This window comes from Dyadobacter sp. CY261 (genome assembly GCF_021440085.1).
Classification (GTDB): domain Bacteria; phylum Bacteroidota; class Bacteroidia; order Cytophagales; family Spirosomataceae; genus Dyadobacter.
Map to the genome: position 1 here is coordinate 1,555,922 of NZ_JAKCPW010000001.1, position 57,671 is coordinate 1,613,592.

Sequence of the window (57,671 nt, forward strand, 5' to 3'; positions counted from 1 at the left end):
CTGATCGAAGACGATATTTATGGCGAAATGTATTTTGGTAAAACGAGGCCGGCTACCTGTAAAAGCTACGATAAAAAAGGGCTGATCATGCTCTGTGGTTCTGTCTCCAAGACACTCGCGCCTGGTTACCGCGTTGGCTGGTGTCTTCCAGGAAAGTTTAAGGATAAGGTATTGAGTAATAAAATAATGCACACCGTCTCCTCCGCAACTCCTACGCAAGCTGCGGTCGCTAATTTCTTTGAAACAGGGCGTTATGATTTGCATATGAGACACTTGCGAAAATCGCTTCACACGCAATGCCTGCGCTACATTCAGGCGATAGCCGATTATTTTCCGTCGGACACAAAGCTTGTCAGGCCGCAGGGCGGGTATGTTCTCTGGATCGAGTTGAACAAGCAAGTAAATGCATTCGAACTTTTCGAAAACGCCATTCAGGAGAGCATCAGCATCGCCCCTGGCCAGATATTCAGCACCGATGCCCGGTTCAGCAACTATATTCGGATCAGCTTCGGCGCGCCGTATAATGCGCTGATCGATGCGGGGTTACGAAAATTGGGGGAGTTGATTAAAGCGCAATATCCTTGACTACTTATGCGAAGAGTTTTCTTAAGGTGATCGTTCATTTCATCGGGAGAAATAATCAGGCAAGGCCTCGCTCTTTTGATCTCAATTCCGACCGTCGGATCAAGGGACACGAAAAACATGTCGAACCGCTTGACTACCATTCCCATTCCGAATCGTCAAATGCATTTGCCAAATCGCCCAACAAGTCCTCGTCGGTGTTACTATCCTCCGAACGAAAACGATCCGCCCAACCCTCACGGGGGTTGTTACTCGCAGGGATGATCACGATAGCATTGCCTTTGACTTCGACATCAACGTATTCGTCAATATCAACCTGGTCCAACATTGTTTTGGAAAGTAGGATTCCCCGGGAATTTCCGATCCTGCGAATTTTGGTGAGCATATTACAAGTTATAATTTGTTATAACAAATCAAAATTTCACATTATCTCAATGTACAAGTGGCTGACCGATAGTCCACATAAATTCGCAACAACATTGCAATTAGCTGATTTTCAGCACCTGTAACCCTGTTGCATGCATTTGCAACCTACATTTGTAATGATCCTCTGGCGGCGCTAGCCGGGAAGCGCTCGACGGATCAACATTTGGATTAGCATGTTTGCATTATGAAACTCGACGAAAAAAGCCCCACTCATCAACACGACGACTGCTGCGCAGCGGAAACAAACACCAAGCATTCCCGCGGGCAAAATCATAACCACGACCATGATCACGACCATGACCATGACCACGGCGATCACAGCCATGGGGATGGCGGGGATGCGGGCATTCTGAAAGGTCGCTGGATGTTATGGCTGAGCCTCATCATACTAGCTGCGTTTCTGACCATTACCTACATTGCCAAAATAGAAGTTCCCCGTCCGGTGGAGATCGGGATGATGGCCGTAGCATACATCCTCGCGGGAAACAAAACCGTGGCATTGGCATTCCGGAAGGCAAGCAGGGGCGATTTTTTCAATGAATTTACATTGATGACGATCGCCACTTTCGGTGCATTCTATATCGGCGAATTCAGCGAGGGGGTTGCGGTGATGATCTTTTACGAAATCGGTGAGCTATTTCAGGACATTGCGGTGAGCAGGTCCAAACGATCAATCAAAGCATTGCTCGACATCCGGCCCGACAGCGTCACTGTGCTCCGCGATGGCAAACCGCTTCAAATAGCACCCGGCGAGGTTCAAATTGGCGAGACGATATTAGTCAAAGCGGGTGAAAAGGTAGCGCTGGATGGCGTTATCAGCTCGTCATCAGCGACATTTAATACAGCCGCATTGACCGGCGAGCCCAAACCCCAGATCATCGAAAAAGGTGAGAAAGTGCTGGCAGGAATGATCGCCATCGAAAAGTCCGCCGAAATCGAAGTAAATACGCTATTCAAGGATTCCAAGCTTTCGCGTATACTGGAAATGGTGCAGGAAGCAAGCGCACGAAAAGCCCCTACCCAATTGCTGATCAGCCGATTGGCTCGCATTTACACACCAATAGTATTCCTGCTCGCATTACTTATCATCATCGGCCCGTTGCTTTTTGTAGACAATTACAATTTCGACCAGTGGCTTTACCGGGGCATGGTGTTCCTGGTGATCGCCTGTCCCTGCGCATTGACAATCTCTATTCCGCTCGGGTATTTTGGCGGGATCGGCTTGGCTTCCAGAAACGGCATTCTGGTCAAAGGCGCTAATTTTCTGGATATTATTACCAAAATCGACACTTTGGTTTCGGATAAAACCGGCACACTTACCAAAGGGGTTTTTCAAGTTCAAAAAGTCGATACACTCCTTGATAACGCCGATTTCCTGCACCTGACGGCATCACTTGAAAGCTATTCCACCCATCCAGTGGCCAGGGCGGTCGTTACCTATGCAGGTGGTATTGAACTCACAAAACCTGCGAATGTGCAGGAAATTGCGGGCCATGGACTCGAAGGCGATGTAGACGGACGAAACATTCTGGCGGGAAACTCCAAACTTCTTGATAAATATAATGTTAGCTATCCCCACGAACTTGCTTCGATTATCGAAACGATCGTCATGGTTGCCGTCGACCGTGCTTATGCAGGGCACATTCTAATCGCCGATGAGATAAAAGAAGACGCCGCAATGGCTGTTTCAGAACTCAAAAAGCTAGGCATCACAACCATTATGCTGTCGGGCGATAAAGAAGCCGTTGTCACAAAGGTTGCAGGAGAGTTAGGCATTGAGAAGAGTTACGGCGGGCTTTTGCCTGAAGACAAAGTCCGGATCGTCCAAGAGCTTAAAAACCAGGGCAAGCACATCGCATTTGCAGGTGATGGCGTAAACGACGCGCCTGTGATCGCGCTCGCCGACGCCGGCATCGCGATGGGTGCATTAGGCTCGGACGCCACCATTGAAACGGCCGATATTGTGATACAGAACGACCAGCCATCCCGCATCGCATCGGCTGTGAAGATCGGAAAAATCACAAAATCTGTTGTATACCAAAACATTTCATTGGCCATGGCCGTGAAGGTGGCGGTCATGGCGCTTGGTGCGGGCGGCGTCGCTACACTCTGGGAAGCTGTGTTTGCCGATGTCGGCGTGGCCCTTCTGGCAATTTTAAATGCCTACCGGATCCAGGGAAAGAAAATCTAGAACACCATCTTTTAATACTATGGCTAAGCAACTGGACCATATCACAGACGATTTGCAAGCCTTCATTCAGGCACAAAAGATATTTTTCGTAGCCACTGCGGCGGAAACGGGCACAGTAAACCTTTCGCCAAAGGGGATGGATTCGTTCCGCATCCTCGGCCCCAACCGTGTAATGTGGCTCAATGTAACAGGCAGCGGCAATGAAACTGCCGCACATTTGCTTCATAATGATCGCATTACCATCATGTTTTGCGCATTTGAAGGAAAACCTTTGATTTTGAGATTGTACGGACACGGCAAAACCTACCACTCTGGCAGTGCGGAATGGAGTGAATACTATCCCCTTTTCGCACCGCTTGAGGGAGCGAGACAATTAATTGACATACAGGTAAACCTCGTACAAAGCTCATGCGGCATGGCCGTGCCGTTCATGGATTATAACCGGGAAAGGGAGGATCTTGCCATCTGGGCGCGCAAACAGAGCCCCGACGGTATTCAGAATTACTGGGCACGGAAAAACATGGTCAGTATTGACGGCTTCGACACCGGCATCTTCGCCTCCCCATCGGCCAGCGATAATAAAAATTGAATTAGTTCGGGGTTCAGTAATACTGAACCCCGAATACCCAATACCGATGCATTCTTAGGTCGGATCGAAGAATCAGAACTAGAATCCAAAGTCTTCCTCGGGCGTAGCCCACTCATTCCAAGACTTTTCAGTGCCCCGAAAAATAAGCGAAACTGGCCGACAAATAATTACCTAAACGACTGGAACGGGAGTAATGCCTGCCACCTTTTCAAGGGCGATGGTAACCCTCTCGATGCGGTCAACGTTACCGCGACTGCTATCCGAAACTGCCTGTGCCACTGAGGTTAAGTAGTCTCCACCAAGCTTGGTGTTGAAAAATGGGTCACGTTCCGCAAGAACGCCACGCCAGTTCTTACCCACAATGTTTCTCGATTTCATAAACCTGATTAACAGGCGCTCCTTGATGGACAGACCACCATACTCGGAGACTCTTGCTTGTAGCTCTGTCATCTTTATGGGAGGTGTGTGTTAAAAATTGTAATTTGCGCTTTACTAATACCGGTAAGTACTAGTATGATCAAAAGTACAGATTAACTATATCAAAGTCAAGTATTTTTATATTAAACTTCTAACTAATGTCAATTGTTGGCGAACGCATTAAAAAATACCGCGAATTGAAGGGCTGGAACCAGCATAAACTGGCCAAGGCATTAAAAAAATCGGGGAAGGCGGTTATCTCCAACTGGGAAACTGGAAGGAACGATCCCTCCCTGGCAGAACTTCGGATGATGGCCGAGATATTCGACACCACCGTCGCCCAGCTAGTAGGCGAAGTACCCATGCTCGAAGAACCGAGAGAGCAATATATTATGATCAAAAAAGACGACCTCATCGACCTTCAGCGCAAAGCCCTCGAACTGGAAGCCGACAGGATCAATGCTTTAAAAGGGCAGTTGGAACAAGTCCAGAAAGGTGAAGAGCCGAAGGATCAGTCCATTTCATAAGGCAAGGTTGCGCTGAAACAACGACCGGAACCCGAGCGCACACGTGCAGCTGATCACAATAAGCAGTATCCACAGGGCACTATAGCCCCAACGTCCTGCCACATAAGCACCCATCATCGGGCCTATAATCTGCGCGATAGCCTGTGACACCGAATAGGCCGCCGAATATTTGCCCCGGTTCAAATCGCTCGCCCGGTTCATAACGAACGTGCTCAGGTAAGGGAAAGCCAGCATTTCACCCGTGGTAAAAAGCACCACGGTGACTACTGCCAATACTACGGGAAGGACAGAGGGCATCACCAGCGCCAGAAAGGCTATGGCACTAAAAGCGGGTCCCGACACCATGTAGAAATAGTCAGGTTTACGATTCGCAAGATTTTGTACCAATACCATTTCGAACAGCGCGATAATCAGTCCATTCATTCCCAGCAAAATCCCGATGCTAGACTCGCCAATGCCCATTTCCTGCTTCCAGTAAACGGGTACCAGTCGGAACAACACCACGAAGCACAGCATATATAAGGTAACCAGCACCAGGAAGCGCACAAAAAAAGCGTCGCGCCACGGCGAACCTGTGCTTACATTCGCTTCTTCGCGAAAGTCGTTTCGGGTAGCGGGTTTTCTTTTGGGTAATAGTATCACAATCAGCAGCCCCGCAAGGACATACACAATGCCATCTACCCAAAACAACAAATGATAGTTAATCGCCGCCAGCAACCCTCCCACTCCGGTACCAAAACCAAAGCCGATATTGGTGGCAAGACGATTGAGTGCGTAGGAGCGCATCAGGTTTTCCGGCGTCGAATAGGCGGCAATGGCAGTTTGATTAGCCGGTTTGAAAGCTTCCACAAAAAAACTGAGGACAATGATCAGGAAACAGAGCAGTACAAAATCGGTCACAAAGCCAAAAAGGACAAAAAACACTCCGCTTAGCACCAGGCTTCCGATCTGCACGGGGTGAAAGCCCAGTTTATCGGTAAGATAGCCTCCCGCCATAGCTCCGAGCACGGAGCCGACACCGAAAAGTGTGATGATAATGCCTGCGTCCCCAATACTTCGATGCAGGCTTTGCGTGATATACATACTCATGAAAGGCACGGCCATATATCCGCAACGGTTCACTAATATCACCAGGCTCAGCAACCAGGTTTCCCTGCTTAGCCCACTGAACGAAGTGCGGTACGCCCCTATAACTTTTCCGATCATAACAAATCCCTGATTATCCTGACACTTTCCTCGAGTTCCCCCGGATCAGAAGAAGCGAATCCGAGGCGTATATAGTTCCTGAAGTGGGGAGGATATCCCGCAACTTTTCCATCCGCGAAATAAAGGTCCTTCTTTGCGGCTCTGGCAGCCAGCTTTGGAACGTCGATGCCAGGATCGAAACTCGTCCAAACGGCCATTCCGCCGTCGGGTACGTCAAAACGGACGTGATCGGACAACTCGGTTTTCAAAAGTTCACAGAAAAAATCACGGCGCTGCTTGTATACGCGTACCGATTTCCGCAAATGGCGCTGTATCACACCGGTTTGCAGCAATTCGGCGACGGCATTTTCGAGCATCACATCGCCCTGCCGGTCGATAATACGCCGAAGCGACGCCAGGTGCGCAATCACGTCCTCGGGCCCGACCAGATAACCAATCCGGAACGCCGGTGACATGGTTTTAGTAAACGAGCCGCAATAAAGCACCATCCCGGCGCGATCGGCGCCGAAAAGCGGAAGCAGCGGTTTGCTGAGATAATGAAAATCGTAATCGTAATCGTCTTCAAATATCACAAAACCGTGCGTTTCAGCCAGTTTGAGAAGCTTGATCCGGCGATCGGGCCGTAAAGCGACGGTGGTGGGATATTGATGGTGAGAGGTGACGTACACCATTCTGACCGACTGTTTAAAACAGAGCTCTTCCAGCGCATCTACGTCCATACCGTGCTCATCCACTGGCACATGAAAGATATTCGCGCCCGCCTGGGTAAAGTTCATGGATGCCCCGAACCACCCCGGGGCATCGGTAACAACGCAATCGCCGGACTTGACAAGGCTGGTTACGGCCAGGTACATACCCATAATCATTCCCCTGACGATGAGAATGTTGGCAGGTGAGGTTTTCAGTCCGCGCGTCTCGTTCAAATGGGCGGACAGTTCCTGCCTAAGCCAGTTTGTACCGCTGGTTTCGCCGTAGCCAAGCCGCAAATATGGATTGCCATGCAGCAACTGGCTGCGGTAGGCCCTCGACAAGTCTTCCAAAGGCGCGAGCCGGGGATCGGGAAAGCCGTCGTCCAGGTGCAGCCGTAAGCCGGCTTTCAAAACCGGCTTATTAAGATGTTCCGGTCTGTTGAAGCGAAATCCGGCGATTTTCAAAGGGTCGCGACCGGCAGTATCTTCCATCTGGATAGACACGAGCCGTATTTCAGGAAGGTTTTTAGCGACAAATGTGCCATTTCCTGTCTGGCTTTCCAGCCAACCCTGCGCAAGCAGTTCGTCGTAAGCCTGCACGACGGTCCGACGATGGACTTTCAAGAAAGAAGCCAACTGCCTGGTACTCAATAAGCGATAGCCGGATTGCAGCGTACCGTCTTTGATCAGCGACATCAACTGGTTGGCGATCTGAATGTAAACCGGCTGCTTTCCTCCCTTTTCAAGCGTAATAAGGGTGGACAGAACATTCATCATGATTGGACTACCTCTATTTAAAAGATTGGATTAGAACGATAGGCCAATTAAGCCATAATTTCGAGGAAAACAAAGCACATGAACACGCCACCACCCTATCTCGTACCAAGCCGTCTGGCCAAGCGGACGCATTATGAGCATGAAACAATCTGCTCCATTCTCGACGAAGCACTGTTTTGCACTATTAGCTATGCCGTGGACAATAGGCCGTTCTCCATTCCGACGGCTTTTGTCCGCTACGAAAACAAAATTTACATTCACGGTTCGGTAGGAAGCCACTTCATCCGGGAAATAGAGAAAGGCGTTCCGGTTTGCATTTCCGTGATGCTGGCCGACGCATTGGTGGTGGCGAAGTCGGCGTTTAGCCATTCCGTGAACTACCGGTCAGCTATCATTTTTTCGAAAGCGGAAAAAGTCGAGGACATCGAGACAAAAAGAGCTGCTTTTGAATGGCTTACCAACAAGATCGTTCCAAACAGCTGGGAGTACCTGCGCCCTATGACCGACAGCGAAGTGCGGAAAACAACTGCGCTGGCATTTTCATTTGACGAGGCTTCCGCGAAGATCAGAGATGGAATGCCAAAGGACGAACCTGAGGATCTGGCACTACCTATCTGGTCGGGACTTATTCCTTTGCAAACATTACGGGGCATACCGCTGGCAGATGAAACCAGCCAAAATATCCCGCTTCCCAAACATTTAAATTAACCCCATGCAACTTTGGTGCCGGTTGGAGCATCTTTCGGGCAAATTCACCTGCAATATCATATCAAATGTTGCACTTCATGTCAGGAAAGGAAATATTCGACCGGTACCAACTGGCTGCATTAAAAAAAGGACTGGGTTCCCACGAGTTCGACTATGGGAACATTTTATACCAGGCGCTGCGCATCGAAGGGGAAGAAAAGGTCTTTCAATTGCTTGAACTGGCGGAAAATACCGGTAAACGCATCGCCATCTCCTACTCTGTTCCCGGTGCAGACACCGATGCCGAGGCAACTATCGTAATTCTCGTCTGACAAAGCACGTGACCAACCACATAGCCTATCACGTTAAACACATAATTCTCTTTTGATTTGCGGACCGCGGTAGCGAATTTTGGCATCATTTAAATGCCTCGAATCAGCAGATCATATGGAATTTCTTATCGTTATCGCTTTTTTCGGATACATCTATTACCTCCGCAACTACGCCGACCTCCGAACCCCAAGCGAAAAAGAAGCAGCCGCCCTCGCCGAGGGCATTATCTTATATGAAAACGGGCAAACCGGTAAAGCATACGACTATTTCGACGCCAGAATCCGGCAAAAGCCCAAATCCAGCATTGCTTATCTTTACCGAGGTTTGTGCCAGCATAAGCTTGGAGATAATGTTTCGGCTTTGAAAGACATACAGAGTGGCCTTAGCTACGACGACCAGGTTTACGAGCTTCATCTCGGAATGGGCAAAATTTATTTGGAGCAAGGCGAAACCGAAAATGCACTCTCTGCATTCGACAGAGCAGTAAGTACCTCCGAAGAGCAGAGCGAAGCTCCCTACCTATGGCGGGCAAAGGCGTTAACCCGACTTGGCCGGGTTAACGAAGCCAATCTGGACCATTTGCACGCCGAGGAGTTGAAGGAGGCCCTTAAAACAACTTCTGGTAAACCTGTGTCCAAAGCGCCTTTTTTTGACAAACGGCTTGCTATCAATATGGCGATGATTGTCATGACCAGCGCTTTACTGATTTATGTAGTCAAAAGCGCCGAAAGCATTCACTTGCCGTACTTGGTGGCAGTTTTCGCTGCGATTTCTATCGGCTTTGTCGAGCCTTACAAAGGTTGGTTGTTGGCTATCATGCAATGTACTTTTATGCTGACAGGTTATTTTCTTTTGACTACACTTCCAACTGACGGCGCCCGGCAGGAGCTCGAAAATTTTAGTCTGTACGGCGCAATGATCCTGACCTTCGCGGCCAGCTTTTTAGGAGGGTTTCTAAAGAGAGCTTTGAATATGAAATAATTATTTATCAAAATCATTGCTCAAATGGTTACCTGATAATCATAAAACGTTTCCCACGAGAACCGGCATTGCGCGTGTCGCGGATGACATATATCCCTGGGGGAAGGCGGGAAACATCTATCGAATTGTTCTTATCCAATTTGACGTCGTTCAGGCGGCCTGTTGCATTAATGTCGTAAATGTCAAAGCTCGTCGTGGCCTTCGCAGGGCTAGTCCACTGCACTTGCAGATATGAGTCGGTAGGGTTCGGGAATAAATCAAAACCACCATTACCTTGTATGAACGCCGACACTATTCTGCTGTAAGCATAGGTTCCGTCCAGATCGAGGCATTGCAAACGGTAATAATTGTTGCCGGAGAAGGGAATGGTGTCTACGAATTCATAAAATTCCATCCCCTGCCCCGGCACCTCGCCGATCTTGACAAATGTCTTCCCGTCCTGGCTGCCTTCCACAACATATCGATTGAAATTTGTTTCCTCCGTTACCGTCCAGCTTAGTCGTGTCTGCGATCCTTCGGCAGAAGCGCTGAACGATGCCAAACGCACGGGAAGTGCTCCGAAATTATCTACGCCCGGGCTTCCGCCATTGGCCTCGCGGACAGACCAGTTCTCGCCATTGGTATTATCGGATGAAGGATTCAATAATTCCAGGGATTTTCCGCCTCCGTCCGCTGTTGCAGGCCACGGGGCGCTATCCAAATACTCAACCTGATCGATGATGTTTCCAAAAGCATCAGATAGTGTGAGCTTTTGGGATTTGTTTGAAAGATTTCTGGTGAATTGTCCAAAGGCCTGCTTGCCGTATTTGGAAGCAAAAACCGCGCTCTTACTGGCGATTACCAGTAAACCGTTAGCAGCCAGCGTGCTTCCTGCTGGAAATTGGTATGTGAGACCGAGTCCTGCGAAATACAATCCCGAAAGGTCAGCAGCAGTACCGGCAATATTCTTTATTTCAATAAATTCCTGATCATTACTGCTTCCAAATGGCCCGGCGGGCGGATTATACATGATTTCATTGATCACCAGCTGCGGTAATACCGGGTTCGCACAATTGCCGAACGGACCTATATTAGCCGTCATCCAGTTGCTACGGTCCGTGACGAACTGTTTCAAATAATTAATACGGTCATTGAAATTTCCGATCGTCCCCCACCTCGCATTATCCCTCGCCGCTGCATTCGCCAGCCAGCTTTTCATCGAATCGATCGTCCCGTGGATCTGATTAATATTTAACGCTGCATTGGGTTGGCTCATCTGGTTCCACCGGCGCGACAGATAACACCTATAATTCTGATTATAAAATAGTTGTCTAATAAATTTAGGGCCTTCATTATTGCCATTTTCAAATTGCCAGAAGGCAGGTTGCGAACGCCAGTCGGGCGTTCCTCCCACCAGGCCAAAGCCATAGTTAAAGTCCCATACAGGTCCGGCCCGGAGCTTTCCGTTTCGATCCTTGTGATAGTAAGTGCTGTATTTATAGGCATCGATACTGCCCCCCAATTCACTTACCAACATATAATCGATAAATGTCGGCACATCAATAACCGAAGGAAAACCATTCGAAACAGAAGCGTTGTTGGCGGCCGCCTTAGCTTCCAGATCGCGGAAAATCGATTCGATGTAAGTCTTTTGCGAACCGGTTATAGACGAGGGTTCCGGTGTGTCATGAACGAAATCGATAGTCTCGTCGTAGCCATTCAGGTGATTGCCATCCATGACAAACGCCACCGGATCACCGCCGGTTGTCTTATCAGCCTTAATAATATATCCCCCTGTCACCGCAGGAGCTGCGTTGTCGTTCGCCGACATTTCGAGCAGGTTTACACGGTCACCGTCGATTTTAATCTTCTCCTGCAGCATATATACGCCCCGATAGTCGCTGTTGACAAACAATTCACAGAAAACCGTTCTCGCCGAATAATGGCCCAGATTCCGGGAAAAGCTATATGCCAGATAGTCGTGCAATAATGTCGGGTCAAAAACAAGCCCGTTTAAAATCCAGTCGTTTTCACTCGGCATGCCCAGCAGCGAAACATTCCGGTTCGAAATGTTGTCGGCCTGCCGCGTTTCAAAACCATAAGATTTCTTGGGAGAGAGCTGCGAACTGGAACCCCGCGTTTCAATGGCTATCCTGCCATCGTAATTCAAGCTGGCCGGGTTATCAATATCGTCGTAGGAATTGAGCTGACCTTCACCGTTGAAGATGATTTTCATGGTGGCGCCTACCTTCGGCTCATCCTGGATTGCCTGGTCGGAATTGATTACCACGATGGGAAGATTGGTCGTCAGACTTTGCGCCGATGTGTCACGCGGTGCAACGAAGAGTGCAAGCATCAGTGTGAAGTATCTCATGAGCATTTGGTGTGAAGCTCCCAAGTTGCAATGGGGGTATTTCAGTAAAGTATTCTATTTAACATCCGGCTGGATTGAACAAATTATCGGCAGCGAGGGCGTCGGGCGGGGCTGCTGGCTTAGTTATTTTGGGTAAATGGAAAACTGAATATCGATGAGCACCGCACATACAAAACAGCAACTCGAAGATAGAATCCTGGCTAAGCGCCAGCAGATCGAATTCGAGCGTACGAATCTGGAAGAAGAAATTGCCTTTTCACCAGAGAATCGCGAAAACCCGGAGGTAATGGAGGAATCAAAAAATTTCGACGACCCGGCGCAAAATATCGTAGCAAATACGGAAATGCGATCATTGGAAGCGGCGGAACAAGAACTTCAGGAATTGCTGCGACAATTGGAAGATCTGCAAAAAGATTAAAGGCCTATTTGAAAGCGAGTACAGGCACCGAGACTTCCACTGCAGTAGAATCGGATTCCTTGCCATTCACTTTTCCGATTCCGAAGTCGCCCCGGTTAACTTTAAACTTTCCATAAAAGAGCGGCTGGCTCCCAGAGGTCGTGAAGCCAAAAGGAATAGCTATTTCCTTTTTAATCCCCTTTAATTCCAGCTCGCCCCGTACTACAAAACCGGTATCAGTCCTGCTAACCGATTTCGAGAGGAAATTAATGCGCGGAAACTGTTCCGCGTCGAACCACTTGTCGCTTCTGGCGTGCTTGTTTTTCAGTTCGATACCTGTATCAATGGAGGCTACATCCACTGACACCTCGAACTGTGCTTGCTCGGGGTGTGCGGGTTCAAACCGGATTTTTCCTGCCATTTTGTTGAACGTACCATGCGCATACTTACCATCGAACCTGATCTTGTATCCATCGGCAATTTGCCATTCCTTGACGCTCACAGATACGTAGGCACTCATTATCAATAAACTGACCAGCGTTAAAAACTTTTTCATTGTCATCAGGAGCATTTTATGTTGATATTTTTCCGGCTTTAATCTTCGAAGGGTTAGTTCCCCGGTATTTTTTAAATGCTATTGAAAAGTGCTGCGCATGCTCGTAACCGAGTATCTCGGAAACCTCTTCCACGGAATGCGAAGAGTCAAGCAACAGGCGTTCTGCGTAATTCATCCGCAGTTCACGCAGATAACCAAAAACAGTGGTGCCAAACAACTCTTTAAAACCTTTTTTCACTTTGAATTCATTTAACAGGCACATTCTTGATAGTTCCGAAAGGGAATGTTCTTCCAGAAAATGGTTGTCCAGAAAGTATTTAAGTTGATACAACTTATCCATATCGGCAACCGAAATGCCGCTGACCACCCGCATCGACCCACGGAACTGGTCGATTTGCAATGCGAGCAGTTCCAGCACTTTGGATTGAACCAACAAATTTCGCATTGTACCTACCTCCCTGCATTGCTTTATCTCCATAATCACCCGTTGCATAAGCGGCGTCAGGTCGAGCGTACCCTTAATGCCGGAAAACGGGCGGTCGTTCAACAGGTTATCCTGCATTTTCTCGCTCCAACGATCATCGCATCCGATAATGTCGGCGAAATACATTTTATCCAGGCTGATGTGAAACATTTCGGCGGGTTCGTGTGCGTGAATCCGGTTGATATATCCTCCTCCGGGCGAATACACGAGATTATGTCTTCCGGGTGCCATATTCAGTTCACACTGGATTCCCTCGAAAGTGGTGTCCTGCCTGCCGGCCATATGGAAATTGATATTAACAGTGTTCGTCGGCGAGCTTTCGTAAGCGACCAGATCCGAGTCGGAGGCCCAATGCAGGTTCATTACGTGCATATGAGAGAACATCAGGCTTTTGAATTTCACGTGCCCAACCTTAGGATGAAACCGCGTCACAAATTCGCCGGGATTGGAGGCCCTTATGCCTGGGTTCAGCATCTGCGGGTTGGGAAGCGGATTGATATCAAAAACGTCGGTTGAATGGATAACGGTGGCTGCCATAGGACGAAAAATGGTTGATCTCAGCACGAAAATACGCCGGTAAGTAACTTCAAGTGCTTCTTTCTGAGCAAACGGCCCGATTAGTCGACGAAATCCCTTCGTCGTAGGTTTTTATCCGTTTTGCGTAGGTCAGTATCTCATGCTACTCGCCAGTTTTGCGGGAAAAACATGTTACGCCATGATCAAGAAAATTTTAAAATGGACAGCCATCGTCCTGGCCGGAGTCGCCCTGGTGGCCATTTGCACCTACACCTACATGTCGGTAACGATGAAAACCCGCATGAACAAACTGTATGCATTTGAGAAGGAAACAATCCACATTCCGATGGACAGCACGTCGATTGAGCGTGGAAAACACCTTGTTGCCATCAAGGGTTGTCAGGACTGCCACGGCAGCAAACTCGAAGGTAAAGTAATGAACGACGATGGGGCTATCGGCAGACTGGTGGCTGCTAATCTTACAAATGGAAAGGGAGGACTACCCGAAAACTATGACGTATCGGATTGGGTAGTGGCGCTTCGTCACGGGGTGCACCAAAATGGCAAACCGCTTATTTTTATGCCTTCTCACGAAACCACTTTGCTTTCACAGCAGGACTTGGCGTCACTAGTCGCGTACTGTCGGCAAGTGCCGGACATCGACAATGTCCTACCCGAAAACGACCTCGGCCCCGTAGCCGTCGTCATGAGCTACCTGGGCAAAATGCCACTTTTATCGGTGGAAAAAATTGACCATAACAAACCGATGGTCGCGGTAGCGGACTCAACGGAAGGTCCCGCGCAGGGCAAATACCTGGCCGTGTCGTGTTCAGGATGCCATCGCGAGAATTTTAAGGGTGGAGAACCAATTGCTCCTGGGTTCCCTCCGGTTCCTGACATTACTTCGTCAGGCCATGTAGGTAATTGGACCAAAGAGCAGTTCATCGCGACGCTGACTTCCGGAAAAACACCCGAAGGCCGCGTCCTTAAAAATGAAGATATGCCGTGGAAAATGACCGCGCAATACACGCGTGCCGAGCTTTCTTCACTGTATCAATATCTGCAATCGATCCATTAAGCGACGGGGCCGGACTTTGTCAGTCCGGCCCCGCTATGAATGATCATTCTTCTCCTGTAGCAATGGGTCTTTCATTGCGCGACCATTCGCTCCATGAGCCTACATACAGGCTTGCTCCATGCATACCTGCCTCAGCCAATGCGAGCAACGTGTGGCAGGCGGTCACGCCAGAGCCACAATGCACAATTACTTTGCGTGGATCTTTGTTGGCTAATGCCTCCTTATATTTTGCTGCCAGGTCCGCGGGAGAAATAAATTCGCCTTGACCGTCAAGGTTTGAGGTGTAAGGAATATTGACGGCGCCTGGAATATGGCCAGCCAACAGATCGATTGGTTCGCTTTCTCCCAGGTAACGGTAATGCTCACGCACGTCGATCACCATCGAATCAGGATCGGCTGCGGCCAGCGCCACGTCGTCGGCATCTACCAGCGGCAACTGCCAGCCAGTGATGGGATATTCTTCCAAAGCGTGCAGCGAAGCCGCTTTTTGGGTTGGCTGGATACCCGCCTCGACGATCGCATCTAGTCCACCGCTCACTACATATACTTTTTCATGTCCCGCGGACTTCAGCATCCACCAGAACCGCGCGGCTGCATTGGCACCTTTTTTATCGTCATATACAACAACTGTTGAAGACGGACTGATGCCCAAAACCCCCAAAAACCGCCCGAAATCCTCGGTTCTTGGCAAAGGATGCCGCCCGCCCTGGGAAGGATCTTCGGCCTTTTCCGACAAATCCGTTTCAAGATCTACAAACTGGGCATTTTCCAGGTGAGCCTGATTGTAGCGCTCCAGGGCGTCAATCCCTCCCCGAGCGTCGATCACGATCGGATCTTCGTTTACCAGAATGGTTTTAAGCTGGTCTGTTGTAATGATGTTCATAATACCGCTTCGTTTTAAAAAACTTTGGTAAATAAAGTGACTTTTGATAAGTTTTTCCCAATCTCCGCAACCTATTGGGAAAGATTTGATTTTGTATGGAAAAATTTTTTCTGGAAACGATTGGCGCGCATCAGCGGATCATCCACAAGGTGAGCAAAATGTACCGAAACACCCGGGAAGATCAGCAGGACCTTTTTCAAGAGATCGTGTACCAGCTCTGGCGCGCATTTCCCGGCTTTCGGCACGAATCCAAGGTTTCAACCTGGATTTACCGGATCGCGCTGAATACGGCCATCGTTTCCTACCGAAAGCACAGGCCGGCCATTTCACTCACCGATCAGCCTCCCGATCTCGCCGAACCCGCAACAACTTTCTCCGAACGCGAAGAATGGCTTTTTCGCGCTTTGCGTACGCTGAATGAATCCGAACGGGCACTCATTTCACTTTATCTTGAAGATTATTCCTATGCAGAAATAGCTTCGGTTACAGGCATCTCTGAGAATTATGTGGGCGTCAAGCTCAACCGCATTAAAGAAAAACTGAAGACACTTTTAGCCTCAAAAAATCTATGAATATCGATGATCTGAAATCAGACTGGCAGCATGCCGACCAGGAAATCCATTCCGAAAAAGAACTGGCGATGATGACCCGGGTTCGAAACCATCCGGTACTGAGAAAACTGCGGGTTAAGTTCGTAGCTGAAATAATCGCACTTACCGCTTTCCTATTTCTCTTTTACGATGCTTTCGATGGTAACCAAAAGCCACTTTTCGTAAACATATTGCTGATCATCAGCATTTTATTATACATCATTAATAATGCATTGGGATATTCCCAGATACAAAATCCATCCGTAAACAGTGACATTCGTGCGTCATTGGCCCGCCAAACCCAGCGTTTGAAAAAGATGGCAATCCTGTCGCTTTCCTCGTCGGTATTTTATGCCGGGGCATTGGTATTCTTTTTGACTTATCGAACGGTTTTCACACAGCATAAATATATCATTTTGAGCATCTTAATATTTGTATTTATGCTGATGTTCTATTACTCCGGAATTAGTTGGCAAAGAAAAATAAGACATTTTAAGCAAATGCAGGAAGATTTTTAACATTTTAGCATGGTTAACTATCCATGCCATGATTTGCCAGGAATTTACAGAAGATGACATTGCCTATCTGCCCGAACTTGAACCCGAAGGATGGGGGGATATCCGGCCAAGGTTCAGCTACTTTTTAAAATCACCGTGCTGCAAGCCGATCAAGATCGAAGATAATGGTCGGCTTGTCGCTGTCGGAACCTCGATTTTTCATGCCGATACGGTCTGGTTCGCGTGCATTATCACCCATGCCGAACACCGGAACAAAGGGCTGGGGAGCGCCATCACCCGGAGCCTGATCGAAAGTGTCGATCCGAACCGATATGCTACTATTTATCTCGACGCCACGGAATTCGGTTATCCGGTGTATTTGAAACATGGGTTTGAAGTAGAAGGACTATATGCGCATTTGAGACGGGAAGACGCTCCTCAACCGCCCTCACTGTCTACGCTGATCAGGCCATTTTCAGAAGATTTCCGCGAGGCTGCGTATGCGCTCGACCGCTTCGTGTCTGGTGAGGATCGGCGAGGTGTGATGGCCGAATTTTTGAAGGATTCCCTAGTTTACGTTAATGTGAACCAGGAATTGCAGGGCGTTTACTTTCCAACCTGGAGCGATGGTCCGATTATAGCGGCAAACCACGCTGCCGGTTCAGCGCTGATTCAAGTGCGTTTAATGGAAAGACCGGTCGCCATTTTGCCATTGGATAACCATGCAGGCGTAAAATTCCTTCAAGAAAACGGATATAACATGTACCGGACCTCGCGCCGCATGATCCTTGGAAAGCACAGGATTTGGCAGCCGGAGCACCTTTACAACCGCATCAGCGGTGCCTTGGGCTGATTAGCGCAATACCAGCTCGCTGATTTTTGAAAATTCAGTATGCGGCGCCATGGCTTTGATAATGCCTTTGCGGTCGACCAGAATAAAATAGGGCGTTTCGCTGATCTTGTACCGGTGATTGAAACCGTAAGATTCTGGAACAGGAATGAAACCGCAGTTCCGTTTCGGGATCGCTTCCAGGCATTCGTCCTCTGTGTTTAGCGTGGTGCCAAGAGATACGATTTCGATACCCTTTTCCTTATTTTCATCAATAAATTTGGAAATCACCTTAGTGCTGGCGAATGTATATAAAGGTTTCTCATAACGCACCCAGAATCCCAGCAAAATATATTTACCCCGTAGTTTCTCCGAATCATACTCCTTTCCATCGAGGCCGCGCATGACGAACGGGGCGATGGGCTCCCCTATCTCGGGCATCAGATCCGGATTCTGCATGACGGAACCATCCTGCTGAATATGCAGCTGACTTCTTTTAATGATTTCGAAGGCAGACGGCTTGCCGTATTTATCAAAAATAGGCTGGGTTTTGTATTGGCCTGGATTGCGTTTGAGCATATTGTCATATGCTTCATAACTGATACGCTTTCCGGTAGCGTGGTCGATAATCGGCGTATCGCGATTCATGGCGAACTGTTGGCTTACCTTCCCGTTATAGCGGGTTACCTTAGGTTCGTCGGACTGACAATGTGCTGATATTCTGGCGGATCCAACCACCGTTAGCAGGCAAATGGAGAATTTAGATAAACGACCTACAAACATTCCGCCTTAAAAGATTGTATAAGTATCAAAGTTTTGATATTTTTATGCACAAATAATCATTCGGTGCAACCTCTTAATAACTGGAAATCACCATTCGATATTTTAGGGAAACTTCACTAATTGCAAAATTCTGATATGTACGAGCGGATCCGTGAGAAGTTAGGGATTCTGGCTGATGCTGCTAAATACGATGTTTCATGCTCATCGAGCGGCAGCAACCGGAAAAACGAGAATAAAGGAATTGGGGATGCGGAAGGAACGGGAATTTGCCATACTTACACCGAAGACGGCCGCTGCGTGTCGCTGCTGAAAATTCTGCTTACCAATCACTGCATTTTTGACTGCGCATTTTGCGTATCGCGGCGCAGCAACGATATCAAGCGGGCCGCCTTTTCCGTAGAAGAGGTGGTGGAGCTGACGATGAATTTTTATCGGCGCAATTATATCGAAGGGCTTTTTCTCAGTTCGGGGATTTTTAAAAATGCCGACTACACAATGGAAAGATTGGTCCGCATCGTAAAAAAGCTTCGCCAGGAGGAGCGTTTTAATGGTTATATCCATTTAAAAACGATCCCCGGCGCCAGTGACGAGCTGCTACGTGAGGCCGGTTTGTACGCCGATCGGATGAGCATTAACCTGGAAATGCCGACGGAAAACGGTTTGAAATTACTGGCACCGGAAAAATCGCATGCCGAGGTGAAAAAGCCTTTGAAATACATTCAAAACAATATCACTCAATTCGAAAGCGAGAAGGCGCTCATTAAAAGCGTCCCAAAATTCGTCCCGGCGGGCCAGAGTACGCAGATTGTCGTCGGAGCCACAGCGGAGTCCGATAAGGAGATTATGCACACGGCCAATGCATTTTACCAGAATTTTTCTTTGAAACGGGTGTACTATTCAGGCTACATTCCGATCAGCAACGACGCCCGCCTGCCCGTGATTGGCTCCCAGCCACCGCTGATCCGTGAGAACAGGTTGTACCAGGCCGACTGGCTAATGCGGTTCTATGGTTTCAAAGTGCAGGAAATCCTTAACGATCTTCACCCCAATCTCGAAGCCGACGTCGATCCAAAACTAAGCTGGGCACTGCGAAACCTGGACCAGTTTCCGGTCGACATTAATACCGCAGATTACTTTATGATCTTGCGCGTGCCGGGTATTGGTGTTGCCTCCGCGTTGAAAATCGTTCAGGCGCGCAAATTCGGGCGTTTATATGAAAATCATTTGCGAAAGCTCGGCATCGCATTCCGCAAAGCGCGGCATTTTATCAGGTTTGCCGACAGTCCGATGCTGTTGAAGGAATATGAAGCGGGGCATATTAAAGGCATTATTCTTTCCGAAAGCAAAAGCAAATACCAAGCCAATCCGAATAACCAGTTGTCGCTTTTCTAATGGAGCTATATATTTTCGACGGATCGCTGGAAGGCTTGCTCACGGCTGTTTTCGAATGTTACCAGCGGAAATCGAGAGTCGTGAAATTGGTGAGCGAAATCCATCATGTTCCGGATGTGTTCGACGCAGGGTTTCGCGTGGATTCCGACCGCGAAAAAGGTAAACGTGTTTGGAAAGGTCTGTGCAGAAAGCTCGGCAAGGAATGGCAGCTACGCTTTTACAAAAGCTTTCTTTCCGAACAACCGGAAGCTTTTCAGCATTTACTCAATTTTGCCCGTTATATCATCGATCAACCGACCGGTGCCTGGGAGAATTTCGCACATCCCGACGTGCTGGCCATTTCACAGACAAGCCAAAAGGTACATCGGGAAAAACACCGGATGGAAGCCTTCATCCGCTTTCAAAAAACCGCCGACGACATATACTATGCGCATATAGAACCGGATTTCGACGTGCTGCCGCTCCTCCCTGACCATTTCCAGAACCGCTATGCCGACCAGCGCTGGATTATCTATGATTTAAAAAGAAAATACGGGCTCTATTACGATTTGGAAAAAACGGAAGAAATAGAACTGGATTCAGCCCCGCAAATGTCGATCGTCAATGCACTTCCTTCGGACCTGCTAGATTCCCAGGAAGCGTTGTATACGCTGCTGTGGCAGGATTACTTCAAAAGTACCAACATTCAGGCGCGCAAGAATATGCGTCTGCACGTCAGGCATGTGCCCAGGAGGTATTGGAAATATCTCTCGGAGAAGCAAGATCAATTCTAATGCCTCCAATGGCCAAAGCCGGGGAGCGCAGGAAATTATGTCTACTATGTCGGTTATCCGGCTAACGATGTACTTGTAACCGTTTTCTATGCCACCAATGGCTGAACCGGCAACCGCTTTTTCCTATTTCCATTTGCTTCCAAGCCAGGCCTTTCGGAACGCCTCCATGTCAGCCGTCAGCGTTTTCCCGGCCTGCTCATAGGTAACAACCTGTAAGCGCGGATTTTCAATTAGTTCCAGCATGGCTGTCTTTTGATCATCGCGGTGCCGGTACTCGACCGCAATCTGATCCCCCGGCTTATGGCTTTTCAAGATCGAAACCAGTTCATCATTTTTGGTTACCACTCTACCGTCCAGCTTTAAAATTTCATCATCGATATCGAGTCCGGCCTTGTAGAGCGGGCTGCCGATGATCGTGTTGGTAGTAATGCTCAAACCGGCGCCTTCCTTATATCGGATATCGCCAATCCAGGCTTGTCCTTCGAATTGCTTTTTCAGTTCCAAACCTGCCTTTGCAAGCAATGGCGTGTAGTCTACGGACTCATGCCCATTGATGTATTTTGAAAAAAAGCCCTGGGCAAATGTTTTGTCTTTGGAATAGGACTCTAAAACTACCTGCAAATCAGCAACATTATAAGCAATCTCTGGTTTGCCGTGTTTAGTCCAAACAGCTTTCATAAAATCGTCCAGATTAAGTCCCTTGCTTCTTAGTTGTAAATCCAAAGCAAGCGCCACGGATGCGCCGTAAGGGTAATAGGAAGTATAAATGTTGGGATAGTTTGTCTTGTCGATCGAAACACCTGCGTCAACAAAAACTGCGTTGCAGCTTGCCTGCACAGGCGAAATGCGACGCGCGCCGGCTGTATTTTCTTTGGTGTTGACAAGCGATGTCAAAGTCTGGCAATATTCATCCAGTGAATCAAATCCGGCCCTTTCCAGTAGTAAGTCTCCGTAATATTGGGTAAACCCTTCGGCGAACCAGAGCTCGAAACTCATGTTGCTCTTTTCAAAATTAAAAGGTTCCAGGGTCTTGGGACGGATCCGCTCTACATTCCAGGTATGGAAAAATTCATGGGAAAACACGCCCAGCAAGTTATTTGAGCCATCGAAAGCGACCGGCAAGGTGATCATCGTGCTGTTGCGGTGCTCCATGCCGTCGCCTTTTACATAGGGATTGATGCTGGCAAGGAAAGTATAGTTACCGTTATCAAATGCAGGGAATTCGCCAAAAACCATGCGCGCTTCCTCGGTAATGCGTTTTACCTTACCGGCAAACACGGTCGCGAGCGAGTCGCTGCCTTTCGCTTCCAACGCGAGCCTGAATTGCGAAGCTTTACTGTCGGCATTCGGAACGGTCCATTCTTTTACGGTCAATTTGCCGATTTTAATGGGCGAATCCATGAAGTATTGCAGGTCAGGCGCCGTAAAGATCTTCGGATCGGTTGTGGTTTTGAGCTGCGTCGCAATGGTCCATTGTGCGGCTGAGGCTTCAGTTGGGGTTTTAGGTGCTGTCGATAGGTCGAAAACTACCGTTAGGGGGGATTTTTCCAGGCCTTTGACCCACATGAAAGTAGCGGGCGCGTTCAAATGTATGCTATTAGGGTCAATTCCAGCATAAGTACCATCCGCGTGGTTGGCATATAAAGTGTATTCAACTTTGACAAAACCATCAATGCCCGAAACTTTGTACACGTCCCCATCGATCCGCTCCACTTGTACCGGCTTTCCCGCCTTGTCGAATGCCGCCACGTCATAGATATTCTTCCCGTATTCATGCGTCGCATACCGGCCCGGAGACGAACGCGACATCCGGAATATCAACTCTTTCTGTGCCGCATCCGAAACGCTTACCGCAATGCGCGCTTCATGGTGGACGATATTGGGGAAGGATAAATCGTAGCGAATGGATTGCGCGAACGCGTACGAGCATAGCATGGGGGTGGCGAGCAAAGCGGCCAGTTTCTTCATGGACTGATAATTAGTTTGAATTGAAAGTGCTTCAATTTAAATGATTCGCCCAACATTTGACACGACCATAAGTGTACTCATGCAATTATTGCTTAATTTTTCCGGTTCAAATACCATTAAAACTTTAAATAGTATCGACTATCCATGAAGCAACTTTTTCTTCCGCTCGTCCTGACCCTGCTTATCAAGTCACATTTCGCATTCAGCCAAACCAAAACGCTTTTCAACGGCAAAGACCTTAAAGGCTGGCATATAGACGTGCCCGAAATGGACAAAGATCCTAAGGCCATCAACCCGTTTATCGTACGAAATGGACTGCTCGTAAGTTTGGGCGAACCTGGCGGCCATTTGATTACCGATGCGCAACACGAAAATTTTCGCTTCACCTTCCAATACCGGTTCGCAGGAAAGCCGGGCAATTGCGGCGCGCTGGTTTTCGTTTCCAAGCCGCGTGATTTGTATGAAATGTTTCCCAAATCCATTGAAATACAACTTATGAACCAGAATGCAGGTGATTTCTGGTGCATTCAGGAGGACATTACCGTGCCCGATATGGAAAAGCGACGCGGACCAAAAGAAAAATGGGGCGTGAACGGCGACAAGCTACGCCGCATCCCTAACCTGACCGACGGCACCGAAAAGCCGCTCGGCGAATGGAATTCGATGGTGATAGAATGTGTTAAGAATTCAATCAAAGTATGGCTCAATGGCGTGCTGGTCAACTATGGCTACGATGCAACTGCTTCGAAAGGACAGATCGCATTGCAGTCCGAAGGCTCCGAGGTTGAGTTCAAGGAAGTTAAACTGACGCCGATCAAGGCATTATCAAAATAATGAATTTTAAATCAAACCGTCTTTTCAGGAATATTGCCATTATCGTGCTGTTGGTCGCCAACATCGGGTGCGACCAGATCTCGAAGAGTGTGATCAGGGAAAATGTAGGCTTTTATCAGACCATCCACGTTATACGTGATTATGTAACAATTACCTATGTCGAAAATACGGGCGCATTTCTCAGCATAGGCAGCTCACTACCAAGTGCAGTGAAGATTTTTGTACTGTCGGTTATCCCGCTGATCGCATTACTCTTTGGCGTTATTTATTTGCTTACCAAAAAGAACCTCACCTGGCTGAGCGCCCTCGCATTAAGCTTTGCCATCGGCGGTGGCATCGGAAACATTTACGACCGCCTCGTGCACGGTTCGGTGACCGATTTTATGCACATTAATTTTGGGCTATTCCAAACGGGTATCTTTAATATGGCCGATGTCTCGATTATGACGGGGATGTTTATCTTCCTATATCAATCGTATAGCCGGCAAAAATCGCGGTTACCTGGTTATTGATCCGGGCGCTTCTCCAAAACCCTGGCAACAAAAAAGGACTTCCGGTTAGCGGAAGTCCTTTTGCATTTGGATGATGTACTAACTACGCGGCGCCCACTGATTTGCGGATAATATTCAATGCGGAACCTGCTTTGAACCACTCGATCTGCTGGGCATTGTAAGTATGGTTTACAGGAAATTCCTCGTTCGTACCGTCGTTGTGGTGCAGCACGATCGTCAGGGGCTGTCCTTCTGCAAATGTTTCCAATCCAAGGATATCGATGGTGTCGTCCTCCTGGATTTTGTCGTAATCTGCTGTGTTCGCGAATGTCAGCGCGAGCATACCTTGCTTTTTCAGGTTGGTTTCGTGGATACGGGCGAATGATTTAGTCAAAATCGCGCGTACACCCAGAAAGCGTGGTTCCATCGCCGCATGCTCGCGAGATGAGCCCTCTCCATAGTTTTCGTCACCTACCACGATGGTACCGATTCCGTGCGCTTTATAATCGCGTTGAACGGCGGGTACTTCCGAATATTGGTTATTCAACTGGTTTTTGATGGTGTTGGTTTTTTCGTTAAAGAAGTTAACCGCACCGATCAGCATGTTATTCGAGATATTGTCCAGGTGTCCACGGTATTTCAACCATGGGCCGGCCATTGAAATGTGGTCGGTTGTACACTTGCCCTTTGCTTTGATCAGCAGCTTCAAACCGGTCAGGTCTGTTCCTTCCCACTCAGCGAATGGTTCAAGGAGTTGCAGACGGTCCGAAGTTGGGCTAACCAGAACCTGAACCTGGCTACCGTCTTCCGCAGGAGCCTGGTAACCCGCATCTTCTACCGCAAATCCTCTGGCTGGCAATTCAAAACCGGTTGGCTCGTCCAGCAATACTTCCACGCCTTCGGTGTTCAAAAGCTTGTCAACACGTGGGTCAAAAGTAAGGCGTCCGGCGATGGCCATAGCGGTTACGATCTCGGGAGAAGCTACGAAAGAGTGCGTGTTGGGATTACCATCGGCACGTTTCGAGAAGTTCCGGTTGAATGAGGTGATGATGGAATTCTTCTCTCCTTTTTCAGCGCCGTGACGCGCCCATTGGCCGATACAAGGTCCGCAAGCATTGGCCAGCACTACGCCGCCGATTTGTGCGAATGTATCCAGGTAACCGTCGCGTTCCACCGTGTAGCGAACCTGTTCCGAACCAGGCGTAATGGTATATTCGGAAGTGACCTGCAATTTTTTATCAACAGCCTGTTGGGCCAAAGAAGCGGCGCGGCTCACGTCTTCATAAGAAGAGTTGGTGCAGGAACCGATCAGACCAACCGACAGCACTTCGGGCCATCCGTTTTCTTTGACAGCCGTAGCGAATTTAGAGAGCGGCCAGGCCAGGTCCGGCGTAAACGGTCCGTTTACATGAGGCTCCAATGTTGTCAGATCCAATTCAAGAAGCTGATCGTAGTAAGATGCGGGATCTGCATAAACTTCATCGTCAGCACGAAGATTTCCTTTAATGGCATCGGCCGCATCGGCAACATCAGCACGATCCGTTGATCTCAGGTAAGCTGCGCTTTTCTCGTCGTAAGCAAAGATGGAAGTTGTCGCTCCGATCTCAGCACCCATGTTACAGATTGTGCCTTTACCAGTCGCAGAAAGGCTTTCAGCTCCTTCGCCGAAATACTCTACCACGTAGCCCGTTCCACCTTTCACAGTAAGCTGGCCTGCAACCCACAGGATCACGTCTTTCGCAGCGGTCCATCCGCTTAATTTGCCCGTGAGCTTAACACCGATCAAACGAGGCATTTTCAATTCCCACGCAAGACCAGACATCACGTCACTCGCATCTGCACCGCCCACACCGATCGCGATCATCCCCAAACCACCCGCATTCGGTGTATGTGAGTCCGTTCCGATCATCATCCCACCCGGGAATGCGTAGTTTTCAAGAACAACCTGGTGAATAATACCCGCACCTGCTTTCCAGAAACCTAAACCATATTTATCAGAAACTGACGATAGGAAATCGTACACTTCTTTGTTTTTATCTACCGCATTTTTTAAATCCTGCACCGCCCCGACTTCTGCCTGAATAAGGTGGTCGCAATGCACTGTTGAAGGAACTGCAACCTGAGGTCTTCCCGCCTGCATGAATTGTAAAAGCGCCATCTGGGCAGTCGCATCCTGCATAGCAACACGGTCAGGGGCAAAATCCACATAAGATTTTCCTCGCTCGTAAACCTGCGTAGGGCTACCTTCCCACAAATGAGAGTACAAAATCTTTTCTGCTAAGGTCAATGGACGCCCTACTACTTTACGGGCAACTTCCACTCTTTCCTGCATGCGGGCATAAACACCCTTAATCATATCTAAGTCAAACGCCATATCTCTCAAATTAATGTTTTACACATTCACTCTTCTCAACAACTGTACCACCAATGGCTACCTACTCAATTGCTTGACAGGAGGGGCGAACTTGGTCAGGTCAATACCAACTACCGCAGCCTTATATTCATCCACATTAGGAATTCGTCCAAGGATTGCCGACAGCACAACAACCGGTGTCGATGCGAGTAAAGACTCTCCTTTTTTACGCTCCGAATCTTCCACGACCCTTCCCTGGAAAAGACGTGTTGAAGTTGCCAGAACGGTATCCCCTTTGGCTGCTTTTTCCTGGTTACCCATGCAAAGGTTACAGCCCGGACGTTCCAGATACATCATATTTTCGTATTCGGTACGGGCCGCTACTTTTGGCGCATTGTCGTCGAATTCGAAACCGGAATATTTCTGCAATACATCCCAGTCACCTTCTTTTTTGAGTTCTTCGATAATATTATAAGTAGGCGCTGCCACCACAAGCGGTGCATGAAACTCGACTTTGCCTTGCTGCTCTTCCAGGTTTTTAAGCATCTGGGAAACAATTTTCAGATCTCCCTTATGAACCATGCAGGAGCCGACAAAACCAAGATCTACCTTTTTATCTTCCCCATAGTAAGACAGCGGGCGAATGGTATCGTGCGTGTAACGCTTGGAAACTTCTTTATTATTGACATCCGGATCAGCAATCATAGGCTCTACGATCGCATCAAGGTCAATAACAACCTCAGCATAATACTTCGCATTCGCATCCGGGGTCAGTGCTGGCTTTTCACCCGATTTAATTTCCGCGATCCGCTTATCCGCTTTGTTGATCAATCCCTGAAGAACCTGCTTATGGTTCTCCATGCCTTTATCGATCATGATCTGGATTCTGTTTTTCGCAATTTCCAGTGATTCGATCAGGGTGTCATCCTCAGAAATACAGATAGAGGCCTTAGCCTTCATTTCCGCAGTCCAGTCTGTAAAAGTGAATGCCTGGTCGGCAGGAAGCGTTCCGAGATGAACCTCGATGATTCTACCCTGGAATACATTCTCTCCACCAAATTGCTGCAACATTTGAGCTTGTGTTGCATGAACTACATCTCGGAAATCCATATGCTCCTTCATGTCGCCCTTGAATGTCACTTTCACGGATTCAGGAATTGGCATGGATGCCTCACCCGTAGCCAATGCAAGCGCCACTGTCCCTGAGTCAGCACCAAATGCAACACCTTTCGACATCCTCGTGTGAGAGTCGCCGCCGATGATAATCGCCCACTCGTCAATAGTAATGTCATTGAGCACCTTGTGGATCACATCGGTCATGGAGTGATATTCTCCTTTCGGGTCACGAGCGGTAATCAAACCGAAGTCATTCATGAACTTCATCAGCTTCGGAATATTAGCCTGCGCTTTTTTATCCCATACTGATGCTGTGTGACAGCCCGACTGGTAGGCCCCGTCAACAATCGGCGAGATCGTTGTTGCCGCCATCGACTCCAGTTCCTGAGCAGTCATTAAACCAGTAGTATCCTGTGAACCGACGATATTAACTTCTACACGAACATCTGAGCCGGCGTGTAACACCTTACCCGGAGTAATCCCAACCGCGTTTCTGTTGAAGATCTTTTCTACTGCCGTAAGGCCTTGCCCTTCATTAGAAATCTCCTTCGACGGAGCAAATACAGAAGTAGGTTCTATACCGAGAATCTTCGCCGCAACTGTCTGAATCTTTTTGCCGAATACAATAGCGTATGATCCCCCGGCCCGGATAAATTCCTTTTTCTGAGGAGTGAGGGCCTTAGAAATGTCAATCAGTTCCTGATCGCCATTGTAAAGCTTCTTTGTTTTTGTATTAATGGTCAGAACAGTGCCCGTAGCGACAGAGTAAACTTCCTCAAGAACAGGGTCACCACTTTCATTGCGAACAACATTACCATCCGCATCCACCTTTTTGACCCAGTTTTTGAGATCAATACCAATACCGCCAGTTACGTCGACAGTAGTGAGGAAAATCGGGGAGATGCCATTTGTACCCCCAACAATCGGAGCAATATTGACAAATGGAATATATGGGCTCGCCTGCTTACCAGTCCAAAGCGCGACGTTGTTTACGCCGGACATCCTGGATGAACCCACGCCCATCGTACCCTTTTCGGCGATCAACATCACGCTTTTGCCGGGATGTTCTTCCTGCAATGCCTTGATTTCCTGTTGCGCCTGGGGGGTAATCATACATTTACCGTGTAATTCACGGTCCGAGCGGGAGTGGGCCTGGTTACCCGGAGAGAGCAAATCAGTCGAAATGTCGCCCTCGCCTGCAATAAAAGTAACTATATGAATTTCTTCGGGTACGTCTGGCAGTTTGGTGAAAAACTCAGCGCGTGCGTAGCTTTCAAGAATCCCTCTGGCGATTTCGTTACCGCTTTTGAATGCCTCTTTGAGACGGTCTATGTCCGCATCATAAAGGAAAACCTGTGTCTTGAGAACCTCCGCCGCTTGTATTGCAACAGAAGCATCGTCATTTAGGGCAAGATCAAGCAATACGCCAATAGACGGGCCACCTTTCATATGCGACAACAACTCAAGAGCAAAAGCTGGTGATATTTCTGCCACTACGGATTCCCCCAGAATGATCTCTTTTAAAAACCTCGCTTTTGCACCGGCAGCACTTGTGGTTCCTGGAAGTGTGTTGTAAATAAAAAATTTGAGCGAATCTTCCCGATGCTCGTTTTCCGAATCTTTAATTTGTGCGATGATTTCTCCAAGCAATTCGGCACCATCGATTGGCTTTGGATGAAGCCCCTGGGTTTTTCTTTCTTCAATCTCTTTAATGTAGTCCTGATAGATATTCATGATGAAATCTTTTCAATGTTAAAGGCAAAATCTGTTGTCATTAAAACGCGCGAAAGTACGAAATTACGGAATATACGGAGGTATTTCGGCCGATTTTCCCTACTATTTAAAACGAGTATATTCTAGTCGTACATTTAGATAACCTACGTAAAAAAAAATTTGTTCTGACAACCCGCATATTGAAGAAATAATTTGAACCACCCCTTCGGGAGGTGCTGTAAAGGGTTCCGTTTTTCCGTCAGCTTTGATTTTTTCTAGGATTGTACCCTATATTTGGACATTCAAAGTGCTACCAGGTCCCTTAATTAGAAAGTTATGTCAAAAAATCTGGTGATCGTAGAGTCACCGGCGAAGGCCAAAACCATTGAAAGTTACCTTGGGCAGGATTTCACTGTCAAGTCCAGTTTTGGACACGTCCGTGACCTCCCGGAACATGATATGGGTGTTGATGTTGAGCATGGTTTCCAACCCTCTTACGAAATCTCCTCCGATAAAGTCAAAGTCATTTCAGAGCTAAAAAAACTGGCAAAAGATGCCGAGGTATGGCTAGCGACCGATGATGACCGCGAGGGGGAAGCGATTTCCTGGCATTTGAAGGAGGCCCTCGGCCTGCCCGACGATACCAAACGGATCGTATTTCGCGAGATCACCAAAACCGCTCTCCGGAATGCCATCGCCAAACCACGGACCATTGACACAGACCTGGTAGACGCCCAACAGGCGCGTCGTATTCTCGATCGCCTCGTGGGTTATGAACTTTCACCCGTTCTCTGGAAAAAGATTCGGATCGGTAAATCCAACCTGTCGGCCGGCCGTGTGCAATCTGTGGCTGTACGTATTATAGTAGAGCGCGAAAGAGAAATAGACGCATTCAAAAGCAAAAGCAGCTTTAAGGTAACGGCCCATTTCGACCTTGGCAATGGTAAAGTACTGAATGCCGAACTGGCGAAAAACCTTTCCAACGAGCAGGATGCACAACAGTTCCTCGAAAAGTGCATCGGGGCGCAGTTTTCTATCCGCAATCTTGAAGTAAAACCAGCTAAAAAAACTCCTGCACCGCCATTTACAACTTCTACATTACAACAGGAAGCATCGCGCAAGCTGAGCTTTTCGGTAGCGCAGACGATGACCGTCGCGCAGCGCCTATACGAAGCCGGTAAAATTTCCTACATGCGTACCGACTCTACAAACCTGTCGGAAGAAGCGTTGGATAAGTCAAAGCAGCAGATCACGAAAGAATATGGCGATGAATATTACAACCGCCGTATATTCAAAACCAAGTCCGAGTCGGCACAAGAGGCTCACGAAGCGATCCGTCCTACCGATTTTTCTACGCTGGTAGGCAGCGGCGACCGCAACGAACAGCGTTTGTACGAACTGATCTGGAAACGCGCGATTGCCTCACAAATGTCGGATGCACAATTGGAGCGCACAACGGCCACCATTGCCATCTCGACTACATCTGAAGAGCTGGTAGCACAAGGCGAGGTGATTAAGTTTGAAGGGTTTTTGAAAGTATATCTGGAATCCAGCGACGAGGAGGACGAGGAACAAAAAGGAATGCTTCCTCCATTGAATATCGGTCAGATATTGAAGCTGGCAGATATGAAAGCGACGGAGCGGTTTACAAGAAACCCACCGCGCTATACGGAGGCAAGCTTGGTGAAGAAACTGGAAGAAATGGGGATCGGGCGGCCGTCAACTTATGCGCCAACGATCTCGACGATCCAGAAACGGGAATATATTGTAAAAGAGGACCGTCAGGGTTTTGAAAGGGAATTTAAAGAATTGACCCTTGCCGATGAGCAGATCAAAAGCAAGGTGAATAAAGAAGTTTACGGTTCGGAAAAGTCTAAACTATTCCCGACCAGTACTGGAATGGTGGTAAACGACTTCCTGGTCAGCCATTTCCAAGATATCGTCGATTATTCGTTCACCGCGAACGTCGAAAAGGATTTTGACCATATTGCGGACGGTCAGTTAGGCTGGCAACAGATGATCAGGGACTTTTACACGCCGTTCCAGAAAAAAGTAGCCGAAGCGCGCGAAGAGGCGATTGATAAGAGCCTTACCTCGCGTGACCTGGGTGAGGATCCGGCAACGGGTAAAAAAGTATCGGTGCGGATCGGGAAATACGGCCCATATGTGCAGATCGGCGATGTGGAAGACGAAGAAAAGCCGCGTTTCGCGAGCTTGCAGAAGGGACAGCTCATGGAGAACATCACTTTGGACGAGGCATTTGAGCTATTTAAACTGCCTCGTCAGGTTGGGTTCTTTGAAGAAAAGGATATGGTCGTGAACGTCGGCAAATTCGGCCCTTATGTCAAGCACGACGCGAAGTATTATTCGCTTGCCAAGACAGACGATCCCATGGCAGTAACCGAAGAGCGGTTGATCGAAATTATCGGAGAGAAGCGTTTGCAGGACAGCAACCGGACCATTAAAGAGTTTACGGAAGATCCGGAGGCGAAGGTTTTGAATGGACGGTATGGGCCTTACATTGCTTTTGGAAAGAAGAATGTGAAGATCCCGAAAGGTACCGAGCCTGCCTCGCTGACTTACGACCAGGTATTGAAACTGGCAGCGGAAACGCCGGATAAGCCTGCCGGACGCGGAGCTAAAAAGCCTGCGGCTGCGGCAAAGGCTCCGGCGGCTAAGAAGCCCGCCGCAAAGAAGGCTGTCAAAAAGGGTTAACACCTCTTAAACGCCGCTGCATGAACGCGATTATCCACGATTAACGATAAAAAGCCCATGAAAAAGCTAGTTGTACTTTCCGGAGCAGGGATCAGCGCAGAAAGCGGGATCAGTACTTTTCGTGACAATAATGGGCTTTGGGATAACTATCGGATCGAGGATGTAGCTACGCCCGAGGCGTGGGTGCGGAACCAGGAACTTGTGCTGGATTTTTATAACCAGCGACGCAAACAGGCCGCCGATGTGAAGCCTAATTCGGCACATTACGCGCTGGCAGAGCTGGAAAAGGATTTTGATGTAACGATCGTGACGCAGAATGTCGATAACCTGCATGAAATCGCTGGCTCTTCGAAAGTGATTCATTTGCATGGAGAGCTTTTCAAATCACGTAGCACTAAAGATCCTGGGCTGGTATATGAAATGACAGGCTGGGAGCTAAAAACCGGCGATTTGTGCGAGCTGGGTAGCCAATTGCGGCCGCATATCGTATGGTTTGGCGAGGGGGTGCCAATGATGGAAGTAGCAGTCGACGTGGCCGAACAGGCAGATGCTTTCCTCGTTATCGGAACGTCACTGGCCGTTTATCCCGCTGCGGGGCTGGTGCACTACGTCCGTCCCGGCAAGCGTATTTATATCGTAGACCCGGCCAAACCGGATATTACATTAAAATCCAACATGATTTTCATTCAGGAAAAGGCGACTACCGGAATGCAAACTTTGATTAAGAAATATTTACTACCTGAATAATAATGCAACTACTCGACGGGAAGGCTATTTCCTCCCAAATAAAATCTGAAATCAAAACGGAGGTCGAACAATGGATCGCGGGCGGTGGCAAGAAGCCTCATTTGGCGGCAATCCTGGTGGGCCAGGACGGCGCCAGCGAAACTTATGTAGCTTCTAAGATCCGCAGCTGTGAAGAGATCGGTTTCACTTCTACCCTGCTGCGCTTCGAAGCCGATATTACCGAGGCACAACTCCTTGCGGCGGTGGAATCGCTTAACAACGATCCGGATGTGGATGGTTTTATCGTTCAGCTTCCCCTGCCAAAACATATCTCTGAAAATACCGTCATGGAAGCCGTGAATCCCGCAAAGGATGTGGACGGCTTTCATCCTATCAATGTTGGCAGAATGTGCAAAGGGCTGCCTGCTTACATTTCCGCGACACCATTTGGCATACTTGAAATGCTGATCCGTGCGGGCATTGAAACAAGCGGAAAGCACTGCGTCGTCATTGGCCGCAGCCAAATCGTAGGCTTACCAATGAGCATCCTGATGCAGCGCAATACGTATCCGGGAAATAGCACGGTGACCATCACGCATAGTAAGACACAAAATCTGAAAGAGATCTGCCAGTCGGCCGACATTCTGATCGTCGCATTGGGCCGTCCGGAGTTCGTGACTGCCGACTATATCAAAGAAGGTGCGGTGGTGGTGGATGTGGGCATTACCCGTGTGGCGGATGCTACCAAAAAGAGCGGATTCTCGATCAAAGGGGATGTGGATTTTAATGATGTTGCGCCAAAAGCCAGCTTCATTACCCCGGTTCCGGGTGGCGTTGGGCTGATGACCATTTGCGGTTTGCTGACGAATACATTTAAAGCTGCAAAAAAAGAGATTTATAAATAATCATAAAGACAACCTTATAAATGACAGCCGACTGCTGACAGCCGACGGCCGGTCATAGAAGTAAAAATAACCCGTTTTCGTAAAAGCTGGATCGTCAGGTAACTAAGCTTAAACCTGATGACCCGGCTTTTTTGTATTAAATTCGAAAAAAGAATGTGAGAAAGTTGCTGGTTTCATTTTTTACTAAAAGATTTGTCAATTAGTAGGCAGTTTCAACCGATTGGTTATACTATGAGCATCGTCAGCAACAACATCAAGTACCTCAGAAGGCTGAACGGCCTGACGCAGGAACAGTTTGCCCGTAAGATTGCGATCAAGAGGTCGTTGCTGGGAGCTTATGAGGAAGCAAGAGCTAATCCAAACCTTACTAACCTCAAAAACATGGCTGCCGCATTCGGGGTTAGCGTTGACAATTTGCTAAAAAACGATCTACGAAGACTAAGGGAAACACCCGAGATGTCACTGCCGCTGACAAGCTCACGTCAGATGACCGTTTCGCATTCGGGAGCGATGCCGCAGCCCTCACCTACGCGGACGCCGGGATATACGGAGCCACAGCCACTTTCTAAAATCATTGAAACCTATCAGCAGCCCGAGCAGCCGATCCGGCAGGTGTCGCGGCAAGTCAATCTGAAACCTGTTAGTGGAGAAGTGTACCAGGCCAACCAGCAGGACCAACCTCCGATGTTTCAGCAACCCGTATTTCAGCAACCAATTGCCGCGCCGCAACAACCAGCGCCGCAACCAAAAACTCGGCAAGCAGCGTCTCAGCACACCACACCTCAGCCGGTAGCAGGCATACCTACATTTAACAACCAGTACCAGGCGACACAGTTCAATGCAGCGGTAGAACAGCCTGCACATCATTTCCCGACCATTCAGTGGGTCGCGCGCAATGCACAGGCCGAATACATTGCCAACTTTCAGAACCCGGCCTACCTCAATGGCCTGCCATTGTTTCAATTGCCTAACTTACCGTCGGGCTATTATCGTGCATTCGAAAGTGGAGAAGATTTTGCGTATCCCGGGTCCATTCTCGTGGGAACGTTCATTCGGAATTGGTACGATATCAAGGATGGAATGCAATATGTATTCTTACTAAGAAGCCAGGGACTAATTTACCGCAATGTGTTCAACCAGGTAAAAACGGCTGGTATTTTGCTGCTCACCTCGGATAATACGGATATTGAAGAGCTCGAAATTCCGTTGCAGGATGTGCTGGAAGTGTGGGAAGTGAAAGCCTTTATAAGCCTGCAAATGCCTCAGCCTCAGCCTTCACTCGAAAGAGTGGCTCAGCTCGTAGATGAGTTACAAATAGAGCTGAGCCAGTACCGTCAATAAGTCCACCTTATTTGGAAAGGGCATTGAACAATGCCTCGATTTTTGATAAGTCCTTACTTTTGGATGTTGTTTCGAGGATTGCCTCACCCATTTTGTACCATAATCCATCGCCGGCAGTGATGTATTTCCCTCGTTTCGTAGGTTTGTTTTCAGATGCATTATCCGGCACGAATTCAGCTTTGTAAATTGTGTCCATGATTTTCTGCAACTGATTCCAATCCAGTTGACGCACCGTGCCCGCATTTTTGCTTAATGTGAATTCCTTTTTCGCAAATGACGCTTTGAGATCGATCGTGGTCTTGGACTCATTATCAATTTCAACATAGCTCAGCTCGAAGGGATTCTCGCGACCACCTGTTTCAAATATCGCCTGCATCATTTCCTGCAAAAAGTACGACCAGCGCTCCTTATCGACCGGATAAATGGTGACGCGCTTGTCATTCTCATCCAGTTCTATTTCAATAAAATCTTCAAATTCACTCTCCTCTCTTCTGCGAATGATTTTCGAAGACTCGAAAATGTTTTCAAACTCCTTGATCCAGATCGCGGGCAAATCGCCTCTCCATTTGTAATCGTCATCGGTTGAAAATCCTTCATCATAGATCTCGTCCTCGGAAAGGTCGTCGCGGTCGGTGTATGCGATATCAAAATCTACGCGCAGATCCTGCGCCGTCTGAATATCCATTTTTAATGTATAAAAATGTGAAAAGGGGGCCGGGACCACCGGAGCCGTCTGAAAACGAATGATATATTGACCGGGGATTTGAAGATTTTTATCCATTCTAAGATTCTAAAAACTGTTGAAATGTTGCTCGCTTGTCGATTTTATCGGTTGCTGTTTTGACAAATGCTTTTGCAAAGTAAATATGTTTAGGGTTTCCATAGCCTGAAACATGTTTCCTAATTTCTGCCGATAGCTGTTCCGGTGTCAGACTAGGCAACTCTTTTTCGATGACCAGCACCAACTTTTGCCCCAATTTCTCATCTGCTTCCCACCAGCTGAAAAACGCATTTGAAATACTCAAATCATTAAAAACCAAGGCAATACGTTCATCCGCCTGGTCGAGCACGATTTTCACCCCGCCCGAATTGATCACATTATCCACCCGGCCAATCCATTGGAATGCATTCCCCTGTATTTCCACCAGATCATTCGTTTGCACCTTGTGTCCATTGGTAACAGCGCCTGAGACAAACAAACATCCACGCTCATCGGTACCGAACTGGATGCCAGGTAAGAACATGTAGGAGTTGCTCCGGTTGACGCCATTGAGCGCTTTTAATGCAACGTGAGACACTGTTTCCGTCATTCCGTAACTCTGGAAAACAGGGACGTCAAGCGCCCGGATAAGTGCCAATAAAGACATGCTCACCGGCGCGCCGCCAAGCAATATCTTACCCAAATGTCCCGCTTGATCCTTCGTCGCTGGGTTTTCAAGGATTGCCTGCAATTGCATAGGCACCAGCGCTACAAAATCAAAATCCACAGCATCCAGCCCTGCCATTGGGTTCGATGTCGGCTCGGTGATCGTGAGCTCCCAATCCAGTTCCATTCCTCTTACGAGCATCATTAATCCGGCAATGTAGCCGACATTCAGACAAACCAGCGCGCGTGTACCAGTTCCGAGCGAGAGTACTTGACCGGTCATGGCTGCACTGTCAGCAAGTTGCTTGCGGGTAACCGTGATGGGCTTGGGCATGCCGGTGGAGCCGGAGGTGTGCAGCACAAATTCATCTCTGCCTTGCATCCATTTTTCCATAAAATCATAGGCTTGGGCAAAGTAAGGATTTCGTGGCCTTTTCTGTGTTTGCCAAAGCGCTTTGCTCGTCGTCCAGGTCATAGCGAATGCGTGCATTACCGGTGTTGTTACCGGGCTTGAATGCTCCGGAAAGTTATTCATTTGTTTTTGAAGGTAACCTAAACAATGACTAATTTCGCACATTCGGGCAATCCCTGGTGGCCGCATTCCGGCTTTCGCATTGCTTACCGATTGCATTTATTTTAATTTTACCACTCTGATTTTATGTCCAGTACAGTTCAATGGGAAACCATTAAAGAATACGAAGAAATTCTCTTTACGCTTCACGAAGGAATTGCCAAAATCAGCATCAACCGCCCGCATAAGCATAACGCATTCACGCCGCTCACGGTAACCGAAATGATCGACGCGATGCACATTTGCCGTGAGGATCCCAGGATCGATGTGATCATTTTGACAGGCGAGGGCGGCAAAGCATTTTGTTCCGGTGGCGACCAGTCGGTACGCGGCCACGGCGGCTATATCGGCGATGACCATGTACCACGCCTGAATGTGCTCGACCTTCAAAAAATGATCCGTTCGATCCCGAAAGCGGTCATTGCGATGGTGGCAGGCTGGGCGATCGGCGGTGGACACGTATTGCACGTGATCTGCGACATTAGCATTGCAGCGGATAATGCACGATTCGGACAGACAGGCCCGAAAGTCGGCAGCTTTGATGGCGGTTTTGGCGCATCTTACCTGGCACGTGTGGTTGGCCAGAAAAAAGCGCGCGAGATCTGGTTCCTCTGCGACCAATATGACGCTGATGAAGCATTGCAAATGGGCCTGGTAAACAAAGTCGTTCCTTTGGAGCAGCTCGAACCGGTTACATTGGAATGGGCGAAGAAAATCCAGGAGAAAAGCCCCCTATCGATCCGTATGCTGAAAAGTGCATTCAATGCGGAACTGGACGGCCAGGCCGGTATTCAGGAACTTGCCGGCAATGCGACGTTGCTTTATTACCTTAGCGAGGAAGCCAAAGAAGGCCAGCGCTCGTTTTTGGAAAAAAGAAAGCCGGATTTCAGCAAATTCCCAAAATTTCCTTGATTTAGTCCAGAAAGATTAACATTTTAACTCCTACCATAGAAATACCCACCGAATGAACCATTGGCTTGTAAAATCAGAACCATTTAAATATTCCTGGGACCATCTCGTTGCCGAGGGTGAGGGCATGTGGGACGGCGTACGGAACTACGCGGCACGTAATAATCTGATGGCCATGAAAGTAGGTGACCCGGTGCTGTTTTACCATAGCAACGAAGGCAAGGAGGTTGTGGGGCTTGCCAAAGTATCCAAAGAGCATTACCCCGACCCTACTACCGACGAAGCGGGCTGGGTGGTGGTGAACCTGGTCCCGGTTAAGAAGTTTCCAGGTACTGTTACACTCGCTCAGATCAAGAAGGACGAACTTCTGAAACAAATGGATCTGGTCCGTTTGTCGAGGCTGTCGGTCGTACCGGTGAAACGCGAAGAATTCGACCATATCGTTGCTCTGGCACATGACAAAAAATAAGCGATCCGTTTTTCGGCTGGTCTTGCCGTTCCTCTTCCTGGGTATCCTGAGTGGACAACTCTTTGCCCAGGGAGTGAAACGGATTGAACTTCCATTGCCCGGTAACACGGCATATCAGGCAGTTCCTCTTGGCAAACAAGGTGTGTTGCTGATCTCCAAGCCTGACAAAGGCACGTTCAATGTCCAGAAGTTCGATACGAACCTCGAACGGGTGTGGTCCATCGACGGTCCGATCGAGTCTAATCTCGACTATATCGCTTCCTCCTATGACGGGCAGGCCGTGTTTCTGCTTTTCAGCAAATACCGGAGCTCATTGTATCAGATTGTGAAGGTTAACGTAGGCCCGGGTTTCGTGGAGACGTTTACAATCAATACAGTGGACCGTTTTGAGATTACCGATTTCAAAACGCTGGGCTACTCGGTTTTTATGGCTGGAATGGTCCGTAACGAGCCGGTTTTGATTTATACTCAGCTTACAACACAGCAAACGCGGGTATTACCATCCGCCATTAAAGGTTCTAATGCCATTCAGACCGTCGAAGTCGATACGGCTCAGCATTTAGTCAATGTTTGTTTTGCGGTTAAAAAAGGCCGGCAAACCAAGCTTGTAGCCCGTTCCTATGAAGAGACCGGTGAACTTTACACGCAGGTAACTGTGGACCCAGAAGATGATTTTTCGCTCCTGAGCGGACGTTTACAGGTATTAAACGACTCGGTGCGCATCGTGATCGGCACCTATGGCTATCGTAATATGCAAAGCAGCTCTGTTGCGGCATCGCAAGGTTTGTATATCAGTAAAATAGTGGGTGAAGAGACCGTTTTCACCAAATACCACAGTTTTACGGACTTCAAGAACTTCTTCAATTTCATGAGCGAGCGCCAGCAGGAGAAGATGGAAAAACGCATACGAAAGAAAAAGGAAAGCGGAGACGACCTGAAATTGAACTATCGTTTGCTCGTTCACGATATCGTTCCGAGAGCCAACAACTTCCTCCTTGTCGCGGAAGTTTTTTATCCAGAATACCGTTATCAGAACCCAAGTATGATGGGCGGTTTCGGCTATGGATATGGCGGCTACGGCTATCCGCTGGGAATGGGTCTTTATAATCCTTACCTCTGGAACCCAATGTATGGCGGCCGGGGTTACAACCAACAGGTCTTCGATGGCTTCACCTATACGCACGCGGTCGTAGCAGACGTAGACCAGAATGGCAACCTGCTTTGGGACAACAGCATTAGTTTTGACAATGTAAAAAGCATGGAATTGAAGGAAAAGATCAAAGTACAATCTTTTACTAATGGCAATTCCAAACTGATTTACAGCCACAACGGTGCCATCCGCAGCAAGATCATTAAAGCTGATCAGGTAATCGACAGCGACCGGGCTATCCCTAACGAAACCTACGTGGAAGGCGATAAAGTCCGCAAGACCAGCACCGACGATATCGACTACTGGTACGACAACTTCTACCTCGCCTGGGGAGAGCAGCGCATTGTGAACGCAGCGGGAGACGCCCAAACGCGTGGGCGACGGAATGTGTTTTACCTTAACAAGATTGCATATTGACCATGGACCGCCGACCACCGACGGCCGATTGTTGCTTTTCTGTAATAAATAGAGTTGCGATCGGCGGTCGGCCGTCGATGGTCGGCGGTCAAAAATTTAAACCAACACCACCTTGATACTACTCTCACCAGACCAACATACTGACTACCAGTTGATAGATAGCGGCGGATTCGAAAAGCTCGAAAAATTCGGCCCTTACGTTCTCTCACGTCCCGAGCCGCAGGCAATCTGGGATAAATCCCTCTCCGAAGAGGAATGGGAACAACGCTCGAATGCGGTTTTTAAAAAAGACAAAAATTCACAAGAGAAAGGCCAGTGGATCACCAAAGGAGATATGCCTGAGCGATGGGTGTTCCAGTACCGCACCAAAGACTTGCATTTGAGAAGCAAGCTGGCATTGTCCGCTTTCAAACACGTGGGCGTATTTCCCGAGCAGGCTACCAACTGGGATTTTATTGCCCGGACTTTGAAACAAATGCCCGAGGAAAAGCCGTCCGTACTTAACCTTTTTGCCTACACCGGCATTGCTTCGCTAGCGGCAAAGGCTTCCGGTGCGGATGTGACGCACGTGGATTCGGTGAAACAGGTGATCAGCTGGTCGCGGGAGAATATGGATTTGAGCGGACTGAGCAACATCCGCTGGGTTGTGGAAGATGCGTTGAAATTCGTGCAGCGCGAGGTTCGTCGCGGTAACAAGTACAATGGCCTTATTCTCGATCCTCCCGCGTACGGTCGCGGGCCCGACGGTGAAAAGTGGCTGCTCGAAGAAAGTTTAAATGAATTACTCCGGCTTTGCGCACAGTTATTAAAGGAAGAGAACTTCTTTTTTATCATTAACCTTTATTCGCTCGGCTTTTCGGCCTTGATCGTGGAAAACCTGATTAAGGCGCACTTTGGAACGAATATCAAGCATGAGTTTGGAGAGTTGTTCATCCCCGATTCTTTTGGAAAAAAACTTCCATTGGGTGTATTTTCCCGTTTTTCGGACCAGAATGTTTAAAATCGGATTTAGATTCTTCAATTTTGTGTTTGAATGGGTAAGCTAACAGCAACGATAGCAAGGCTCCATTGGCGAAGCATGAAGTCCGACAATCTCAAACATATTTCTCTCGCATTTCTGATCGCTCTCGGAGGATTCGAACAATCCTGCGAGAGTGATGCCCGGACGTCCACACGGATTCCGCCGGTGATCAAAAAAGGCAAAGTACAATGGCAGAACGATGCATTACTGTCACTCACGGAGCTGATCAACCGTGGGATCGATTCGGACGTCAATTACTTTAAACGGGCACGCATTTATTTCGAGCGGGAACAATACTCGGAGGCGCTGGACGATATCAATGAATCGATTTACGAGCAGGACAATGTAAGCGAGTATTTCCTTCTGCGCGGGAAAATAAACCGGGAACTGGGCAAGATCGACAATGCGCTGGAAGACGCGCAACGCGCAGAGGCATTACAACAAAGCAGCCCGGAACTATATGTTTTGCTTGCCGATATTCTGCAAGCAAAAAACCGTTTCGGTGAGGCGGCTGGCTATCTCAATCAGGCATTGAAAATGGCACCATATGACGGCTCGGCCTATTATGTAAAAGGTATGTTACAAGTTCGGCAAGGCGATTCCCTGGCCAGCTTGTCGAGCCTCAACTATGCGATGAACGTCAATCCGCGATTACTCCGCGCTTACGAGCAAGGCACGCTAATCAATTTAAAACTGAAAAACACCGCGGAAGCACTCGCTATCAATGAAAGGGCGCTGCAACGCTTTCCCGAGCGCGCTACCTTGTTTTTTGGAAGGGGTGAAATCCTGAATGCATTGGCCAAGCCGGACACCGCATTAATCTTTTATCAAAAAGCCGTAGCAATCCAGCCCGATTATGAAGAGGCTTTAAACCAACTGGCAGCAGTAGCCATGCAGCTTCGCGCCTACCCGCAGGCGATCCCCGCATTGAAAAAGCTTTTGAGGAAAAAGCCGCAATCGAAAGAGATCAACAACATGCTGGGCTATGCCTACGAAAAGAGTGGTGAGCTTGATCTGGCGAAGACCTACTACACCACTTCATTGACCATCGCTCCCGGCGACCAGGATGCGCGCTACGGAATGTTCCGGATCCGGAAAATCGAGTCGGAAGGTCTTTATCCCTCCTATTATCCGGAGCAAGATGCCAATCAGGGATATAAGTTGCTGGATACCGCTCGGGTTAAAATCAATATTATCCAGCCACGTGGTACTACAAATATCCGCGTGGACTCGTCACGAAAAGCTAAAATTGAATAGCTTTGTGCTTTGCGGCCTTCCGCATTGCCATTGAACCATAGTCACAGAATATTTTTTTGAATGAAAGACGAGTCTCAAGTAAAAATTACCCTGCCCGATGGTAGCGAACGTTTTTACCCAAAAGGGGTAACCGCTCTCGAAATTGCGCTCAGTATCAGTGAAGGGCTTGCACGTAATGTGATAGCCGCCAAAGTGAACAATGAAGTCTGGGACCCAACGCGCCAGATCACGGAGGATTCCCTGGTAAAACTGCTGACGTGGAATGACGAGGATGGCAAAGCGACGTTCTGGCATTCTTCGGCCCACTTACTGGCCGAAGCATTGGAAGCGCTCTATCCGGGCGTTAAATTCGGAACGGGACCTTCTATTGAAAAAGGCTTTTACTATGATGTAGACCTCGGCGGACAAACGATTTCTCAGGAAGATTTCCCGAAAATCGAGGCAAAAATGCTTGAACTTGCCCGCCAGAAAAACGAATATGTCCGCAAGCCGATCAGCAAGGCAGATGCACTGGAATTCTTTACCCAAAAAGGAGACGAATATAAGCTGGAGCTGATCGACGGGCTGGAAGACGGCTCTATTACTTTGTACGAGCAAGGCGGTTTCACCGACCTCTGCCGTGGGCCGCATATCCCGAACACCGGATTTATTAAAGCCGCAAAACTGACCAACATCGCGGGTGCTTACTGGCGTAACAAGCAGGAAAACAAAATGCTTACGCGCATTTACGGGATTACTTTTCCAAAACAAAAAGAGCTGGAAGAGTACGTTACCCTGATGGAGGAAGCGAAAAAACGCGATCACCGCCGTTTGGGTAAGGAGTTAGAACTTTTTGCATTCTCCGAAAAGGTAGGACAAGGCCTGCCATTGTGGTTGCCGAAAGGTGCCATGCTGCGGGAGCGTCTGCAGGCATTCCTGAGCAAGGCACAGTCGCGTGCGGGCTATTTGCCGGTGATTACGCCGCATATTGGTAGCAAAGATCTTTATGTGACTTCCGGCCACTGGGATAAGTATGGCAAGGATTCTTTCCAACCCATTAAAACTCCGAACCTCGGCGAAGAGTACATGCTCAAACCAATGAACTGCCCGCATCACTGCGAGATTTATAAAACCTCTCCGCGCTCCTATAAGGATCTGCCATTGCGGTTCTCGGAGTTTGGAACAGTGTACCGGTACGAGCAAAGCGGCGAGTTGCACGGGCTTACACGCGTACGCGGCTTCACACAGGACGACGCGCACATTTTCTGCCGTCCTGATCAGGTGAAAGAAGAATTCATCCGCGTGATCGACCTGGTATTATATGTATTCAAATCGCTTGGATTCGAGGATTACAGCGCTCAAATCTCTTTGCGTGACCCGAGTAACAAGCAGAAATACATTGGAAAGGACGAAGATTGGGAAAAAGCGGAAAGCGCGATCATCGAAGCAGCATCAGAACGCGGCCTGAGCACAGTGACCGAACTAGGAGAGGCGGCCTTTTACGGTCCGAAGCTCGATTTCATGGTACGTGATGCATTGGGACGTAAATGGCAGTTGGGTACCATTCAGGTGGATTATCAGCTCCCTCAGCGTTTCAGTTTAGAATATACCGGTTCGGATAACCAAAAGCACCGTCCGGTGATGATCCACCGTGCGCCTTTCGGTTCGATGGAACGGTTCATCGCGATTTTGATCGAGAACACTGCGGGCCAGTTCCCATTGTGGCTTTCACCCGACCAAATTGCCATTCTGCCGATCTCCGAAAAGTTTGCAGATTATGCAGAAGAAGTGTTCTTCCAATTGCAGGATCATGACATCCGTGGCTTTGTAGATCACCGCGACGAAAAGATTGGCCGGAAGATTCGTGACGCGGAAGTTACCAAAGTTCCGTTCATGCTGATCGTCGGTGAGAAGGAAGCAGCCGAAGGAAAGCTATCAGTGCGTCGCAAAGGCGAGGGTGATTTAGGCAGCATGACCATCGAGGAGTTTATCACCTTTTTCAAAAAGGAGGCCAGCATTGCTTGATGTTTTTATAAGATTTTAGTATTATTCCAGCAATAAGGCACTATTTTTGTGGGAGTAGTGTTAATTTTTTCGATTTCCACCAAAAATAAAAAAACACCAATACAAATTATATGGCATTAAGACCCCCTAGTGGACGGTTAAGGATTCCCGAAGAACCTTATAAAATTAACGAACGAATTACAGCGAAAGAAGTACGATTGGTCGGTGAAAACATTGAGCCGGGCATCGTAGATATCAATACCGCCCGCGCGTTAGCAAAGGCACAATCACTTGACCTTGTGGAGATTGCACCAACGGCAGTTCCGCCTGTCTGCAAAGTGGTTGACTATTCGAAGTTCAAGTACGAGCAGAAGAAGAAACAAAAAGAAATTAAGGCAAAGGCACAGAAGGTGGTCATTAAAGAAATCCGTTTCGGCCCTAACACGGACGACCACGACTTTGATTTCAAATTGAAGCACGCGACCAACTTCCTGAAAGAAGGCTCAAAAGTGAAAGCATATGTGCATTTCGTGGGACGTACGATTGTCTTCAAAGAGCGCGGTGTAAATCTTTTGAAGAAGTTCTCCGAAGCATTGTCTGAATATGGCAAGCTGGAAATGGAGCCTAAGCTGGAAGGAAAGCGGATGACGATCATCCTTGCTCCTGCACCTGCGAAGAGCAGCAAATAATACGCTTTTTCATCAAGCATATCGATAGAAGATCGTGTTTTTGGCCTAGTGCCGGAAACACGATTTTTATTTTTTGGAGATTATAACTAATTTTGCGGGCTGTTTTATATTTTATCAACTATTAGTTTTTTGAATCATGCCTAAAATGAAAACCAACTCTGGTGCTAAAAAGCGTTTTGCGCTGACAGGCACTGGAAAAGTGAAACGCAAACACGCTTTCCACAGCCACATCCTGACTAAAAAATCAAAGAAGCGCAAGCGTGGATTGGTGAAGACAGGTCTGATCGATGTGTCTAATGAGAAGCAAGTATTGGCAATGCTTCGGAAATAATCCGTAAAAAGCCGATCAGAAATTAACCTCTGGTTTTTTGTTCAACCCGATAGAAGGCATTTAAGTCTCAGCAGAGCGCCGAATATCAAAAACAGTTAAATTATGCCACGTTCAGTAAATCACGTAGCGTCACGTGCAAGACGTAAAAAAGTTTTAAAACTCGCGAAAGGCTATTTTGGCCGTCGTAAAAATGTATGGACCGTTGCCAAAAACGCCGTTGAGCGCGGGTTGGCTTACGCATACGAAGGCCGTAAACAGAAGAAGCGTAATTTCCGCGCATTGTGGATCCAGCGTATCAACGCAGGGACCCGTCAGCACGGATTGTCTTATTCTGCTTTCATCGGCAAACTTAATTCAAAAGGCATCGAGCTGAATAGGAAAGTTCTCGCTGACTTGGCGATGAATCATCCCGATGCATTCAAAGCGATCGTTGATCAGGTAAAATAAAACAGCATCCCGCCTCTCCGGCGGGATTTTTTTTGCTTAAAATTTGGATATTGCAGGCGACAATCAACTCGTACCTCAAAACCAAATAATATGCTTGAACAACTCTTTGACCTCGTTCAACAGAATTCCCAGCAAGCCGTAATCCAAAACCCCGACGTGCCTAACGAGCATAACCAGGAAGTGATGAACACACTGGTTGGCTCGATCACCGGCGGTTTACAAGAGGAGGCGCAAAGCGGCAACGTTGGTGGCATCATGAACCTGTTCTCAGGCGAAAGCGGCACATCGGCGGCATCGCTACTGAACAATCCCATCGTCGCTTCGATCGCTACCAATGCCATTGGTGCCATCGTTCAAAAGTTTGGATTAAACAGCCAGGTGGCGGCCAATATCGTCAATTCAGTGCTGCCGAGCGTATTAGGCGCGGTAATCAGCAAAATGAATGGAACCGGCAGTGGCGGGTTTGATCTCGGCTCACTCGTTCAGATGGGCGGAGGTCTCTTTGGCGGCGGCAAGGACGAAAAACCCGGTTCAGGCGGCATCGACCTTGGCGGCATGCTGGGCGGCCTTTTCGGCGGAAAGTAATCGGAAAGAATAACGGCACGATAAAGTAAGGGCTTCAAAACGATAGTACATTTGCATAAAATGATGTACTATCGTTAAAGCCCTTTTTCCTTTTTAAACTCACCTTACCATGGACTCGAGAAGAGAATTTATCCGGAAAGCCACCATGCTCACAGGAGCAGCCGGGTTGTTCAGCACCCTACCCGCTTCGATTCAAAAGGCATTAGCCATTAACCCGCCAAAAGGTACTACCTGGCAGGACGCCGAGCATGTGGTGATATTGATGCAAGAAAACCGCTCCTTCGATCATTCCTATGGAACCCTGCGCGGGGTACGCGGCTTCAATGACCCTCGCGCCATTACCCTTCCGAATAACAATCTCGTTTGGCTGCAAACCAATGCATTTGGCGAAACTTACGTGCCTTTTCGCTTGAATATCAGGGAGTCGAAAGCGACCTGGATGGGTTCTCTTCCACATTCCTGGCCAAACCAGGTGGATGCACGCAACGATGGAAAGTATGATAAATGGCTTATCGCTAAGCAGCCCGGTAATAAGGATTATGCTAAAATGCCTTTGACACAAGGCTTTTATAATCGCGAGGACATTCCTTTTTATTATGCAATGGCGGATGCATTCACTGTTTGCGACCAGAACTTTTGCTCTTCGCTAACAGGCACCACGCCCAACCGTCTTTATCTATGGTCTGGAACCGTCCGTGAAAACCCGGATCCAAAGCATTACGCAAATATTCGCAACGAGAATGTCACTGACGACCGTGAAGCTTCGTGGACGACATTCCCGGAACGCCTGGAAGACAGTGGCACTTCGTGGAAAATATACCAGAATGAACTGAGTATCAATACAGGTTTCACGGGCGAAGAAGATTCCTGGCTCGCCAATTTCACCGACAACCCTATCGAATGGTTTACGCAATACAATATCCGTTTTCACACAGGCTACCATCGTCACCTCAAAGAACGCCAGCAGATGTTGCCAGCTGAAATCGAACAGGCGCAGGCGAAGTTGAAGACACTTTCGGGCAAGGAATCCTCCGATCTTGAAAAAGTAGTGAACGAAAAACGCGCTTTGCTGAAACTTGCGAACGAAGAACTGATCCGTTGGAGCCCCGAAAAGTTTGAAAAATTGTCGCAGCGCGAGAAAAATATTCACCAGAAGGCATTCACAGTCAACAAAAATGACCCGGATTACCGGAAGATTACCACGGTTAAATACCAGGACGGAGATATTGAACACGAAGCAAAAGCGCCCATGGGTGACGTGCTGCACCAGTTTCGTTCGGATGTGAAAGGTGGCGCCTTACCTACCGTCTCATGGCTCGTTGCTCCTGAAAACTTCTCCGATCACCCCGGTGCACCGTGGTATGGTGCATGGTATGTCTCCGAAGTACTCGACATTCTGACGGCCAATCCGGAAGTATGGAAAAAGACGATCTTCATTCTCTGTTATGACGAAAACGACGGCTATTTCGACCACGTACCGCCATTTGTTGTTCCCAATCCATATAAGGAAGACACCGGTGCAGTTTCCGAAGGCATTGACTGCAAAACGGAGTTCGTGACACTGGAACAGGACATGACCAAGAAGAAAAAAGAGGAATGCCGCGAAAGTCCGATCGGGCTGGGTTACCGGGTGCCGCTGATCGTCGCTTCACCCTGGAACCGGGGCGGAAATGTATGCTCTGAGGTGTTCGACCATACCTCAATATTACAATTCCTGGAAAAATTCGTGAGCCTGAAATCCGGCAAGCAGGTGAAGGAAACAAATATCAGCGAATGGCGACGCACCATTTGCGGTGACCTGACATCGACCTTCACACCCTACGACGGGCAGGAGTTCAAGCTCCCGACTTTTCTGGAAAGGGAAGAGTTTATGGAAAGTATATTTAATTCAAAATTCAAAAAGTTGCCTAACGGCTACAAAGCATTATCCAAAGGCGAGATCGAAGAAGTAAATAAGAGCCCGCTCACCTCTTCTATCCTGCCAAATCAGGAAAAAGGAACACGGCCCGCGTGCCCCATACCGTATGAATTGTTTGCCGACGGTGCCGTAAACTCTGCCAAAAATACATTTGAAATAAAGCTGGAAGCCAGAAATGGCATATTTCGCGACAAAACTGCTGGTGCGCCATTTATCATTTACGCTCCCGGAAAGTACAAAAATGAGCATTTCAAGGTCTGGAATTACGCAGTGAAAGCGGGAGATTCTATCCATTGCTCCTTTAATATATCCGATTTTGAAGGCGGAAAATTCCACCTGAAGGTGTATGGGCCAAATGGATTTTTCCGGGAATATGCCGGTAAGGAGCAGCATTCCAATATTACATTCAAAACCCAGTTAGAAATCGATAAAAATAAAAAATCTACCGGAAACATTCAGGTCGATTTGCGGAACAATAGCTCATCCGCTGAATACAAAATTGCATTACGGGACAACGCATACGGTGCTGTAAATCAGTCATTAAAATTACCCAAAGCAGCCGGTGCCACGAAGAAAGGGAATGTACTCACCGTGAATACTTCCAAGAGCGGCAACTGGTACGACTTCTCGATCGTCGTGGATGGCGAACCAGATCTCATCATTCGCCAGGCAGGCCATATCGAGACAGGTAATATCAGCGAAAGCGACCCTTATATGGGGCAAATGGTTAGCTAATCCCTAATCCACTCGCCAGGCCGGATTTTGGCCTGACACTTTGTCACTCCCGTTTTAAGTATGAGTATCTGGTACGGGCTTTTTAATAGTACACCCAGTGACCAATGAAAATAGGTCTGAAAGTCCAGAATCAAATCATACTTAACTTATAAATAGAAAATGGGAAAAATTATTGGCATAGACTTAGGAACTACGAACTCCTGCGTGGCTGTCATGGAGGGCAACGAGCCGGTTGTTATAGCCAACAGCGAAGGTGCTCGCACTACTCCGTCTGTGGTTGCATTCATGGATAATGGTGAACGCAAAATTGGAGCACCGGCCAAACGTCAGGCGATTACCAATCCCAAGCATACTATTAGCTCCATTAAGAGATTTATGGGTAAAAAATACGATGACACAACCTCAGAAATGAAGACGGTTGCGTACAGCGTAGAGAAAGGCCCTAACAATACTCCGCGCATTCCGATCGGTGACAGACTTTATACACCGCAGGAAGTTTCCGCTTTCATTCTTCAAAAAATGAGGCAAACTGCAGAAGACTATCTGGGCCAGGAAGTTACCGAAGCGGTGATCACTGTCCCCGCATATTTTAATGACGCGGAACGTCAGGCTACCAAAGAAGCTGGTCAGATTGCCGGGCTGGATGTGAAGCGTATTATCAACGAACCTACTGCCGCTGCCCTCGCCTACGGTCTGGACAAACAGCATCAGGATATGAAAATTGCTGTCTTCGACTTGGGTGGTGGTACTTTCGACGTATCCATTCTTGAACTGGGTGACGGTGTGTTTGAAGTGAAATCAACCGACGGTGATACCCACCTTGGAGGTGACGACTTCGACCAGGTAATCATCAACTGGCTTGCAGATGAGTTCCAGAAGGATGAAGGCGTCGACTTGAGAAAAGATCCGATGGCATTGCAGCGTTTGAAAGAAGCCGCTGAAAAGGCAAAAGTTGAATTATCAAGCTCTACGCAGACTGAAATCAACCTGCCATATATCTTCCCGGTTGACGGTATTCCAAAACACTTGGTTCGTACCTTAACCCGCGCAAAATTCGAGCAACTTGCTGATTCGTTGTTCCAACGCATGATGGAACCTTGCAAGAGAGCAATGAAAAATGCAGGATATTCGAACAGCGATATCAATGAGGTAATCCTTGTCGGTGGATCGACCCGTATCCCTCGCGTGCAGGAAGAAGTGGAGAAATTCTTTGGTAGAAAACCATCGAAAAACGTCAACCCTGACGAAGCTGTTGCGGTAGGTGCTGCAATCCAGGGTGGTGTGTTAACAGGTGAAGTGAAAGACGTACTTCTTTTGGACGTTATTCCTTTGTCTCTCGGTATCGAAACATTGGGTGGCGTGTTCACCAAACTGATCGAAGCGAACACTACCATTCCTTCGAAAAAAACGGAAACGTTCTCAACCGCTGCTGATAATCAGCCTTCTGTGGAAATTCATGTATTGCAAGGTGAACGTCCGCAAGCTACGAACAACCGTACACTCGGTCGTTTCCACTTGTCCGACATTCCGCCAGCACAACGCGGTGTACCTCAGATCGAAGTGACGTTCGACGTGGATGCGAACGGTATCCTGCACGTTTCTGCAAAAGACAAAGGAACAGGCAAAGAGCAGAAGATCCGTATCGAGGCTTCCAGTGGTTTGACCGACGCGGAAATCAACAGAATGCGTGAAGAGGCGAAAGCAAATGAAGCGGCTGATAAAGCAGAACGTGAGAAAATCGAAAAAATAAACGGAGCGGATAGCCTGATCTTCTCAACTGAAAAACAGTTGAAAGAATATGGCGACAAACTTTCGGATACTAACAAAGCTAATATCGAAGGTGCGCTGGCAGAATTAAAAACTGCTCACCAATCTCAGGACCTTACTGGCATCGACGCTGCTATGGAGAAACTGAATGCGGCATGGCAAGCTTCGGCTCAGGAAATGTACGCACAAGGTGGTGAAAGTCAGCCCGGAGGCGCTCAGCCGGGTGCAAGCGATCCAGCTGGTAATCCCGGTGCAGGCGCTGCAAACAGCAGCTCGACTGACGACGTGACGGACGTTAATTTCGAAGAAGTGAAATAAGAATTAAGATTAAAAAGTCCCCGTCCGTTAAACAGATGGGGATTTTTTTTACCCGCAGTGTTACAAATTGGGGTTTTTAAGCGTATATATAAATGGATAATTCGTTGTCAATTTACTGGCACTGATTTTTTTAGAACCAAGTACAATCATCATCATTCTAATCAACCATCACTAAAACTGATCTTCTATGGACGCAAGAATCGCATTACCAGAATTGATGTACCTTTCTCCTACGACTCGTGAAAAAGCAGTTTCGATAGCACAGGAACTACTGAGATCTACGAATATCTCCCCACGCGAAGCTGTCTCAAAAGCGATTCTGATTGCAAAAAACTGGGCGGTCAAAAACGTGAACCGCAGCGTTTGGAAAAAATTGAAGTCAGTCGAAAAAGAAATGATATGATAGAACTGGCATTCAAAGATCAGGTAGTCATAGTGACTGGGTCAAGCTCAGGGATCGGTAGAGCTTGCGCCGTGCATTTTGGGAACAATGGTGCGCACGTGGTCGTCAATTACAGTTCCAATGCAGCGGAAGGTCAGCAAGTTGTCGACGAGATCAGGTCTAACGGCGGCACCGCGATTCTTGTGAAAGCCGATGTTAGCAAGGAAGAAGAAGTAAAGGCGTTGTTCAGCCAAACGATCAATGAGTTCGGCCGATTAGACATTCTTGTCAGCAATGCAGGCTTACAGAAAGACGCGCCGTTCCTGGAGATGACTTTGGAGCAGTGGCAGAAGGTAATCGATGTCAATCTCACCGGCCAGTTCCTTGCTTGCCGTGAAGCCGCTAGGCAGTTCATCGCTCAAACAAAAACCACTACGGAAACAACGCACAGCGAGCTTGCCGTTGGCAAAATTGTGTTAATGAGCTCGGTCCATGATGTCATTCCTTGGGCGGGACATGTCAATTATGCGGCTTCCAAGGGCGGTATTATGATGTTCATGAAATCCATCTCGCAGGAACTTGCACCACACAAAATCCGTGTGAACTCTGTCAGCCCCGGAGCGATCAAAACGCCTATTAATCAGGAAGTTTGGTCGGATCCCGACAAATATAAAGACCTGCTTCAACTGATTCCATACAAAAGGATTGGCACTGCTCAGGACGTTGCGAAGGCAGTTGCCTGGCTTGCATCAGATGATTCAGATTATGTCAACGGCGAAACACTTTATATCGATGGTGGCATGACGCTCTATCCTGAGTTTGCCGATAACGGGTGAATTAATTGTTAGAAACACGATTGGTTGTCATATAGTTAGCTAAACAAAACGTCAGGCAGTTGCGCCTGACGTTTTTTATTGACTTAATGACCATCCCTGACGACAGCACTTGCCAATTCATGACCACAGTTGCCCCATCCTTCTCCTGCTACTGCGTTACAAATTCTCCTTTTTCAACAGACCAGTCGTTTCCAAAGAAGCCGGACATTTTTACTTCCTTAATTCCATCCCTCAGCATATCGGCTGAAAAGATCATTAAGTCGGGGAACCCGCTACCACCGCTGAAATATTGATTAGCATTCGCAGCCTGAAAGCCAAGTTTACCGGTTCCTGAAATAACAGTCACCGATGCCGTTTTACTGTCCGATCTTGGATAAATGAAATAGGCGGCAAGATTGTTACCGGCAAACTGCTTGCCGCCGACGTCAATTTTACCATTCGTCACTGTCACCGGACAGTTTTTCAGGATCTTATCCCAGGCCAGGTTGGTCGTTTTATTACCATAGAGAATTACACCTCTGTCCTTAAACTGTTGAGGATCGAAATCTTTATCTGCAACAATATCCACCGCCCCATTGCCGCGGTAATACCATGACTCCGCGTCGAATGTCGCTTTTTCAAATGCCCATGCTTTTTCGTCGGCATTTCCGCCAGTCGCGTACACATATACCATCCGGTTTCTGAATGCGTCTTTCAAAGTACCACTCCGCTCAGCATTCTTTTCCGTAACTGCCGGAGGACCCGCCAATTTCCAGCTACCTTCGTTTTTTAGGTGAATAGTTTCACTACCTATTACATCATATTCAATCGGTGCCTGACTGTCGAGGACAATTTTCAATTTAGATCCAGGTACAAACGCGTCGAGGTCAAGGGAAAGTAGCGCTACGTTCTCGGTAGTACCGTCAATGCGAAAGTCTTTTTTGCTGCTACTTAGTTTGATTTGGCTGTATTTTAATGCATTAATCTGTTGATGCACAGCAGCCCAGCGCATCCTTGACGAGATTCCTGGATTAGCTGTCTTAAAATCAATAAATGTAACGGCAGTGTCCCTTGGGATAGCATGCCAACTGAAAAAGTTGAAGATCGGTGGCCAGTCTACGCTAATATCGCCGTACCAGTGCTCGCCGCCAATGTGCTCATAGTAACTAAAATCGCGGTGGAATTTTCCAAGAATGTCGCGCATTTGACGCGCATATGTGACGGGCACCGTACGATCCGCATCCCCATGCGCAACGTAAACACCAAGGCTCTTATAATTCGAAGTCAATGCCAAAACATTGCTCGGGTTGCTGGCTCTCAGCAACATAGCCTCAATCAGCGATCCGGCGCTATCGGGTATGACGCCGTCATGCGAACCATAAGACGCCAAAGTTGGATACCCGGCGGAAGGGGCAATAGCTGCCCATTTTTCAGGATAAGTCGCTCCCAGGAACCAGGTACCGTGACCGCCCATCGAATGGCCGGTCAAATATATACGTGATGGATCGGGGCTAAACTGCTTTTTGGCAATGTCAAGTACTTCCAATGCATCCATCCGGCCCCAGTCTTCCCAATTGAACCCGCGCGGTCGGCGATTGGTTGGTGCAACAAGCACACCCCAGTCCTTGGGCTTATAAGCTCTCGCCTGACTAATCGCCTGGACCTCAGCACCGTGTACAGAGAAAAACAATGCAGGTTTTTCCGAAGAATCACCCTTAATCTGTGGCGATACAGCATAATATTGCACGCTGCCGTCCAGGTCGCTCACAAATGTACGACTGTATTGCTTGCCTGCTTCAACGGATTGGATCGCAATCTTTGACAGATCCGTTACCTTTCTATTTTGCGACAAGGTAAGGACCGCTTCATTCTTATGTACACTTGTAACGCCACTACCGTCAATCAATACCCCAACTTTGCGCAAGCTCATCGCCGGTACTGACGGCAGCCTGGTAACAATCTCTTTTCCGGCTACGACCGCTTTCATTTCAAGACCGGTCAGCGATTTCTTAGTCATATTTGAGATCACCACCCCGGTCCAGAGTGAATCATTTTTGAAACCCGGAACGACATCGGAAATGGTAAGGTCTTCTGTATTAATGGAAACCTGCTTTGTCGGAAAAGTCAGATTAGCAGTGATGCCCCCAAAACGTCCAAAGCGAGCAACGCGCGCGTAAATTTCATTTTTACCTTTTTTAAGCAAAACAGGCAAATGCATCCAGCCATATCTGTACATGTCGCCCCCGCGGGGAACGCCATTCAGAAAAATCATGTCCTGACCGGTGATCGTCAGAATGGCGGCTTGCTCTTTGCTGGATTCGTAGGTTAGGTAGACATAGCCGTTCGAAAATGCATCTCCGCGGAAACGGTGGGTTGAATCGGCTTGTACTTTCTTCCACTTAACTTCTCCGGCTTTTGCATCGCTTAGCAGGACCCCGCCCTCTTGGGGTTTGAGTGTTCCTTTATAAAGTTGGTAAGCAAGTTGATCAGTGTACAATGCCTCGCGTCCATATTGATGGCAGGGTCCGATCGCAAGGCCATCCTTGAAATGGTAAACCGATTGGGCCTGGTTTTGTGAGAAAACAAATAGTAACGAGAGTGTCGCAAAAATCTTTTTCATTGAAATAGGTTTAGTGATCAGACAAAAACTAAACTTAATAAAAAATATTAATAAAAGACCGCTCTATTTTTAATTAACTCATAATTTGCATTAGAACACCGAAATGGAGGAGTAAATGCCCCTTTTTACAGTTTAGCAGATGAAATTTCAAAAAATGGACCGTAACTTTCGGTATACTATTTCAAAAATATAACCTTAAAAATGTTACAATCAGCGGCTCGATTTATCGCTCAACGTCAATGGATTATCTGGACTTGGAGTTTCCTGATCTTAGTTGCGTGCACATGGCCGGGCAAAGATATACCCGCAGCACCCGTCGTAGGTTTTGATAAAATTGTCCACTCGGGACTATTTACGGTATGGGCGATTCTCGCGCTGATTATTTACCCTAAAAAAAGCCGGTTAGTAGTAGGACTGGGAATGGCTTACGGGCTCGGATTGGAATTTTACCAACAGCTTCTACCATTCGATCGCACTTTTGACTGGTGGGATGCGGTGGCAGATGCTGTTGGTGTGGGAATCGGCTATCTGTTCACAAACCTGGCGTTGAAAAACTAGCGCCAGCGCTTGTATTGGTTAATCAAACCATTTGTCGAACTGTCGTGATTGGTAACCGGCCAATCGTTTTGCAGCTCGGGATAAATTTTGTTGGCGAGTTGCTTACCAAGTTCAACACCCCATTGGTCGAAACTGTAAATGTTCCAAATGATGCCCTGCACAAAAATCTTGTGTTCGTACATGGCAATCAGGCTTCCTAATACTTTCGGAGTGATCTTTTTTACAAGTATTGAGTTGGTAGGGCGGTTACCTGAGAAAACTTTGAACGGAGCAATCTGCTCGATTTCCGCGTCGCTCTTTCCGGCAGCTTTCAGTTCTGCACGAACTTCCTCGTCTGTCTTACCGTTCATCAACGCCTCCGTTTGAGCAAAGAAGTTGGATAGCAACATCTTGTGGTGTTCACCCAAAGGGTTGTGACTTACCGCAGGCGCAATAAAATCGCAGGGAATTAGCTTAGTACCCTGGTGGATGAGCTGATAAAATGCGTGCTGGCCATTGGTACCAGGTTCCCCCCAGATCACGGGACCAGTCTGGTAACCCACCGCCTTGCCATCACGACCTGTGCTCTTGCCATTGCTTTCCATATCGCCTTGCTGGAAATATGCTGCAAAACGGTGCATGTACTGATCATACGGAAGGATCGCCTGAGTTTGCGCGTCAAAGAAATCGTTGTACCAGATTCCGATCAATGCAAGGATCACCGGAATATTACGTTCCAGTTTGGTAGTACGGAAATGCTTGTCCATCTCATGTGCCCCAGAGAGTAATTGCTCGAAATTCTGGAAACCTACGTAGCAAGCAATAGACAAACCGATAGCAGACCAAAGTGAGTAACGGCCTCCCACCCAATCCCAGAAGCCAAACATATTTTCAGGATCAATCCCAAATTTCTCCACTTCCGAACGGTTGGTCGAAATGGCAACAAAGTGCTTTTTCACGTGCTCTTCATCCGAGGCCTTTTCCAGGAACCAACTCCGCGCACTGTGCGCATTCGCCATCGTTTCCTGTGTGGTGAAAGTTTTCGACGCAATCATAAACAATGTCGTCTCCGGATTAAGCGACTTTACTGTTTCAGCAATATGCGTCCCGTCTACGTTGGACACAAAATGAACATTCAGTCCATTTTTAGCATAAGCTTTCAGCGCTTCCGTGACCATTACCGGACCAAGGTCGCTGCCTCCTATACCGATATTCACAATGTCCGTGATTTCCTTTCCGGTATAACCTTTCCACGCACCTGACCGCACGCGGGTCGAAAAATCCTTCATTTTCGCGAGCACTTCGTTCACGTCGGGCATTACATCTGCGCCATCCACGAGCACGGGTTCATTGGAACGGTTGCGCAAAGCGGTATGCAGTACCGCACGTCCTTCGGTAGCATTGATCTTCGCTCCTGTAAACATCGCCTCGATCGCCTCTGCGAGGCCAGCCTCTTCGGCCAATTGGATCAGATATGAGCGTGTGCGTGAGTTGATACGGTTTTTGGAATAATCCAATAATATATCCCCGAAACGAATGGTGAATTTCTTGTGACGGTCGGTATCTTCTTCGAAAAGGGTTTTTAAATGCTTTTGCGAAATGGTTTTGTGATGCGTTTTCAGCTTTTTATAAGCCGCCAACTTATCAAAGGGAACGTTTGATAGCATTATTTCTGGCGTTATGGTAAAAAATCAAACCTTGGTAATGTAAAAATACGGTTTTCAAAGCGGACGTTTGATGACCATATTTCAGGCGTTGTGGTAAAAACCAACCTTAGTATTGCAAAAATATGGTTTTAAAGCACATGATACGCCTTTTCTTAATCAACTAGCCTGGCAAACTCCCCTAAAATACCCTACCGACTCGGCGATACCCGCCAGCGGATCTTTCATATCTTTCTCATATTCAAGGCTACATGACCCCGCGTATTTAACTTTCCGCAGCATTTTCACAAAAGCAGGAATATCGATAATTCCACGTCCCAATTCGCAGGTCTTACCATCTTTCGTAGCAGCCGTCACGTTTTTGAGGTGGATATCGAAAATGCGCTTGTTGTATTTCCCCAAGTCTGCAACCGAGTCCTGGTTGTCTCGCTTGTTGTGCCCCATATCAAAACAAAGCCCCACCCGTGGATCCAGATCCTTTACGTGATTGTAGACCGAAGTCGCATTCGGATACAGTTTATCCTCGGGGCCGTGGTTGTGAATCGCATAGCGGATGTTATATTCTTTCACTTTTTGCTCTACATACTTCAAGTCTTCGTGATTCGGAATACCCACAATCAGCTCCACTCCCACCCTCTTGGCATAATCGAATGCATTATCAATTTCCTGATGGTTTTTGGTATAAATCGGGCCCACGGCGTAGCCGGTCACGTCTGCATCTTTCAGTTTTTGGTGAAACGCCGTGATTTGTTCAGCAGTACTATTATAAGGCAAATGAAAATCCTTGATACACAGATAATGAACATCAGTCTTCCTCATCATTTCGAGGGCTTCGTCCAATTTAAAATGGACAAAACTGTAACCCGCCACCCCTAATTTGAAGGTATCCTCTTTTTTATCAGGAGCTTGATCCGCAATGCTTTTAACAGGAAAGGAAATGATGCCGCCCGCCATCAGACCGGCGATGCCTTTTTTGACAAATGTTCTTCTGGAATTCATCTTTTTGAGTTGGTAATAATTGC

General features: G+C 47.9%; 53 protein-coding genes (1 of these 53 cut by a window edge). 35 read left to right on the forward strand and 18 right to left on the reverse strand.

Translation table 11 applies throughout. The features are described 5' to 3' along the window. Positions 1–585, forward strand: the final stretch of a protein-coding gene (locus LZD49_RS06185) for a PLP-dependent aminotransferase family protein (RefSeq protein WP_234666444.1). Its footprint begins 858 nt before the window's first position; only the last 585 of its 1,443 coding nucleotides appear in the window; its start codon lies beyond the left edge, outside the window; the stop codon is at positions 583–585. Here LZD49_RS06185 and LZD49_RS06190 read toward each other — a convergent pair. Both LZD49_RS06190 and LZD49_RS06195 read right to left on the reverse strand, forming a co-directional pair. Further along, positions 492–731, reverse strand: a complete 240-nt coding sequence (locus LZD49_RS06190) for a type II toxin-antitoxin system PemK/MazF family toxin (protein WP_310590471.1) — start codon at positions 729–731, stop codon at positions 492–494. The genes LZD49_RS06185 and LZD49_RS06190 overlap by 94 nt on opposite strands. Continuing rightward, on the reverse strand, positions 719–967 hold the full coding sequence (locus LZD49_RS06195; RefSeq protein WP_234666445.1) for an AbrB/MazE/SpoVT family DNA-binding domain-containing protein: 249 nt from the start codon (positions 965–967) through the stop codon (positions 719–721). Before LZD49_RS06195 ends, LZD49_RS06190 begins: the two co-directional genes overlap by 13 nt. Before the next feature lie 225 nt (positions 968–1,192). Here LZD49_RS06195 and LZD49_RS06200 point away from each other — a divergent pair, with 225 nt between their 5' ends. Then, the gene (locus LZD49_RS06200) at positions 1,193–3,199 is read left to right on the forward strand and encodes a heavy metal translocating P-type ATPase (protein ID WP_234666446.1); all 2,007 of its coding nucleotides are present in this window, start codon (positions 1,193–1,195) and stop codon (positions 3,197–3,199) included. Between the two features lie 19 nt (positions 3,200–3,218). Continuing rightward, positions 3,219–3,788, forward strand: a complete 570-nt coding sequence (locus LZD49_RS06205) for a pyridoxamine 5'-phosphate oxidase family protein (RefSeq protein WP_234666447.1) — start codon at positions 3,219–3,221, stop codon at positions 3,786–3,788. 171 nt (positions 3,789–3,959) lie between these two features. Here LZD49_RS06205 and LZD49_RS06210 read toward each other — a convergent pair whose 3' ends face one another. Further along, positions 3,960–4,238, reverse strand: coding sequence for a hypothetical protein (locus LZD49_RS06210; RefSeq protein ID WP_234666448.1), 279 nt, complete (start codon positions 4,236–4,238; stop codon positions 3,960–3,962). A 125-nt stretch (positions 4,239–4,363) separates the two neighbouring features. Between LZD49_RS06210 and LZD49_RS06215 the strand changes: the two genes are divergently transcribed. Next, the gene (locus tag LZD49_RS06215; protein ID WP_234666449.1) at positions 4,364–4,732 is read left to right on the forward strand and encodes a helix-turn-helix domain-containing protein; all 369 of its coding nucleotides are present in this window, start codon (positions 4,364–4,366) and stop codon (positions 4,730–4,732) included. On the opposite strand, the gene LZD49_RS06220 is transcribed toward LZD49_RS06215, so the two are convergent. Both LZD49_RS06220 and LZD49_RS06225 read right to left on the reverse strand, forming a co-directional pair. Next, positions 4,727–5,938 (reverse strand): MFS transporter, encoded by a 1,212-nt coding sequence (locus LZD49_RS06220; RefSeq protein ID WP_234666450.1) that lies wholly within the window; start codon positions 5,936–5,938, stop codon positions 4,727–4,729. The genes LZD49_RS06215 and LZD49_RS06220 overlap by 6 nt on opposite strands. Next, complete coding sequence (locus tag LZD49_RS06225; RefSeq protein ID WP_234666451.1) at positions 5,935–7,404, reverse strand: PLP-dependent aminotransferase family protein; 1,470 nt, start codon at positions 7,402–7,404, stop codon at positions 5,935–5,937. The genes LZD49_RS06220 and LZD49_RS06225 overlap by 4 nt, the downstream gene beginning before the upstream one ends. 78 nt (positions 7,405–7,482) lie before the next feature. On the opposite strand from LZD49_RS06225, the gene LZD49_RS06230 reads away from it, so the two are divergent. The 3 genes from LZD49_RS06230 to LZD49_RS06240 all read left to right on the forward strand — a co-directional run bounded on the left by LZD49_RS06230 (position 7,483) and on the right by LZD49_RS06240 (position 9,405). Then, positions 7,483–8,112 (forward strand): pyridoxamine 5'-phosphate oxidase family protein, encoded by a 630-nt coding sequence (locus LZD49_RS06230; RefSeq protein WP_234666452.1) that lies wholly within the window; start codon positions 7,483–7,485, stop codon positions 8,110–8,112. A 77-nt stretch (positions 8,113–8,189) separates the two neighbouring features. Next, entirely contained in the window at positions 8,190–8,423 is a 234-nt protein-coding gene (locus LZD49_RS06235; protein ID WP_234666453.1) for a hypothetical protein, read from the forward strand. Positions 8,424–8,538: 115 nt separating this feature from the next. Further along, positions 8,539–9,405 (forward strand): M48 family metallopeptidase, encoded by an 867-nt coding sequence (locus LZD49_RS06240; protein ID WP_234666454.1) that lies wholly within the window; start codon positions 8,539–8,541, stop codon positions 9,403–9,405. 28 nt (positions 9,406–9,433) lie between these two features. Here the strand turns inward: LZD49_RS06240 and LZD49_RS06245 are convergent, their stop codons facing one another. Then, on the reverse strand, positions 9,434–11,758 hold the full coding sequence (locus tag LZD49_RS06245; protein WP_234666455.1) for a CotH kinase family protein: 2,325 nt from the start codon (positions 11,756–11,758) through the stop codon (positions 9,434–9,436). 154 nt (positions 11,759–11,912) lie between these two features. Between LZD49_RS06245 and LZD49_RS06250 the strand changes: the two genes are divergently transcribed. Further along, a complete protein-coding gene (locus LZD49_RS06250; RefSeq protein ID WP_234666456.1) occupies positions 11,913–12,176 on the forward strand; it encodes a hypothetical protein in 264 nt (87 codons plus the stop codon). Between the two features lie 4 nt (positions 12,177–12,180). On the opposite strand, the gene LZD49_RS06255 is transcribed toward LZD49_RS06250, so the two are convergent. After that, a complete protein-coding gene (locus tag LZD49_RS06255; protein WP_234666457.1) occupies positions 12,181–12,711 on the reverse strand; it encodes a YceI family protein in 531 nt (176 codons plus the stop codon). A 16-nt stretch (positions 12,712–12,727) separates the two neighbouring features. Beyond that, entirely contained in the window at positions 12,728–13,732 is a 1,005-nt protein-coding gene (locus LZD49_RS06260; protein WP_234666458.1) for a helix-turn-helix transcriptional regulator, read from the reverse strand. Positions 13,733–13,910: 178 nt separating this feature from the next. Here LZD49_RS06260 and LZD49_RS06265 point away from each other — a divergent pair, with 178 nt between their 5' ends. After that, the gene (locus LZD49_RS06265; RefSeq protein ID WP_234666459.1) at positions 13,911–14,789 is read left to right on the forward strand and encodes a c-type cytochrome; all 879 of its coding nucleotides are present in this window, start codon (positions 13,911–13,913) and stop codon (positions 14,787–14,789) included. Positions 14,790–14,832: 43 nt separating this feature from the next. Here LZD49_RS06265 and LZD49_RS06270 read toward each other — a convergent pair whose 3' ends face one another. Continuing rightward, on the reverse strand, positions 14,833–15,672 hold the full coding sequence (locus LZD49_RS06270; RefSeq protein ID WP_234666460.1) for a sulfurtransferase: 840 nt from the start codon (positions 15,670–15,672) through the stop codon (positions 14,833–14,835). Positions 15,673–15,767: 95 nt separating this feature from the next. On the opposite strand from LZD49_RS06270, the gene LZD49_RS06275 reads away from it, so the two are divergent. From LZD49_RS06275 to LZD49_RS06285, 3 genes are read left to right on the forward strand one after another with little or no spacing between them, the layout of a single operon-like run. After that, positions 15,768–16,244 carry an RNA polymerase sigma factor gene (locus tag LZD49_RS06275; RefSeq protein ID WP_234666461.1) on the forward strand — a complete coding sequence of 159 codons (477 nt, stop codon included), beginning with the start codon at positions 15,768–15,770 and terminating at the stop codon, positions 16,242–16,244. Continuing rightward, entirely contained in the window at positions 16,241–16,780 is a 540-nt protein-coding gene (locus tag LZD49_RS06280) for a hypothetical protein (RefSeq protein ID WP_234666462.1), read from the forward strand. The genes LZD49_RS06275 and LZD49_RS06280 overlap by 4 nt, the downstream gene beginning before the upstream one ends. 28 nt (positions 16,781–16,808) lie before the next feature. Beyond that, complete coding sequence (locus LZD49_RS06285) at positions 16,809–17,612, forward strand: GNAT family N-acetyltransferase (protein ID WP_234666463.1); 804 nt, start codon at positions 16,809–16,811, stop codon at positions 17,610–17,612. Here the strand turns inward: LZD49_RS06285 and LZD49_RS06290 are convergent, their stop codons facing one another. Beyond that, positions 17,613–18,236 carry a thioredoxin-like domain-containing protein gene (locus tag LZD49_RS06290; RefSeq protein WP_234666464.1) on the reverse strand — a complete coding sequence of 208 codons (624 nt, stop codon included), beginning with the start codon at positions 18,234–18,236 and terminating at the stop codon, positions 17,613–17,615. Positions 18,237–18,506: 270 nt separating this feature from the next. Between LZD49_RS06290 and LZD49_RS06295 the strand changes: the two genes are divergently transcribed. Continuing rightward, positions 18,507–19,763 carry a putative DNA modification/repair radical SAM protein gene (locus LZD49_RS06295; protein WP_234666683.1) on the forward strand — a complete coding sequence of 419 codons (1,257 nt, stop codon included), beginning with the start codon at positions 18,507–18,509 and terminating at the stop codon, positions 19,761–19,763. Further along, entirely contained in the window at positions 19,763–20,536 is a 774-nt protein-coding gene (locus LZD49_RS06300) for a TIGR03915 family putative DNA repair protein (RefSeq protein WP_234666465.1), read from the forward strand. The genes LZD49_RS06295 and LZD49_RS06300 overlap by 1 nt, the downstream gene beginning before the upstream one ends. A gap of 123 nt (positions 20,537–20,659) precedes the next feature. Here LZD49_RS06300 and LZD49_RS06305 read toward each other — a convergent pair whose 3' ends face one another. Next, complete coding sequence (locus LZD49_RS06305) at positions 20,660–22,504, reverse strand: M61 family metallopeptidase (RefSeq protein WP_234666466.1); 1,845 nt, start codon at positions 22,502–22,504, stop codon at positions 20,660–20,662. Between the two features lie 144 nt (positions 22,505–22,648). On the opposite strand from LZD49_RS06305, the gene LZD49_RS06310 reads away from it, so the two are divergent. Both LZD49_RS06310 and lspA read left to right on the forward strand, forming a co-directional pair. Continuing rightward, entirely contained in the window at positions 22,649–23,338 is a 690-nt protein-coding gene (locus LZD49_RS06310) for a DUF1080 domain-containing protein (protein WP_234666467.1), read from the forward strand. Further along, on the forward strand, positions 23,338–23,850 hold the full coding sequence (gene lspA / locus LZD49_RS06315) for a signal peptidase II (protein ID WP_234666468.1): 513 nt from the start codon (positions 23,338–23,340) through the stop codon (positions 23,848–23,850). Before LZD49_RS06310 ends, lspA begins: the two co-directional genes overlap by 1 nt. Positions 23,851–23,932: 82 nt before the next feature. On the opposite strand, the gene LZD49_RS06320 is transcribed toward lspA, so the two are convergent. After that, positions 23,933–26,203: an aconitate hydratase gene (locus LZD49_RS06320; RefSeq protein ID WP_234666469.1), complete on the reverse strand. Its 2,271-nt coding sequence runs from the start codon at positions 26,201–26,203 to the stop codon at positions 23,933–23,935. 57 nt (positions 26,204–26,260) lie between these two features. Further along, positions 26,261–29,032 (reverse strand): bifunctional aconitate hydratase 2/2-methylisocitrate dehydratase, encoded by a 2,772-nt coding sequence (locus LZD49_RS06325; RefSeq protein ID WP_234666470.1) that lies wholly within the window; start codon positions 29,030–29,032, stop codon positions 26,261–26,263. A gap of 315 nt (positions 29,033–29,347) precedes the next feature. On the opposite strand from LZD49_RS06325, the gene topA reads away from it, so the two are divergent. The 4 genes from topA (at position 29,348) to LZD49_RS06345 (ending at position 34,698) form a co-directional block, all read left to right on the forward strand. Then, positions 29,348–31,726, forward strand: a complete 2,379-nt coding sequence (gene topA / locus LZD49_RS06330; protein ID WP_234666471.1) for a type I DNA topoisomerase — start codon at positions 29,348–29,350, stop codon at positions 31,724–31,726. A 57-nt stretch (positions 31,727–31,783) separates the two neighbouring features. Then, a complete protein-coding gene (locus LZD49_RS06335; protein ID WP_234666472.1) occupies positions 31,784–32,473 on the forward strand; it encodes an NAD-dependent deacylase in 690 nt (229 codons plus the stop codon). Positions 32,474–32,475: 2 nt separating this feature from the next. Continuing rightward, on the forward strand, positions 32,476–33,357 hold the full coding sequence (locus tag LZD49_RS06340; RefSeq protein ID WP_234666473.1) for a bifunctional 5,10-methylenetetrahydrofolate dehydrogenase/5,10-methenyltetrahydrofolate cyclohydrolase: 882 nt from the start codon (positions 32,476–32,478) through the stop codon (positions 33,355–33,357). Positions 33,358–33,588: 231 nt separating this feature from the next. Beyond that, positions 33,589–34,698 carry a helix-turn-helix transcriptional regulator gene (locus LZD49_RS06345; protein ID WP_234666474.1) on the forward strand — a complete coding sequence of 370 codons (1,110 nt, stop codon included), beginning with the start codon at positions 33,589–33,591 and terminating at the stop codon, positions 34,696–34,698. A 7-nt stretch (positions 34,699–34,705) separates the two neighbouring features. Here the strand turns inward: LZD49_RS06345 and LZD49_RS06350 are convergent, their stop codons facing one another. Continuing rightward, positions 34,706–35,383 (reverse strand): hypothetical protein, encoded by a 678-nt coding sequence (locus tag LZD49_RS06350; protein WP_234666475.1) that lies wholly within the window; start codon positions 35,381–35,383, stop codon positions 34,706–34,708. Between the two features lie 97 nt (positions 35,384–35,480). Continuing rightward, a complete protein-coding gene (locus tag LZD49_RS06355) occupies positions 35,481–36,599 on the reverse strand; it encodes an AMP-binding protein (RefSeq protein WP_234666476.1) in 1,119 nt (372 codons plus the stop codon). A gap of 123 nt (positions 36,600–36,722) precedes the next feature. Here LZD49_RS06355 and menB point away from each other — a divergent pair, with 123 nt between their 5' ends. From menB to LZD49_RS06425, 14 genes are all read left to right on the forward strand, one after another. Next, the gene (gene menB, locus LZD49_RS06360) at positions 36,723–37,547 is read left to right on the forward strand and encodes a 1,4-dihydroxy-2-naphthoyl-CoA synthase (RefSeq protein ID WP_223410062.1); all 825 of its coding nucleotides are present in this window, start codon (positions 36,723–36,725) and stop codon (positions 37,545–37,547) included. A 52-nt stretch (positions 37,548–37,599) separates the two neighbouring features. Beyond that, a complete protein-coding gene (locus LZD49_RS06365; RefSeq protein ID WP_234666477.1) occupies positions 37,600–38,013 on the forward strand; it encodes an EVE domain-containing protein in 414 nt (137 codons plus the stop codon). Further along, positions 38,000–39,580 carry a hypothetical protein gene (locus LZD49_RS06370; RefSeq protein WP_234666478.1) on the forward strand — a complete coding sequence of 527 codons (1,581 nt, stop codon included), beginning with the start codon at positions 38,000–38,002 and terminating at the stop codon, positions 39,578–39,580. Before LZD49_RS06365 ends, LZD49_RS06370 begins: the two co-directional genes overlap by 14 nt. Positions 39,581–39,692: 112 nt before the next feature. Next, the gene (locus LZD49_RS06375; protein WP_234666479.1) at positions 39,693–40,580 is read left to right on the forward strand and encodes a class I SAM-dependent methyltransferase; all 888 of its coding nucleotides are present in this window, start codon (positions 39,693–39,695) and stop codon (positions 40,578–40,580) included. Positions 40,581–40,613: 33 nt separating this feature from the next. Beyond that, positions 40,614–41,858 carry a lipopolysaccharide assembly protein LapB gene (locus tag LZD49_RS06380; RefSeq protein WP_234666480.1) on the forward strand — a complete coding sequence of 415 codons (1,245 nt, stop codon included), beginning with the start codon at positions 40,614–40,616 and terminating at the stop codon, positions 41,856–41,858. Positions 41,859–41,918: 60 nt separating this feature from the next. Next, positions 41,919–43,862 carry a threonine--tRNA ligase gene (thrS, locus tag LZD49_RS06385; RefSeq protein ID WP_234666481.1) on the forward strand — a complete coding sequence of 648 codons (1,944 nt, stop codon included), beginning with the start codon at positions 41,919–41,921 and terminating at the stop codon, positions 43,860–43,862. Positions 43,863–43,972: 110 nt separating this feature from the next. After that, positions 43,973–44,530 (forward strand): translation initiation factor IF-3, encoded by a 558-nt coding sequence (gene infC / locus LZD49_RS06390; RefSeq protein WP_234666482.1) that lies wholly within the window; start codon positions 43,973–43,975, stop codon positions 44,528–44,530. A 136-nt stretch (positions 44,531–44,666) separates the two neighbouring features. After that, entirely contained in the window at positions 44,667–44,861 is a 195-nt protein-coding gene (gene rpmI / locus LZD49_RS06395; protein ID WP_234666483.1) for a 50S ribosomal protein L35, read from the forward strand. Between the two features lie 102 nt (positions 44,862–44,963). Beyond that, positions 44,964–45,308, forward strand: a complete 345-nt coding sequence (gene rplT, locus LZD49_RS06400) for a 50S ribosomal protein L20 (protein ID WP_234666484.1) — start codon at positions 44,964–44,966, stop codon at positions 45,306–45,308. 90 nt (positions 45,309–45,398) lie between these two features. Beyond that, the gene (locus tag LZD49_RS06405) at positions 45,399–45,893 is read left to right on the forward strand and encodes a hypothetical protein (RefSeq protein WP_234666485.1); all 495 of its coding nucleotides are present in this window, start codon (positions 45,399–45,401) and stop codon (positions 45,891–45,893) included. Positions 45,894–46,002: 109 nt separating this feature from the next. Then, positions 46,003–48,546, forward strand: a complete 2,544-nt coding sequence (locus LZD49_RS06410; protein ID WP_234666486.1) for a phosphocholine-specific phospholipase C — start codon at positions 46,003–46,005, stop codon at positions 48,544–48,546. 159 nt (positions 48,547–48,705) lie between these two features. Continuing rightward, positions 48,706–50,631 (forward strand): molecular chaperone DnaK, encoded by a 1,926-nt coding sequence (dnaK, locus tag LZD49_RS06415; protein WP_234666487.1) that lies wholly within the window; start codon positions 48,706–48,708, stop codon positions 50,629–50,631. A 187-nt stretch (positions 50,632–50,818) separates the two neighbouring features. Further along, complete coding sequence (locus LZD49_RS06420) at positions 50,819–51,034, forward strand: hypothetical protein (RefSeq protein ID WP_234666488.1); 216 nt, start codon at positions 50,819–50,821, stop codon at positions 51,032–51,034. Further along, positions 51,031–51,849: an SDR family oxidoreductase gene (locus tag LZD49_RS06425; protein ID WP_234666489.1), complete on the forward strand. Its 819-nt coding sequence runs from the start codon at positions 51,031–51,033 to the stop codon at positions 51,847–51,849. The genes LZD49_RS06420 and LZD49_RS06425 overlap by 4 nt, the downstream gene beginning before the upstream one ends. 148 nt (positions 51,850–51,997) lie before the next feature. On the opposite strand, the gene LZD49_RS06430 is transcribed toward LZD49_RS06425, so the two are convergent. Next, positions 51,998–54,448 (reverse strand): prolyl oligopeptidase family serine peptidase, encoded by a 2,451-nt coding sequence (locus LZD49_RS06430; RefSeq protein WP_234666490.1) that lies wholly within the window; start codon positions 54,446–54,448, stop codon positions 51,998–52,000. A 201-nt stretch (positions 54,449–54,649) separates the two neighbouring features. Here LZD49_RS06430 and LZD49_RS06435 point away from each other — a divergent pair, with 201 nt between their 5' ends. Further along, positions 54,650–55,006, forward strand: coding sequence for a VanZ family protein (locus tag LZD49_RS06435; protein ID WP_234666491.1), 357 nt, complete (start codon positions 54,650–54,652; stop codon positions 55,004–55,006). Here LZD49_RS06435 and pgi read toward each other — a convergent pair. Beyond that, positions 55,003–56,652 (reverse strand): glucose-6-phosphate isomerase, encoded by a 1,650-nt coding sequence (gene pgi / locus LZD49_RS06440; RefSeq protein ID WP_234666492.1) that lies wholly within the window; start codon positions 56,650–56,652, stop codon positions 55,003–55,005. The genes LZD49_RS06435 and pgi overlap by 4 nt on opposite strands. A gap of 156 nt (positions 56,653–56,808) precedes the next feature. Further along, positions 56,809–57,648 (reverse strand): sugar phosphate isomerase/epimerase, encoded by an 840-nt coding sequence (locus LZD49_RS06445; protein ID WP_234666493.1) that lies wholly within the window; start codon positions 57,646–57,648, stop codon positions 56,809–56,811. Positions 57,649–57,671 lie beyond the last annotated feature (23 nt).

What these genes read in the sequence shown, in the direction of transcription:
- LZD49_RS06190 (WP_310590471.1), bottom strand. Translation starts at nt 731, where the DNA reads ATGGGAATGGTAGTCAAGCGGTTCGACATGTTTTTCGTGTCCCTTGAT.
- LZD49_RS06195 (WP_234666445.1), bottom strand. Translation starts at nt 967, where the DNA reads ATGCTCACCAAAATTCGCAGGATCGGAAATTCCCGGGGAATCCTACTT.
- LZD49_RS06200 (WP_234666446.1), top strand. Translation starts at nt 1,193, where the DNA reads ATGAAACTCGACGAAAAAAGCCCCACTCATCAACACGACGACTGCTGC.
- LZD49_RS06205 (WP_234666447.1), top strand. Translation starts at nt 3,219, where the DNA reads ATGGCTAAGCAACTGGACCATATCACAGACGATTTGCAAGCCTTCATT.
- LZD49_RS06210 (WP_234666448.1), bottom strand. Translation starts at nt 4,238, where the DNA reads ATGACAGAGCTACAAGCAAGAGTCTCCGAGTATGGTGGTCTGTCCATC.
- LZD49_RS06215 (WP_234666449.1), top strand. Translation starts at nt 4,364, where the DNA reads ATGTCAATTGTTGGCGAACGCATTAAAAAATACCGCGAATTGAAGGGC.
- LZD49_RS06220 (WP_234666450.1), bottom strand. Translation starts at nt 5,938, where the DNA reads ATGATCGGAAAAGTTATAGGGGCGTACCGCACTTCGTTCAGTGGGCTA.
- LZD49_RS06225 (WP_234666451.1), bottom strand. Translation starts at nt 7,404, where the DNA reads ATGATGAATGTTCTGTCCACCCTTATTACGCTTGAAAAGGGAGGAAAG.
- LZD49_RS06230 (WP_234666452.1), top strand. Translation starts at nt 7,483, where the DNA reads ATGAACACGCCACCACCCTATCTCGTACCAAGCCGTCTGGCCAAGCGG.
- LZD49_RS06235 (WP_234666453.1), top strand. Translation starts at nt 8,190, where the DNA reads ATGTCAGGAAAGGAAATATTCGACCGGTACCAACTGGCTGCATTAAAA.
- LZD49_RS06240 (WP_234666454.1), top strand. Translation starts at nt 8,539, where the DNA reads ATGGAATTTCTTATCGTTATCGCTTTTTTCGGATACATCTATTACCTC.
- LZD49_RS06245 (WP_234666455.1), bottom strand. Translation starts at nt 11,758, where the DNA reads ATGAGATACTTCACACTGATGCTTGCACTCTTCGTTGCACCGCGTGAC.
- LZD49_RS06250 (WP_234666456.1), top strand. Translation starts at nt 11,913, where the DNA reads ATGAGCACCGCACATACAAAACAGCAACTCGAAGATAGAATCCTGGCT.
- LZD49_RS06255 (WP_234666457.1), bottom strand. Translation starts at nt 12,711, where the DNA reads ATGAAAAAGTTTTTAACGCTGGTCAGTTTATTGATAATGAGTGCCTAC.
- LZD49_RS06260 (WP_234666458.1), bottom strand. Translation starts at nt 13,732, where the DNA reads ATGGCAGCCACCGTTATCCATTCAACCGACGTTTTTGATATCAATCCG.
- LZD49_RS06265 (WP_234666459.1), top strand. Translation starts at nt 13,911, where the DNA reads ATGATCAAGAAAATTTTAAAATGGACAGCCATCGTCCTGGCCGGAGTC.
- LZD49_RS06270 (WP_234666460.1), bottom strand. Translation starts at nt 15,672, where the DNA reads ATGAACATCATTACAACAGACCAGCTTAAAACCATTCTGGTAAACGAA.
- LZD49_RS06275 (WP_234666461.1), top strand. Translation starts at nt 15,768, where the DNA reads ATGGAAAAATTTTTTCTGGAAACGATTGGCGCGCATCAGCGGATCATC.
- LZD49_RS06280 (WP_234666462.1), top strand. Translation starts at nt 16,241, where the DNA reads ATGAATATCGATGATCTGAAATCAGACTGGCAGCATGCCGACCAGGAA.
- LZD49_RS06285 (WP_234666463.1), top strand. Translation starts at nt 16,809, where the DNA reads ATGATTTGCCAGGAATTTACAGAAGATGACATTGCCTATCTGCCCGAA.
- LZD49_RS06290 (WP_234666464.1), bottom strand. Translation starts at nt 18,236, where the DNA reads ATGAATCGCGATACGCCGATTATCGACCACGCTACCGGAAAGCGTATC.
- LZD49_RS06295 (WP_234666683.1), top strand. Translation starts at nt 18,507, where the DNA reads ATGTACGAGCGGATCCGTGAGAAGTTAGGGATTCTGGCTGATGCTGCT.
- LZD49_RS06300 (WP_234666465.1), top strand. Translation starts at nt 19,763, where the DNA reads ATGGAGCTATATATTTTCGACGGATCGCTGGAAGGCTTGCTCACGGCT.
- LZD49_RS06305 (WP_234666466.1), bottom strand. Translation starts at nt 22,504, where the DNA reads ATGAAGAAACTGGCCGCTTTGCTCGCCACCCCCATGCTATGCTCGTAC.
- LZD49_RS06310 (WP_234666467.1), top strand. Translation starts at nt 22,649, where the DNA reads ATGAAGCAACTTTTTCTTCCGCTCGTCCTGACCCTGCTTATCAAGTCA.
- lspA (WP_234666468.1), top strand. Translation starts at nt 23,338, where the DNA reads ATGAATTTTAAATCAAACCGTCTTTTCAGGAATATTGCCATTATCGTG.
- LZD49_RS06320 (WP_234666469.1), bottom strand. Translation starts at nt 26,203, where the DNA reads ATGGCGTTTGACTTAGATATGATTAAGGGTGTTTATGCCCGCATGCAG.
- LZD49_RS06325 (WP_234666470.1), bottom strand. Translation starts at nt 29,032, where the DNA reads ATGAATATCTATCAGGACTACATTAAAGAGATTGAAGAAAGAAAAACC.
- topA (WP_234666471.1), top strand. Translation starts at nt 29,348, where the DNA reads ATGTCAAAAAATCTGGTGATCGTAGAGTCACCGGCGAAGGCCAAAACC.
- LZD49_RS06335 (WP_234666472.1), top strand. Translation starts at nt 31,784, where the DNA reads ATGAAAAAGCTAGTTGTACTTTCCGGAGCAGGGATCAGCGCAGAAAGC.
- LZD49_RS06340 (WP_234666473.1), top strand. Translation starts at nt 32,476, where the DNA reads ATGCAACTACTCGACGGGAAGGCTATTTCCTCCCAAATAAAATCTGAA.
- LZD49_RS06345 (WP_234666474.1), top strand. Translation starts at nt 33,589, where the DNA reads ATGAGCATCGTCAGCAACAACATCAAGTACCTCAGAAGGCTGAACGGC.
- LZD49_RS06350 (WP_234666475.1), bottom strand. Translation starts at nt 35,383, where the DNA reads ATGGATATTCAGACGGCGCAGGATCTGCGCGTAGATTTTGATATCGCA.
- LZD49_RS06355 (WP_234666476.1), bottom strand. Translation starts at nt 36,599, where the DNA reads ATGAATAACTTTCCGGAGCATTCAAGCCCGGTAACAACACCGGTAATG.
- menB (WP_223410062.1), top strand. Translation starts at nt 36,723, where the DNA reads ATGTCCAGTACAGTTCAATGGGAAACCATTAAAGAATACGAAGAAATT.
- LZD49_RS06365 (WP_234666477.1), top strand. Translation starts at nt 37,600, where the DNA reads ATGAACCATTGGCTTGTAAAATCAGAACCATTTAAATATTCCTGGGAC.
- LZD49_RS06370 (WP_234666478.1), top strand. Translation starts at nt 38,000, where the DNA reads ATGACAAAAAATAAGCGATCCGTTTTTCGGCTGGTCTTGCCGTTCCTC.
- LZD49_RS06380 (WP_234666480.1), top strand. Translation starts at nt 40,614, where the DNA reads ATGGGTAAGCTAACAGCAACGATAGCAAGGCTCCATTGGCGAAGCATG.
- thrS (WP_234666481.1), top strand. Translation starts at nt 41,919, where the DNA reads ATGAAAGACGAGTCTCAAGTAAAAATTACCCTGCCCGATGGTAGCGAA.
- infC (WP_234666482.1), top strand. Translation starts at nt 43,973, where the DNA reads ATGGCATTAAGACCCCCTAGTGGACGGTTAAGGATTCCCGAAGAACCT.
- rpmI (WP_234666483.1), top strand. Translation starts at nt 44,667, where the DNA reads ATGCCTAAAATGAAAACCAACTCTGGTGCTAAAAAGCGTTTTGCGCTG.
- rplT (WP_234666484.1), top strand. Translation starts at nt 44,964, where the DNA reads ATGCCACGTTCAGTAAATCACGTAGCGTCACGTGCAAGACGTAAAAAA.
- LZD49_RS06405 (WP_234666485.1), top strand. Translation starts at nt 45,399, where the DNA reads ATGCTTGAACAACTCTTTGACCTCGTTCAACAGAATTCCCAGCAAGCC.
- LZD49_RS06410 (WP_234666486.1), top strand. Translation starts at nt 46,003, where the DNA reads ATGGACTCGAGAAGAGAATTTATCCGGAAAGCCACCATGCTCACAGGA.
- dnaK (WP_234666487.1), top strand. Translation starts at nt 48,706, where the DNA reads ATGGGAAAAATTATTGGCATAGACTTAGGAACTACGAACTCCTGCGTG.
- LZD49_RS06420 (WP_234666488.1), top strand. Translation starts at nt 50,819, where the DNA reads ATGGACGCAAGAATCGCATTACCAGAATTGATGTACCTTTCTCCTACG.
- LZD49_RS06425 (WP_234666489.1), top strand. Translation starts at nt 51,031, where the DNA reads ATGATAGAACTGGCATTCAAAGATCAGGTAGTCATAGTGACTGGGTCA.
- LZD49_RS06430 (WP_234666490.1), bottom strand. Translation starts at nt 54,448, where the DNA reads ATGAAAAAGATTTTTGCGACACTCTCGTTACTATTTGTTTTCTCACAA.
- LZD49_RS06435 (WP_234666491.1), top strand. Translation starts at nt 54,650, where the DNA reads ATGTTACAATCAGCGGCTCGATTTATCGCTCAACGTCAATGGATTATC.
- pgi (WP_234666492.1), bottom strand. Translation starts at nt 56,652, where the DNA reads ATGCTATCAAACGTTCCCTTTGATAAGTTGGCGGCTTATAAAAAGCTG.
- LZD49_RS06445 (WP_234666493.1), bottom strand. Translation starts at nt 57,648, where the DNA reads ATGAATTCCAGAAGAACATTTGTCAAAAAAGGCATCGCCGGTCTGATG.